52 protein-coding genes and 3 pseudogenes are annotated in these 56877 nt (G+C 47.7%); 43 read left to right on the forward strand and 12 right to left on the reverse strand.

All coding sequences use genetic code 11. The annotated features are described in order from the left end of the window. The 16 genes and pseudogenes from EGV91_RS17260 to EGV91_RS09150 form a co-directional block, all read left to right on the forward strand. Positions 1-216: hypothetical protein (locus EGV91_RS17260; protein ID WP_206662865.1), on the forward strand; the 216-nt coding region annotated here is incomplete at its 5' end. A gap of 158 nt (positions 217-374) precedes the next feature. Then, on the forward strand, positions 375-1508 hold the full coding sequence (locus EGV91_RS09080) for a sugar ABC transporter substrate-binding protein (RefSeq protein WP_135502845.1): 1134 nt from the start codon (positions 375-377) through the stop codon (positions 1506-1508). 84 nt (positions 1509-1592) lie between these two features. After that, positions 1593-3112: pseudogene (locus EGV91_RS09085) on the forward strand (ATP-binding cassette domain-containing protein). Between the two features lie 12 nt (positions 3113-3124). Continuing rightward, positions 3125-4300, forward strand: coding sequence for a sugar ABC transporter permease (locus EGV91_RS09090; RefSeq protein ID WP_135502847.1), 1176 nt, complete (start codon positions 3125-3127; stop codon positions 4298-4300). 122 nt (positions 4301-4422) lie between these two features. Then, positions 4423-5400: a substrate-binding domain-containing protein gene (locus tag EGV91_RS09095; protein ID WP_135502849.1), complete on the forward strand. Its 978-nt coding sequence runs from the start codon at positions 4423-4425 to the stop codon at positions 5398-5400. Continuing rightward, positions 5400-6863 (forward strand): sensor histidine kinase, encoded by a 1464-nt coding sequence (locus EGV91_RS09100; RefSeq protein WP_135502851.1) that lies wholly within the window; start codon positions 5400-5402, stop codon positions 6861-6863. Before EGV91_RS09095 ends, EGV91_RS09100 begins: the two co-directional genes overlap by 1 nt. Then, positions 6838-8385 carry a response regulator gene (locus EGV91_RS09105; protein WP_135502853.1) on the forward strand — a complete coding sequence of 516 codons (1548 nt, stop codon included), beginning with the start codon at positions 6838-6840 and terminating at the stop codon, positions 8383-8385. The genes EGV91_RS09100 and EGV91_RS09105 overlap by 26 nt, the downstream gene beginning before the upstream one ends. A gap of 17 nt (positions 8386-8402) precedes the next feature. Further along, a complete protein-coding gene (gene xylF / locus EGV91_RS09110; protein ID WP_135502855.1) occupies positions 8403-9479 on the forward strand; it encodes a D-xylose ABC transporter substrate-binding protein in 1077 nt (358 codons plus the stop codon). Positions 9480-9614: 135 nt separating this feature from the next. Continuing rightward, positions 9615-10460 (forward strand): nucleotidyltransferase domain-containing protein, encoded by an 846-nt coding sequence (locus EGV91_RS09115; protein ID WP_135502857.1) that lies wholly within the window; start codon positions 9615-9617, stop codon positions 10458-10460. 23 nt (positions 10461-10483) lie between these two features. Beyond that, entirely contained in the window at positions 10484-11452 is a 969-nt protein-coding gene (locus tag EGV91_RS09120) for a macro domain-containing protein (RefSeq protein ID WP_135502859.1), read from the forward strand. A gap of 103 nt (positions 11453-11555) precedes the next feature. Next, a complete protein-coding gene (locus EGV91_RS09125) occupies positions 11556-12179 on the forward strand; it encodes a flavodoxin family protein (RefSeq protein ID WP_135502861.1) in 624 nt (207 codons plus the stop codon). Positions 12180-12289: 110 nt separating this feature from the next. Beyond that, positions 12290-12940, forward strand: a complete 651-nt coding sequence (locus tag EGV91_RS09130) for a vWA domain-containing protein (RefSeq protein WP_135502863.1) — start codon at positions 12290-12292, stop codon at positions 12938-12940. A 106-nt stretch (positions 12941-13046) separates the two neighbouring features. Continuing rightward, on the forward strand, positions 13047-14288 hold the full coding sequence (locus EGV91_RS09135) for a serpin family protein (RefSeq protein ID WP_135502865.1): 1242 nt from the start codon (positions 13047-13049) through the stop codon (positions 14286-14288). Positions 14289-14546: 258 nt separating this feature from the next. Beyond that, positions 14547-15224: a response regulator transcription factor gene (locus EGV91_RS09140; protein WP_135502867.1), complete on the forward strand. Its 678-nt coding sequence runs from the start codon at positions 14547-14549 to the stop codon at positions 15222-15224. Next, a complete protein-coding gene (locus EGV91_RS09145) occupies positions 15211-16626 on the forward strand; it encodes a sensor histidine kinase (RefSeq protein ID WP_221300983.1) in 1416 nt (471 codons plus the stop codon). Before EGV91_RS09140 ends, EGV91_RS09145 begins: the two co-directional genes overlap by 14 nt. A 273-nt stretch (positions 16627-16899) precedes the next feature. Beyond that, positions 16900-17505: a TetR/AcrR family transcriptional regulator gene (locus EGV91_RS09150; RefSeq protein ID WP_135502871.1), complete on the forward strand. Its 606-nt coding sequence runs from the start codon at positions 16900-16902 to the stop codon at positions 17503-17505. 224 nt (positions 17506-17729) lie between these two features. Here EGV91_RS09150 and EGV91_RS09155 read toward each other — a convergent pair whose 3' ends face one another. The 3 genes from EGV91_RS09155 to EGV91_RS09160 form a co-directional block, all read right to left on the reverse strand. Beyond that, positions 17730-18530: a ZIP family metal transporter gene (locus EGV91_RS09155; protein ID WP_206662866.1), complete on the reverse strand. Its 801-nt coding sequence runs from the start codon at positions 18528-18530 to the stop codon at positions 17730-17732. Positions 18531-18609: 79 nt separating this feature from the next. Then, complete coding sequence (locus EGV91_RS17220) at positions 18610-18777, reverse strand: hypothetical protein (RefSeq protein WP_175580290.1); 168 nt, start codon at positions 18775-18777, stop codon at positions 18610-18612. A 194-nt stretch (positions 18778-18971) separates the two neighbouring features. Further along, positions 18972-19385: a DUF2892 domain-containing protein gene (locus EGV91_RS09160; RefSeq protein ID WP_135502873.1), complete on the reverse strand. Its 414-nt coding sequence runs from the start codon at positions 19383-19385 to the stop codon at positions 18972-18974. Between the two features lie 226 nt (positions 19386-19611). Here EGV91_RS09160 and EGV91_RS09165 point away from each other — a divergent pair, with 226 nt between their 5' ends. The 3 genes from EGV91_RS09165 to EGV91_RS09175 all read left to right on the forward strand — a co-directional run bounded on the left by EGV91_RS09165 (position 19612) and on the right by EGV91_RS09175 (position 24107). Next, the gene (locus EGV91_RS09165) at positions 19612-20892 is read left to right on the forward strand and encodes a mechanosensitive ion channel (RefSeq protein WP_135502875.1); all 1281 of its coding nucleotides are present in this window, start codon (positions 19612-19614) and stop codon (positions 20890-20892) included. A gap of 523 nt (positions 20893-21415) precedes the next feature. Beyond that, positions 21416-21760, forward strand: coding sequence for a hypothetical protein (locus EGV91_RS09170; RefSeq protein WP_135502877.1), 345 nt, complete (start codon positions 21416-21418; stop codon positions 21758-21760). A gap of 316 nt (positions 21761-22076) precedes the next feature. After that, positions 22077-24107, forward strand: a complete 2031-nt coding sequence (locus EGV91_RS09175; protein WP_135502879.1) for a Na+/H+ antiporter — start codon at positions 22077-22079, stop codon at positions 24105-24107. Between the two features lie 81 nt (positions 24108-24188). Here EGV91_RS09175 and EGV91_RS09180 read toward each other — a convergent pair whose 3' ends face one another. After that, entirely contained in the window at positions 24189-24947 is a 759-nt protein-coding gene (locus tag EGV91_RS09180) for an arylamine N-acetyltransferase family protein (RefSeq protein WP_135502935.1), read from the reverse strand. Positions 24948-25027: 80 nt separating this feature from the next. Then, positions 25028-25963, reverse strand: a complete 936-nt coding sequence (locus tag EGV91_RS09185) for an acetamidase/formamidase family protein (RefSeq protein WP_135502881.1) — start codon at positions 25961-25963, stop codon at positions 25028-25030. Between the two features lie 217 nt (positions 25964-26180). Between EGV91_RS09185 and EGV91_RS09190 the strand changes: the two genes are divergently transcribed. Beyond that, positions 26181-26723: a divergent PAP2 family protein gene (locus EGV91_RS09190; protein WP_135502883.1), complete on the forward strand. Its 543-nt coding sequence runs from the start codon at positions 26181-26183 to the stop codon at positions 26721-26723. A gap of 72 nt (positions 26724-26795) precedes the next feature. Here EGV91_RS09190 and EGV91_RS09195 read toward each other — a convergent pair whose 3' ends face one another. Continuing rightward, positions 26796-27344 carry a TVP38/TMEM64 family protein gene (locus EGV91_RS09195; protein ID WP_135502885.1) on the reverse strand — a complete coding sequence of 183 codons (549 nt, stop codon included), beginning with the start codon at positions 27342-27344 and terminating at the stop codon, positions 26796-26798. Between the two features lie 206 nt (positions 27345-27550). Between EGV91_RS09195 and EGV91_RS09200 the strand changes: the two genes are divergently transcribed. Together EGV91_RS09200 and EGV91_RS09205 are read left to right on the forward strand one after the other, a co-directional pair. Next, a complete protein-coding gene (locus EGV91_RS09200; protein WP_135502887.1) occupies positions 27551-28252 on the forward strand; it encodes an SGNH/GDSL hydrolase family protein in 702 nt (233 codons plus the stop codon). Positions 28253-28512: 260 nt separating this feature from the next. Further along, a complete protein-coding gene (locus EGV91_RS09205) occupies positions 28513-29943 on the forward strand; it encodes a carbon starvation CstA family protein (protein WP_135502889.1) in 1431 nt (476 codons plus the stop codon). 61 nt (positions 29944-30004) lie between these two features. Here EGV91_RS09205 and EGV91_RS09210 read toward each other — a convergent pair whose 3' ends face one another. Further along, positions 30005-30700, reverse strand: coding sequence for a FadR/GntR family transcriptional regulator (locus EGV91_RS09210; RefSeq protein WP_135502891.1), 696 nt, complete (start codon positions 30698-30700; stop codon positions 30005-30007). Positions 30701-30880: 180 nt separating this feature from the next. On the opposite strand from EGV91_RS09210, the gene EGV91_RS09215 reads away from it, so the two are divergent. The 3 genes from EGV91_RS09215 (at position 30881) to EGV91_RS09225 (ending at position 34371) form a co-directional block, all read left to right on the forward strand. Continuing rightward, positions 30881-32278: an FAD-binding oxidoreductase gene (locus tag EGV91_RS09215; protein WP_135502893.1), complete on the forward strand. Its 1398-nt coding sequence runs from the start codon at positions 30881-30883 to the stop codon at positions 32276-32278. After that, positions 32275-33270: a bile acid:sodium symporter family protein gene (locus tag EGV91_RS09220; RefSeq protein WP_135502895.1), complete on the forward strand. Its 996-nt coding sequence runs from the start codon at positions 32275-32277 to the stop codon at positions 33268-33270. Before EGV91_RS09215 ends, EGV91_RS09220 begins: the two co-directional genes overlap by 4 nt. A 132-nt stretch (positions 33271-33402) precedes the next feature. Further along, a complete protein-coding gene (locus tag EGV91_RS09225; protein ID WP_241666154.1) occupies positions 33403-34371 on the forward strand; it encodes a TRM11 family SAM-dependent methyltransferase in 969 nt (322 codons plus the stop codon). 47 nt (positions 34372-34418) lie between these two features. On the opposite strand, the gene EGV91_RS09230 is transcribed toward EGV91_RS09225, so the two are convergent. After that, on the reverse strand, positions 34419-35117 hold the full coding sequence (locus EGV91_RS09230; protein WP_241666155.1) for a Na-translocating system protein MpsC family protein: 699 nt from the start codon (positions 35115-35117) through the stop codon (positions 34419-34421). A 421-nt stretch (positions 35118-35538) separates the two neighbouring features. Next, positions 35539-36750 carry an RtcB family protein gene (locus tag EGV91_RS09235; protein WP_135502897.1) on the reverse strand — a complete coding sequence of 404 codons (1212 nt, stop codon included), beginning with the start codon at positions 36748-36750 and terminating at the stop codon, positions 35539-35541. A gap of 162 nt (positions 36751-36912) precedes the next feature. On the opposite strand from EGV91_RS09235, the gene EGV91_RS09240 reads away from it, so the two are divergent. The 5 genes and pseudogenes from EGV91_RS09240 (at position 36913) to EGV91_RS09260 (ending at position 40322) form a co-directional block, all read left to right on the forward strand. Further along, entirely contained in the window at positions 36913-37575 is a 663-nt protein-coding gene (locus EGV91_RS09240) for an HAD family hydrolase (RefSeq protein WP_135502899.1), read from the forward strand. A 93-nt stretch (positions 37576-37668) separates the two neighbouring features. Further along, positions 37669-38574 carry an MBL fold metallo-hydrolase gene (locus EGV91_RS09245; protein WP_241666160.1) on the forward strand — a complete coding sequence of 302 codons (906 nt, stop codon included), beginning with the start codon at positions 37669-37671 and terminating at the stop codon, positions 38572-38574. Positions 38575-38663: 89 nt separating this feature from the next. Then, a complete protein-coding gene (locus EGV91_RS09250; RefSeq protein ID WP_241666156.1) occupies positions 38664-39203 on the forward strand; it encodes an SRPBCC family protein in 540 nt (179 codons plus the stop codon). Between the two features lie 96 nt (positions 39204-39299). Beyond that, positions 39300-39524, forward strand: a pseudogene (locus EGV91_RS09255) (DUF4260 family protein). 60 nt (positions 39525-39584) lie between these two features. Beyond that, entirely contained in the window at positions 39585-40322 is a 738-nt protein-coding gene (locus EGV91_RS09260; protein WP_135502903.1) for a ZIP family metal transporter, read from the forward strand. A 46-nt stretch (positions 40323-40368) separates the two neighbouring features. Here EGV91_RS09260 and EGV91_RS09265 read toward each other — a convergent pair whose 3' ends face one another. Beyond that, positions 40369-41220, reverse strand: coding sequence for an NAD(P)H-hydrate dehydratase (locus tag EGV91_RS09265; RefSeq protein ID WP_135502906.1), 852 nt, complete (start codon positions 41218-41220; stop codon positions 40369-40371). Between the two features lie 98 nt (positions 41221-41318). Here EGV91_RS09265 and EGV91_RS09270 point away from each other — a divergent pair, with 98 nt between their 5' ends. Continuing rightward, complete coding sequence (locus tag EGV91_RS09270; RefSeq protein WP_135502909.1) at positions 41319-42245, forward strand: MBL fold metallo-hydrolase; 927 nt, start codon at positions 41319-41321, stop codon at positions 42243-42245. Positions 42246-42384: 139 nt separating this feature from the next. Here EGV91_RS09270 and ptsP read toward each other — a convergent pair whose 3' ends face one another. Together ptsP and EGV91_RS09280 are read right to left on the reverse strand one after the other, a co-directional pair. Continuing rightward, positions 42385-44097, reverse strand: coding sequence for a phosphoenolpyruvate--protein phosphotransferase (gene ptsP, locus EGV91_RS09275; protein ID WP_135502912.1), 1713 nt, complete (start codon positions 44095-44097; stop codon positions 42385-42387). After that, positions 44097-44363 (reverse strand): phosphocarrier protein HPr, encoded by a 267-nt coding sequence (locus EGV91_RS09280; RefSeq protein ID WP_135502914.1) that lies wholly within the window; start codon positions 44361-44363, stop codon positions 44097-44099. The genes ptsP and EGV91_RS09280 overlap by 1 nt, the downstream gene beginning before the upstream one ends. Before the next feature lie 279 nt (positions 44364-44642). Between EGV91_RS09280 and EGV91_RS09285 the strand changes: the two genes are divergently transcribed. The 12 genes and pseudogenes from EGV91_RS09285 to EGV91_RS09340 all read left to right on the forward strand — a co-directional run bounded on the left by EGV91_RS09285 (position 44643) and on the right by EGV91_RS09340 (position 56827). Beyond that, positions 44643-45395, forward strand: coding sequence for a DeoR/GlpR family DNA-binding transcription regulator (locus tag EGV91_RS09285; protein WP_135502915.1), 753 nt, complete (start codon positions 44643-44645; stop codon positions 45393-45395). After that, positions 45392-46323, forward strand: a pseudogene (gene pfkB / locus EGV91_RS09290) (1-phosphofructokinase). Before EGV91_RS09285 ends, pfkB begins: the two are co-directional and overlap by 4 nt. After that, the gene (locus tag EGV91_RS09295; RefSeq protein WP_135502916.1) at positions 46320-48236 is read left to right on the forward strand and encodes a PTS fructose transporter subunit IIABC; all 1917 of its coding nucleotides are present in this window, start codon (positions 46320-46322) and stop codon (positions 48234-48236) included. The pseudogene pfkB and the gene EGV91_RS09295 overlap by 4 nt, the downstream one beginning before the upstream one ends. 189 nt (positions 48237-48425) lie before the next feature. Beyond that, the gene (locus EGV91_RS09300; protein ID WP_241666157.1) at positions 48426-49661 is read left to right on the forward strand and encodes an AI-2E family transporter; all 1236 of its coding nucleotides are present in this window, start codon (positions 48426-48428) and stop codon (positions 49659-49661) included. Between the two features lie 69 nt (positions 49662-49730). Continuing rightward, positions 49731-50099 carry a nuclear transport factor 2 family protein gene (locus EGV91_RS09305; protein ID WP_135502917.1) on the forward strand — a complete coding sequence of 123 codons (369 nt, stop codon included), beginning with the start codon at positions 49731-49733 and terminating at the stop codon, positions 50097-50099. Between the two features lie 427 nt (positions 50100-50526). Beyond that, entirely contained in the window at positions 50527-51249 is a 723-nt protein-coding gene (locus EGV91_RS09310; RefSeq protein WP_135502919.1) for a 3-ketoacyl-ACP reductase, read from the forward strand. Between the two features lie 45 nt (positions 51250-51294). Next, positions 51295-51750: an SRPBCC family protein gene (locus EGV91_RS09315; RefSeq protein ID WP_135502921.1), complete on the forward strand. Its 456-nt coding sequence runs from the start codon at positions 51295-51297 to the stop codon at positions 51748-51750. A gap of 29 nt (positions 51751-51779) precedes the next feature. Continuing rightward, on the forward strand, positions 51780-52244 hold the full coding sequence (locus tag EGV91_RS09320) for an SRPBCC family protein (protein ID WP_135502923.1): 465 nt from the start codon (positions 51780-51782) through the stop codon (positions 52242-52244). Next, on the forward strand, positions 52241-52441 hold the full coding sequence (locus EGV91_RS09325) for a nucleic acid-binding protein (RefSeq protein WP_135502926.1): 201 nt from the start codon (positions 52241-52243) through the stop codon (positions 52439-52441). The genes EGV91_RS09320 and EGV91_RS09325 overlap by 4 nt, the downstream gene beginning before the upstream one ends. Before the next feature lie 166 nt (positions 52442-52607). Beyond that, a complete protein-coding gene (locus tag EGV91_RS09330; RefSeq protein WP_135502928.1) occupies positions 52608-53261 on the forward strand; it encodes a YIP1 family protein in 654 nt (217 codons plus the stop codon). Between the two features lie 465 nt (positions 53262-53726). Beyond that, positions 53727-55733, forward strand: coding sequence for an ABC1 kinase family protein (locus EGV91_RS09335; RefSeq protein ID WP_241666158.1), 2007 nt, complete (start codon positions 53727-53729; stop codon positions 55731-55733). 134 nt (positions 55734-55867) lie between these two features. Further along, positions 55868-56827, forward strand: coding sequence for a bifunctional helix-turn-helix transcriptional regulator/GNAT family N-acetyltransferase (locus EGV91_RS09340; RefSeq protein ID WP_241666159.1), 960 nt, complete (start codon positions 55868-55870; stop codon positions 56825-56827). Positions 56828-56877: the final 50 nt, after the last annotated feature.

Below are 56877 nucleotides of genomic sequence, written 5' to 3' on the forward strand. Positions count from 1 at the left end.
AAGAGTTGCATCGCTGCGCTGTCTTCGAGACACGAAAGAGCGTTGCTCATGCGCAATCTTGTCGCAAAGATTTCTCTCGATATGGAGCAAAACTGCGTAGAAAACCTTACTGCTCCTGCAGTGCTACGCACTTCGTCGCAAAGAATTGCCCTCGCAGGCTTCGGTCAACTCTTGCCCGCGGCAAGCGAGGCAGTTTTGCGGAATATCGATACTTAATATTCTTTAGTTCAACAAATATTAAGTACAAAAAACATACCGAAGCTAAAAAATTCCAGACTATATTAAAAGAATGCTAGTGATAGCGCTTTCATTAGAAATTTCTGAATTTATACTTAAGGAGTAATGAAATATACCTAAAGAAAAGGGGTTAAGAAATGGGCAAACGTTTTAAAGGGTTTACGCTATTATTGATGGTCATGATTTTTGCCTTGATTGCAGCTGGCTGCAACTCAGGAGATTCAGATTCAGGATCAGGTTCTGGCTCAGGAAGCGGCGTGGATGTAGGAATCATCCTGCCGACAAAAGATGAGCCGCGCTGGGTTCAGGATGAGCAGCGCTTTAAAGATGCTTTAGCGGATTCCGACTACTCGACAGAAATCCTTTTCAGCCAAGGATCTTCAGCAAAAGAAAAAGAAAATGTTGAAGCATTGCTGAACAAAGGCATCAAAGTATTGATCATTACACCGCATGACGGAGCAGCGGCAGCAGCGGCTGTAGAAGCAGCGAAGAAAGATGATGTCACAGTCATCGCTTATGACCGTTTGATCACAGATACGGATGCAGTGGATTATTACGTTACATTCGACAGCTTGGCTGTTGGTGCAGCACAAGCGCAATACTTGCTCGACAACATCGAAGGATCTGGCGTACCGCTTTACTTGTATGCCGGTGCAGCATCTGACAACAACGCATTCCTATTCTTCGAAGGCGCATGGAAAGTGCTTCAGCCGAAAATCGCTGACGGTACATTGGTCATTGCCAACTCAAGCGAAGCGGAAGCATTGAAAGACTCTGCAGACTTGTCGCGTGAAGACCTAGGTAAAATCATCGGCCAGGTTACGACAAACTGGGATCCGAACGAAGCCAAAAACAAAGCACAAACGCATTTAACTGCAGCATCTGATGCACAAAAAGGCGACGTCGCAATTTTGGCGCCGAACGATGGCACAGCACGCTCGATTGCCGATGTATTCGCTTCAGACAGCGCAGTGACGAACTATCTGTTGACTGGCCAAGATGCTGAGAAAGCATCGATTCAATACATCATTGACGAAAAACAATCGATGACAGTATTCAAAGATGTTCGCACATTGGTAGAAGATGCGATGGGCATGGCAATTGAAGTGCTTGACGGCAACACGCCAGAAACTACTGGTACTTACGACAACGGCCAAGTGGAAGTCAAAGCAAAACAGACTGACGTTATCGTTGTGGACAAAGAGAACGTCAAGCAAGAATTGATCGACTCAGAGTACTACGATGCAAGCGAATTTACAGGCCTCGAATAAAAACGGAATATGAAAAGGAATAGTGATAGATTTTTCTATCACTATTTCTTGATTACATAGCATTTTCAGCAGGGAGGCGATCGAATGAGCGACTATATATTGGAAATGAATAATATTACAAAGCAGTTTACCGGAGTGAAGGCATTGTCCGATGTCAGTTTCAAAGTGAAGAGAGGCGAAATTCATTGCTTGATCGGTGAAAATGGCGCAGGGAAATCGACGTTGATGAAGGTATTAAGCGGCGTTTATCCTTACGGCACATACGAAGGCGATATTGTCTTTGAAGGGCAGGTCCAGAAGTTCAATACCGTAAACGACAGTGAAGCGGCTGGAATCGGCATCATTTATCAGGAGCTTGCCTTGTTCCCGGATCTTTCCGTTTACGAAAACATTTTCGCAGGCAATGAAATTAAAAAAGGGCCGTTCATTGATTGGAATCAGACAATCACCGAAGCCGGAAAATTGCTGAAAAAAGTAAAGCTGAAAGTGAAGCCGGAAGTGCTTATCAAAGATTTGGGCGTCGGCAAGCAGCAGCTCATTGAAATAGCGAAAGCATTGAGCAAAGACGTCAAATTGCTGATCTTGGATGAGCCGACAGCAGCGCTGAACGAAGACGACAGCGAAAATCTGCTGGAATTGCTGAAAGAGCTGAAAAGCCAGGGCATCTCTTGCATCATGATATCGCATAAGTTGAAAGAAGTGATTTCCATCGCTGACAAAGCGACCATTTTGCGGGACGGCAAGACGATTTGCACGCTGGATGCGGCAAAAGGCGAGATCAAGGAAAACTTGATCATCAAAAACATGGTCGGGCGCGACATCGAAGACATTTATCCGAAACGGCCGGACAAAAAAATTGGTGATACTGTACTCGAACTGAAAAATTGGTCGGCTTATGACATCGAGCTGGGCCGCAATGTTGTCAAAAACGCCAACCTGCAGCTGAAAAAAGGGGAAATCATCGGCATTGCCGGTTTGATGGGATCTGGCCGCACGGAGCTTGCGCAAAGTATTTTCGGCAACCCGAAAGGCTATAAACTGGATGGTGAATTATTGGTTTTTGGCGAAAAGAAAAAATTCAAGCACACAAGCGACGCCATCAAAGCGAATATCGCCTATGTAACGGAAGACCGCAAAGGCGATGGCCTGTTCCTCATCCAGGACATTAAAAGCAATGTCTCTGCTGCGCATTTAAAAGGGATTTCGCATAAGGGCATCTTGAATTTGAACGAAGAAGTCAAAGTCGGAACCGATTACAAAAACAAGCTCCATGTCAAAGCGAACTCGCTCGAACAGATTGTCGGCAAACTCAGTGGCGGCAATCAGCAAAAGTATCGCTCGGCAAATGGCTTTTTACCGGGCCGAAGATTTTGATTTTGGACGAGCCGACGCGTGGCATTGATGTCGGGGCAAAATTCGAGATTTACACGATCATGAACGAATTGATCAATGAAGGCTTGAGCATCATCATGATTTCCTCGGAACTCGGGGAAGTGCTCGGCATGAGCGACAGGGTCTATGTCATGGCCGAAGGCGCGATCAAAGGGGAATTGGATATATCAGAAGCAACGCAAGAATCGATCATGGAACTCGCTACGCAATAGGAGGTTAAAAGGATGAATTATTTTTCGGAAGCAAAAACATTATTAAAAGAAAATATACGCGAATACGGAATGTATATAGCGCTTGCTGTCATCATGCTGGTTTTTGCAATCCAGACGGACGGTTTGTTCTTGTCCTCAAGGAACATCAGCAATTTGCTGGATTCTGCGGGCTATATCGCCGTATTGGCAGTCGGTATGACATTGGTCATCGTCATCCGGCACATTGATTTATCAGTCGGGTTTTTAGCCGGGTTTCTTGGAGCGGTAGCTGCCATCTTCCTGACCCAGATGGGCGTTTCGGTGTTCATCACCATTCCGGTCATTTTGGTTTTCGGCGCGTTGATCGGCCTCGTAAACGGCGTGCTGATTGCGAAAGTCGGTATTCCGGCGTTCGTTGCAACCTTGGCCGGGATGCTCATATTCCGCGGTGCGCTTTTGCAAGTCACGGAACGGACCGGCACGATTATCGTCAACGATGACGGTTTCAATGCAATCGGCAATGGGTTCATCCCATCGCTGATGGAGATCAACGGCTTGCACTTATTGACGCTGCTAGTCGGTGTGGTCGGCATCCTTTTCTATATCTACAGCGAGTTTTCCACACGCAGAGATAAGATGAAATACGGCTTTGAAGTCATGTCCATCGGCTTATTCATCACGAAGATCGTTTTGATTTCCGCAATCATCGCTTACATCACGTGGCTTTTAGCTGGCTATAACGGATTTTCATGGACAGTGATCATCATGCTGGGCGTCGTCGTCATCTACCATTTCCTGACGACGAAAACAGTTCTTGGCCGCCACATTTACGCAGTCGGGAGCAACCCGGAAGCTGCACATCTCAGCGGCATCAATGTCAATAAAATCACTTATTTCGTGTTTGGTTCGATGGGTATGCTTGCAGCCCTTTCAGGAATCCTGTTCACGTCGCGCCTGCAATCGGCAACGACGACAGCCGGCACATTGTTTGAGCTAGATGCGATCGCGGCTGCTTATGTCGGCGGCGTATCGTCTGCAGGCGGCGTCGGCAAAGTGACCGGCGCGATCATCGGGGCAATCGTTATGGCTTCGTTGTCGAGCGGGATGAACTTGCTGGGTGTCGGCATTTCCTATCAATACATCATCCGCGGGGGTGTTTTGGCAGCAGCTGTTATATTCGATGTCATGACCCGAAGAAAAAGAGGATAAATCCCTAAAAACGGCGCCAGGCATCCTTGCAAAAGGGAGCCCGGCGCCGTTTAAACTTGCTATTGTGAATTTTTCTTCAAATGGTAAGATGATATCAGTCTACAGCAAAGGAGGCAGCTTGCATGAGGAAAAAAGTGATCATTGTCCTCCTGTCATTAAGTGCTATCTTTCTGGTATTCACGATCGCTTCCGCAGAAAAAGTGTTCCGGCCGAGCACCGAGCTGCCGAAATCGGTTTCGACAACCAATGGCAGCCCGCGCCTTGTTCTCATTACGCAAGAATTGGAAACTTCATTTTGGGACGAGGTGGCTGCAGGAGCGAAAAATATGGCGCTTGAAGAAGGAGCCCAACTTGAAGTTTGGGGCAGCTACGGCACGAATTCAGATGAATTTCTGAAAAAATTGGAATTGGCGATTCATTCGAAGATGGACGGCATCATTGTACAGGGGCTGGACACTGAAGCGTTCAATGAATTGACGAAAGTCAAAGCGGCATTTTATGGCATTCCCATCATCACCGTTGCAAACGACGTGCCAAAACAGGAAAGCTTGCGCAAAACATACGTCGGTTCCGACCAGTTCGATGCAGGCAATCTCCTGGCGAAGGAATTATTGATAGATATGGAACACCAGGGCGAAATCATTATCTTGTCCGATGAAGATTCCCAATACTACCAGCAGCAGCGCATCGCAGGAATGATGGATGTTTTTAAAGCTTATCCGGCTGTCACCGTAACGAACAGCCAAACCTCCAGTTCGAAAGAACAAGTCGTGGCTGCTGCCCAGGACTTTCTGAACAAGAGCCCGGACGCCAAAGGCATCGTTGCAGTCAATGCGAATCACTTGGCTGCGATGCTGCAGGAGATTTCACGCCGGACGCAAGTGGAACCTTATCACATCTATTCTTTTGACGACGGCCCCGATGCTTTAGCGCTGTTGGAACAAGGCGAAGTGGATGCATTGATTAGGCAATCGCCAGAGGAAATGGGCAAAAAAAGTGTTGAACTGATGATAGACTGGATAGCCAGTGAATCGGAGCCTCTGGATACAGAAGGCTATATCACAGATATTGAATTGGTGAAAAGAGTGGATGGTTCCTGATGAAGACAATACAGCAAAAAATCTGGATGCTTGTCGCCATCGTCCTGTTTGTTATGATTGCGATTTGGTTGACCCTGACATTTTATAACCAAAAAACGCAAGACCAATACAACGAAATTTTGCAGCGCTACCTGGAAATGAATGAAGTGACGAATGCAAGCCAGCAAGTGATTACGGATTTGAATAATTTTCTGATTGACCCTTCATTCAATAACGAAAGCAGTCTGAGCAGCAGCACTAGAAATGTGTTGGCTGCGCAATCGGCCGTGTCCGAGCTGCGCAATGAAGAAAATGATTTTATCCTGACCAATTACATTAACCTGATCGACAGTTTTGTAGAGACGGTTGAACGCTCTGTGAGTTATCAGAATGCCGGCGATGCAGATTCATCGCTGGCGGAGTTTTCAGAAGCCAACCGCATATCGACGTATATTTCTGAAATGACCTTGTCGATTATTGATTCGGAATTGAAATCGTACGAGTCATTTTACCGCGATATTATCGCCAAATCCGATGACCTCAATCAAATGGGCATTTGGCTCTTTCTGATGATGACTTCATTTCTGTTATTGCTGGCGTATTTGTTCTCGTTGAGCATCACGCGGCCAGTCCATCAATTGCGCAAAGCCGCAAACGAATTATCGAAAGGCAGGTTTGATTTGCCGATCAAAGTCGATTCCAATGATGAAATTTCGTTTCTGGCAAGGACTTTTGATAATATGCGAGTCAGCGTCAATAACCTTTTTGCTGAAACTCAGATGAAAGCTCAATTGGAAATCGAGCTGCAGGAAAATAAGTTATTGCTGCAGGAAAGCCAGCTGCGTATCCTGCAAAGCCAGATTAATCCGCATTTTCTTTTTAATACTTTAAACACCTTATCCAAAAAAGCGTATTTGGAAGGGTCCGAAGAAACAAGCGATTTATTGGTGAACGTGGCTGGGCTGTTCCGCTACAATTTGAAGCGCATGGACCGTCCCGTCACGCTTTACGAAGAAGTCGTCGTTTTAAAGCAATACATGGAAATTCAGAAAGCCCGTTTTCCAGATCGGCTTCATTTCCACACAGAGGTGGACGACTCCTGCCTGACGATTGAAATACCAGGGCTGACATTACAGCCGCTCATCGAAAACGCGGTGATCCATGCGATTGAACCGCAGGAAGATGGAGGCCATATCTGGTTTCGCATCATTGACCAGGAAGAAGAAGTCCGGATTGAAATTGAAGACAGCGGCGGCGGCATGAGTTTCGACAAGCGGAAGCAATTGCTTGAAGGAACCATCATTCCCGAAAATGGCCATTCAACTGGCATCGGGTTCTCCAATGTCATGAAGCGGCTGGCATTGTTCTACAGCCGAGAGTCAATCGTTTCAATCGACAGCGAAGAAGGCAGAGGTACAAAAATCATGTTGAAACTACCGAAAACAAGGGGGATTGCAGATGCAGGCGAAGCTGCTGATCGTTGATGACGAACCAATTGAACGCCAGGCCATGCAGGCGATCTTGCAAAAAGCTTTTCCGGACATTGAAATCAAGCAAGCAAAAAACGGCAAAATCGCCATTGACATTGTAGATGACTGGAAACCCGATATCGTCTTTATGGATATCCTGATGCCCGGCATGACAGGGTTGGAAGCAATTTCAAAAATCAAGGAAAAACATGAGGATGATATCCAATTTGTTATGGTCACTGCATTTGAAACGTTTGAATATGCCCGCCAAGCCATTAAATTAGGGGTCAAGGATTATTTGCTGAAACCAAGCAAGGCCAGTGATATTGCAGACGCCCTCGGGAAAATATTGGAGCGGCTGAAGCAGCGGGAACAATGGGGGCATCCGATGCTGCATGACCAGCAATCCATTCAAAAAGCGTTGGCGTTAGTCGAAACGGATGTAGTGACTCAATTATTATTTGATCATGTGCATGAAGTGCATATTGATATGCTCATGGAAATGCTGGAAATTCAGCCTTCTGATGAAAAATTCGTAATGGTCGTCATTGTTCCGGAAAGCACAGAACTGAATTATTCGGCGATCAAAGAAAAGCTGAGAAGTGCTGGCGGGTTTTGGATGGGAGCCATGTACGGCAGGCAATTGCCCATCATCGTTTTTCGTGATGAAGGCGTGTCTTTCCGTTCCCAGGCGGTAGCGCTTGCCAATCAAGTGCTCGAAATTGCCCGGGAAAAAGGGGACAAAGGATGGTTTATAGGTTTTGGGAATGTCTGCCATTCATTGGAAGAAATCAGGCAGTCCTACCAGGAGTCATTGATCGCGACAATGGATGCCGCATACCGGAATAGCTACCGATTTTATGCCGACGTCCCCAAATTGGCACATGGCAGCGGTGCACATTCATTGAAACAAGAAGAACGGAAATTCTTTGACTGGATTCGCTTGGGCGAATGGGAACGTGTCGAACAGGTTTCGACTTCATTAGTAGAACGGTATGAAGGGCTGGGCACAGAAGTTTTAATAGCGCAGCAGAGGATGCAGGAATTATTATGGGTCACTTCGCGCATCATGGAAGAAATCGGAATTGAATCGGACGTACCTTATTTCACCGTCCAGCCGAAAGATTACCGCATGCTGAAAAAAGAAGCCGCCCAATTAATGGCGCTGCTGAAAAATGCATACTTGATGCATGGAAATCGCCTTGAGGCGGATAAAATTCACCAGATCAGGCAATTTATCATGGACCATTCGCACGAAGACATTTCGCTTGAAGCCTTAGCGAAGCAAGTGGATTTGAGCCCGATTTACATCAGCAAAATGTTCAAAGAAAAACTTGGCATCAATTATATTGATTTTTTGACCCAATGCAGGATTGAAAAAACGAAAAAATTGCTTGCCGATCCGGAGCTTAGCTTGAAGGAAATCACGTTTGAAGTCGGCTACCATGACCCGAATTACTTCAGCAAGGTGTTCAAGAAAATGTGTGGAATATCACCGACCGATTACCGGAAATCGATTGTTGGTTCCAGGGAATGAGCAAGGGGCCGCTGAAGATGAAAAAACTGACATCAACCAAGTTCCTGGTTTTATATGTATTCGTCATTTCTTTACTGATGGCCGTGGGCTGCAGTAAACAGCCTATCCCCGAAGAAACGCATAAACAAACGCCTGAGCAGGATGAGGAAAACAGTGGTGAACCCGTGAAAATCGGCTTTTCAATGGATACGCTGAAAGAAGAGCGCTGGCTGAAAGACCGTAATTTGTTCAGGCAGGCAGTCGAAAGTCTGGGTGCGGAAATTGAAATTCAAGCGGCGAATGGCGACGATTCGCTGCAAATTGCCCAAGCGGAAGAGATGATCAACAAAGGCATCGACGTTTTGGTCATCGTTCCGCATAATGCTGAAGCAGCCGCCGCTATTGTCGCTAAAGCCCATCGCGCTGGCATCAAGGTCTTGTCTTATGACAGGCTTGTCAAAAATGCAGATATCGACTTATACGTCTCGTTTGATAACGAAAGGGTGGGCGAATTGCAGGCGATGGAAATGCTGAAGCAAGCGCCCAAAGGCAAATACGTTTACATCGGCGGTGCGGTGACGGACAATAATGCCCATTTGCTGAAGAAGGGGGCATTCAATGTTTTGCAGCCATACATCGACAAAGGCGATATAACAATCACTTATGATCAATGGACCGAAGATTGGACGCCGGCCAATGCATACATCAATATGGGGCAGGCGCTTCAGTCGAATAATAATAGGGTCGATGCGGTTATTGCGGCGAATGATGCCACTGCAGGCGGCGCTATCCAGGCATTAAGCGACCAAGGGCTCAAGGGAGTCGTGCCGGTCGCAGGGCAAGATGCCGAGCTGGCAGGCGTCCAGCGCGTCGCTGTAGGGACGCAGACAATGACGGTGTACAAACCGATCGATATTTTGACTGAGCGTGCAGCCGAACTCGCCATTAAATTAGCGAAAGGCGAGCGCATCGATGTCAACCGGACGGTCAATAATGGGAAAATCGAAGTGCCGTCGATTCTGCTGAACCCGATTGCCGTCGTCGAGTCGAATATTAGCAAAACAATCATTGAAGATGGCTTCCATTCACGGGAAGATATCTACCAGATTGAATAGCATCAGCCGCCGGATCTTGTTCCGGCGGCTTTTTTGCGGCAAAGGCTTATATTAATTGGGAGTTAATGTTAACATTAGTGAAAACATTTCAGGATGGACACAGCGCTTCAGCTGCATCCAAGAAGGAGGGAAAAGATGGCAGCGGAATTTTTCAGCAGGCACCAAGAACGAGATGCCCTTTTGCCCGCAAAGCGCCAACAGCTTTTGGAGAAATGCATGGAAGATTTGACGGCCGACAAAAATGTCCTGGCGGTTTACCTGAGCGGCTCATTGGCAAAGAAAACACATGACCAATATTCGGACATCGATTTGCATATTATCGTCAAAGCCGGCCGTAAAGCGGAATTCATCCTGAATAAGAAAACAAGATCGGAACGATGGGGAGAGGTGCTGTTCCACGAAGGCATTAACCCGGTAGCTCCGTATATCGTCAGCCATTATAGCTGTTTTGTGAAAATCGATAGCTGGTATCATGCCCCGGACGAAATCAAACCGTCGCATTGGCTCCATAAAGCCCAAATCCTCTATGATCCGGATGATATCTTGAAAGAGATATTGGCCGCATCAGCACATAAAATTTATCAAGTGTCTATAGAAGAAGTGGAAATGTGGAAAGGCAAAGTCCTCGCTTTTGCGCACGAAACCTACCGGGCTGCCATGCGCAATGAATCCTATTACGCAGCGGCAAACTTGGACCGGCTGCTCAGGTACATTGTCTCGGGCTGGTTCATGGAAATGGAACAGCATTTTGACGGCGCTTTCAGCAGCTGGTCAAAAGTCGAAGGCGGCAGAAGCGATTTGAACGAACGGGAATTGGCGCTTCTGAGCCAATGGCAATCAGGCCGCAATACCGAGGACATCATGGCAGTCCTCGAACAGACGGTGCCCGAAATTCTCCGCCTGAATGGCGTATTGAGCCAAAAAGTCGGTATTGAAGAAAACCGGGAGCTTATGGACCGTATTCTGCGCATGGCCTATTAATCGAAGATCAGGGAGTGGACGCAATGCCTTTGGAAATAATCAGGAACGATTTAACAAAAATGCACGTCGATGCCATCGTCAACGCAGCAAATTCAAACCTTCAGATGGGAGGCGGCGTGTGTGGAGCTATATTCCAAGGGGCCGGCGCCAGTGAAATGCAGGCAGCGTGCAAAGAGTTCGGCGATTGTCCGACAGGGAACGCGGTGGCGACGCCGGCATTCAACCTGCAGGCGCGCTATGTCATTCATGCAGTAGGCCCTGTATGGCAAGGCGGCGGACAAGGAGAAGAACGGCTTTTGCGGTCCGCCTATTCAACGTCCCTCAATTTGGCACAGGAGTTGGGCTGCGAATCGATCGCTTTTCCGCTTATCTCATCCGGGATTTACGGCTACCCAAAAGATCAAGCTTTGGAAATTGCCATTTCAGAAATCCGCAGATTCCTGCAGGACCACGAGATGCTGGTCTACCTGGTCGTCTTCGACCAAAAATCCTTTGTCATCAGCGAATCCCTGGCCGATTCCATCAATTCCTATATTGATGAACATTACGTCGAGGAAATGGCTGTCCGCTATCCGCGTCTGGAGCAAGAAGTTATTCTTCACGAGGCTGAGGCAAAGCTTCCGGCTTCTCTTGAGGACTTTCTGGCGCACATCGATGAGCCGTTTTCAGTGCGTTTGCTGCGTTTTATTGATGAAAAAGGCATGGAAGATGTTGAAACGTATAAAAAAGCCAACGTCGACCGCAAGCTGTTTTCTAAAATAAGAAATTCACCTTCCTACACGCCGATGAAAAAAACAATCATCGCTTTTGCCATTGCGCTGGAACTTGATCTGGATGAAACCGAGGAATTATTGGAAAGCGCGGGCTATGCCTTGTCGCGCAGCAATAAATTCGATGTCATCATCGAGTATTTCATCGTCCATGAAAAGTACGATATATACGAAATCAATGAAGCCTTATTTTCTTTCAATCAAGCGCTTTTGGGCGCGTGATCCGAATGCCTTTCCATGAAACAGCAGCCTCTCTTTGTTTAATGGATTCCGGACAGGGAACTTGGATAAAGAGAAAAGCTCGATATGGAAAGGATGATGCAAGATGCAGACATTAAAAGCGGTTTTTTTGAATTGCTCATTAAAAAGTTCGGACGAAACTTCGAATACGGAAGGATTTATCCACGATGTGCAAACCCATTTCAATCAGTTAGGCGTTGAATCGGAAATTATCCGGCTCGCCGATTGGACCATCGGCTATGGCATCGAAGAAGATTTAGGCGGCGATGACCAATGGCCGGAAATCTTCGAAAAAGTCAAGGCGGCGGATATTGTCATCATCGGCACCCCGTTATGGCTCGGCGAAAAAAGTTCGATTGCCACATTGGCGATCGAGCGCCTCTATGGCAGCAGCAGCTCAACCAATGATAAAGGCCAATCGATTTTTTATAACAAAGTCGGCGGAACGGTCATTACCGGAAACGAAGACGGGGCCAAGCACGCAGCGGCTTCGATCTTATATGGCTTGTCCCATATCGGATTCGTCATTCCGCCGAATGTTGATGCTTACTGGGTAGGCGAAGCAGGTCCGGGTGCATCGTATATCGAAGCCGGGCGGGACAATGAATTCACGAAATCCGCTATCGAACGCCTGGCGTATAATACCTACCATTTAGCCGGCATGCTGAAAAACAATCCCATTCCTGCACAAGGCAATACACTGGAATAAATACATCTACATGCACACGTTTAATTATTTGTCGCTTGTAAAGCGACCTCTCGCTTCTCCGGAAATCGTATCCTGAAGTTGTAGACAAAACAACTTGAGGAGGAAAAAACATGAACAACGAAATGACGGAATTGGTATTCATCTTGGACAAAAGCGGCTCGATGGCCGGACTTGAAAGCGACACGGTCGGCGGCTTCAACGCGCTGATCGCCAAGCAGAAAAAAGAGTCTGGCGATGCACGGGTCACTACGGTGCTGTTCAATCATGGCTATGAGCTGCTGCACGACCGCATACCACTGAACGGCGTTCGGCCGATCACGGAAAAAGAATACGAAGTCAGCGGTACGACAGCGCTGCTGGACGCAGTCGGCGCGACTATCCAAAAAATACGCAATGTCCAAAAAAGCACCACTGAGCAAGAACGCGCCGCAAAAGTGATTTTTGTCATCACAACGGACGGCATGGAAAATGCCAGCTGTGAATATACACATGAGAAGATCAAGGCTTTGATCGCCCGCCAAAAAGAAGAATTCATGTGGGAGTTCATTTTCCTGGGCGCCAATATCGACGCCGCTGCGGCCGCAGAGAAATTCGGCATTGGCAAAGAATTCGCAGCTGATTACCATGCAGATGCGGAAGGCACCGAATTGAATTTTAATGTGTTGAGCGAAGCGGTAACTTCGTTCCGCCACAACGAAAAACTCGACGGCCAATGGAAAAAAGACATCGAAGCCGATTTCATTAAACGGAAACGCCAATAAGCTCCTGTTTTAAGCCGCTTCAGCCACATATGCTGAAGCGGCTTTTGGTTTGCTGAAACTTTTAAAGCATCTAGCGAGTCTACTCAAGTATAAGGGGGGATACAAGATGAAAAAACTGCTGTTTGGAGCAATTGGGGTGTTGATCATATTTGTGAGCGGATGTGGCCAACCCGGAAATTCTACAGGCACCAACGTAGCTGACGATGTGGAATTCGGAAAAGACGAATACCAAAACATCACCTTGTCCGGCAATGCTTTGGGTATGGCGGTGCTGCCTGAAATCAAACCTGACAACAGCGGCAATGCATTCATTTCCCCTACAAGCCTCTACATGGCATTGGCGATGGCCTATAACGGAGCGGACGGCAAAACGAAAGAAGAAATTGCCGACGTGCTGTACACTGAACTGGATGCGGAAGGCATGAACCGGGCGAATGCTTCGCTCCTCGCAATGCTCGATAAAGAGTCAGAAGCAATCACGTTGAATGTCGCGAACTCGATGTGGCTGAATGGCGAATTTCAATTGCAAGAAGGGTTTGCCGCCAACAACCAAGATTATTTTAACGCCGAACTCGAAGTGATTGATGTCACTGCAGCAGGGACAGCGGATAAAATCAATGGCTGGGTGGACGATGCGACAGCAGGCAAGATAAAAGACATGGTAGCCGATCCGCTTAACCCCGATCTTGTGGTCATGCTGCTGAACGCCATTTACTTCAACGCCGACTGGCAATTTGAATTTGATGAAAAACAAACTGCAGCGGCTCTTTTTTACAATGAAGACGGCAAAGCCATGGAAAAGCAATTCATGAAGATGGAAACGAGGCTGGACTATTTGGAAACCGATGAATTCCAGGCAGTTGCTTTGCCTTACGGTGAAGGAGACGTGACTATGAATGTATTCCTGCCGGCGGAAGGGACAACGCTTGCGGAATTTACAGAGTCTCTGAGCAGTGAAAAGTGGGAAAGCTGGAAATCTGGATTCAATGAACAGCCCGTGTCGATCCAAATGCCGAAGTTCCAGCTCTCCTATGAAGTTGAGCTGAATGATGTGCTGAAAAAGCTGGGAATGGCGACAGCCTTTCAAAAAGGAGCGAACTTTTCAAAAATAATCGAAGAAGATGACCCGCTTTGGATCAGCTTAGTGAAACAAAAAACTTTCATAGAAGTGGATGAAAAAGGAACGGAGGCAGCTGCAGCAACTCAAATTGATATCGTTACAGAATCGGCGGGGCCAGAGGCAGTGTCGATGGTGGTGGATCGGCCGTTTTACATCGCCATCAGCGATGAACAGACAGGGGCAATCCTCTTCATGGGGGCGATCCGCGACCCGCTAGCGGCAAAATGAAATAAGCTGGATAACTCTTTCACCGCTAAGTTATGGCTTAGCGGTTTTTTGAAGTTAATGGTTTTAATTGACTGGCTGCAGTTAAACAAATGCATTTTAGAGGGAGGTAAAATTAAATCGACCTAAATGCTACCATTTCCTTGTTATCCATGGTAAATTTTCTTAAATGATGGGTTTCTGAAAATTTCATCTATTTTTCATTTGAATATGTTCTAATATAGAGAGAAGGAAGATTGACGGGCGGAAGGGGTGTTTGGGATGAAGGTGCTGTTGGCGGAAGATGATGAGATGTTGGGGGAATTGACCGTGCATTTACTGAAGAAAAAAGGGGCAAAGTCGGTAGATTGGGTGATGGAAGGCGAAGATGCCTACGATTACGCGCGTGCTTCTTTTTACGATGTTATTGTATTGGATTGGATGATGCCGAATGGTGATGGCGTTGAAATTTGCAAAAAGCTGCGGAAGAATGGCTATAGCGGCGCTGTACTGATGCTGACGGCGAAAGACTCCCTCAGCGACCGGGTGGAAGGCCTTGATGCAGGAGCAGATGATTACCTGGTAAAGCCTTTTGAAATCGAGGAATTATGGGCCCGGTTGCGTGCATTGGCCAGGCGCACGTTTTCACCTTTGCAGGAAGAAATAGTGGAATTTAATGGACTTAAAATCAACCGGACTTCCCATAGCGTGTGCCGCAATGAAGAACAAATCAGTCTGACGCCCCGTGAGTTCGAGCTGCTGGATATGCTTGTACAAAATCGGGGCAAGGTTTTAACCCGTGAATTGATATTTGACCGCATTTGGGGGTTCGATACAGACGTGTCGATGAAGACGATCGACGCCACGATGAAACTACTGAGGAAAAAAGTTGATGCCGATGAAGGCGAAAGCCTGATCGAAACAATCAGGGGAGTAGGCTATAAAATTGAAAAAACCTGATGCCAACAAAACCAAAAGCAAAGATGTCTTTTCACGGACGCGCAATCGGCTGACGCTGTTTTACAGTCTGGCCATCATCGCGTTTCTCTTCGTTTTTGTGCTTTTTACCCTGTCGGTTTTTTATGTCGAATTGAAGCAAGATCAGGAGAAGACGCTCACCTTGTTATCCGATAGGGAAGTATCGATGGCTGAACGTGCGCTTTATGGCAGCGGAGGAGCCTGGCGGGAGCAGGAGCGCAGAGTGCTTGCGGAAAATCACGTGTTTTATTACATCACTGACAACTCAGGCGATTTGATGATCAACCAGGATGATTACGAAGAGCTGCGCTTTCTTTATCTGGACTTGATCGATGATTGGGTCACAGAAGACATCGAAATAAAACGTTTTCCGATCGATATCCCGAAAGACGATCCGCTTTTTGCCGACTTCCAGGATTTTGAACGGGAAGTGCTGGTGCTGGCGCGGCCGGTTTACCATGACGGGAACCGCATCGCTATGATGTACATGGGAATCGACAATAGCTTTTACAAATCAGTCATGCAATGGCTAATTATCGTCTTCAGCGGCGTTGCGCTGCTTTTTGCGTTAATTGGTGTATTATTGAGTCGCTGGATGGCAAAGCGGGCTATGATTCCTGTCGAGCAAGCTTATAATGTGCAGCGGGAGTTTGTGTCAAATGCATCACATGAATTGCGGACACCGCTCAGCGTGATCCTGTCTGCAGTAGAAGCATTGGAAATGGAGAGCGGCAATAGCCCCTTCTCGAAAAAAATTCAAACGACCTTAAAACACGAAGTCAAACGGATGTCGAAACTGATTACGGAATTGCTGGCTTTGGCCCGGTCCGATTCCGACCAGGCTGTTCTTGAAGTGAAAAAGGAATGGTTCAACTTCAGGCCGGCAGCAGCGCAAGTGATGGCTTCGCTGAGCGAATTGAGCGCAAGGAAAGGGATTCAGCTGGAGCTTGATGCGAACGATGAGATCTTTGTCCAGGGAGACAGCGATCGCTTAACACAATTGCTGTATATCCTAGGGGAAAATGCCATTAAATACACACCAAGCGGTGGCAAGGTGCAAATCGCACTTTCAGTGGAACATAAGAAAAGGCAAGGGGAGCTGTCATTGACTGTGAAAGACAACGGCATCGGAATGGCGCCGGGAGACCGGGATAAAATTTTCGAGCGTTTTTACCGCGCTGATAAGGCACGCTCACGCAAAGAAGGCGGCTATGGCCTCGGCTTATCCATTGCAAAATCGATTGTCGACATGCAGGGCGGAACAATTGGCGTTGACAGTACGGAAGGGGAGGGGACTGTCTTCAAGGTCCATATCCCGTTCGGCGCATTGCCGGAAGAACTGCAAAAACGGAATGTCTATTTCACAGAAAAGGAAATGGAATGATTTTGCAAAATAAAAACACCCTTGAATCCATCCATCTAATGGCTTGGATTCAAGGGTGTTTTTATTTTGCCGCAGCTCACGAAAAGCCGCCCATAGCGGCATCTCGTGAGCTGTGGAAAGAAACCCACAGGCAGGCGGGGTTATCCACAAGAGGCGAGAATGGGTGCGCATATAGCAGTACGACCGTACTAATAAAAAAAGAGAGCAATAAATAATTTAATACAACTGTACTGAATTATTTGAAAATTACTATTATTCTGATAGAATAGAGATATGCCGAAACTAATCGATCACCCCAAACAAAAGCAAGCAATTGCCGAAGCCGCGTGGAGAGTTATCATGCAACAAGGTATGCAAAAAGCGTCAGCCAGAAATATTGCGAAGGAGGCCGGATTATCACTCGGAGCAATGCGTTATTATTTTTCGGCGCAAAACGAATTATTGGCCTATGCCAATCAACTGGTCCATGCCAGATTGGCAGAAAAGATCGACACTATATTCCAGGACGACGTGCAGCCGAAAGAGAAAATTCTTCGTGTGCTGCTTTGCCTGCTGCCGTCAGAGGAAGAACCCATGCTTGAAACGTCAGTCAGGTTGAGCTTGAAGATGGCGGCCGCACAAGAGGCTGAAACCAGCGGAAAGGTTCCGGACGCCGCCTATTCGGCAGCGAAAAATGTCATCTCGTATTTAGCCCTATTAAATCTATTAGTGAAGAATGCGGATCTGGAGCTTGAAACTGAGCGTTTGTCAGCATTGTTGGATGGGCTGGCTATGATAAGCCTAGCGAATCCTGCAGAAGCCGAAGAGGCAAAAATTAAAAGGCTCATACGCTATCATTTGAATTCAATTTGCACCGAAAGTTTCAGCGAGCCGAAATGACCACTGTACCAGTTTAACAAAAAATCTACAGCCAGGGTATAGGCTGCAGATTTTTTTGCTTGTATCCAGCTAATCGAAAAGGGAAGCAGGTATGTTTGGGGAATACAATTGCTAGAACTACTCATTTGTATAGATAATCTATGATTTATACAAAAAAATGCATACTAAATTTAGATTACATAATATTTATATATAACACTAAAATTAATTGGATTCAGTGTTATTCAGCTTAATGCGACGTCAAGCATCATCATAACCGCAAAGCCGATGAGCAGGCTGTTTGCAGCAAGTCCATGATTGCCGTTTTCCCGTGAACCTGGAATCACTTCTTCTGCGACGACGAAAATCATTGCACCGGCAGCGAAACTTAATGCATACGGCAGCAGCGGCTGCATCATGCTGACCGCTAAAGCGCCGATTACTGCCGCAACCGGCTCGACAAGCGCCGATGCCTGACCGTAGAAAAAGCTTTTCAAGCGGGACTTTCCCTCAAGGCGGATCGGCATTGCCACCGCAATTCCTTCAGGGAAGTTCTGCAGCCCAATGCCGATTGCCAAAGCGACGGCCCCCGCAATTGATGCTTCTTGATAGCCAGCTGCCACAGCACCGAAGGCAACGCCAACAGCGAGGCCTTCCGGGATATTGTGCAAAGTAATTGCCAGCACCAAAAGCCGGCTTCGATTTGCGCTTGGCGTAATATTTTTGTCGGATGGGTGCTGGTGCGGGATGTACCGATTCAAAAGGAAAATGAACAAGCCGCCTGCTAGAAAACCAGCGGCACTAATTAGCCATGCAGGTCGTGCGTGCGCTTGTTCCGCCATAGCTATCGCAGGAGACAGCAGAGACCAAAAGCTCGCAGCAATCATGACTCCTCCTGCAAACCCCAGCATAGCATCCATGATTTTCAGATGGATGTGTTTAACGAAGAATACAGTAGCAGCACCGATTGCTGTAACGCCCCAAGTGAAAAGCGATGCAAGAAACGCCTGCATGACCGGAGGCAAGGCGATCAACCACTCAACCAAAAATCATCACATCCTCTTATCTGGATTTGTGAAATCTAAAAAACCGCTAATTCACTGAAGAATTAGCGGTTTCTATGGGTTAATAACTTAAAGCTTTTTCGTATAGCCAGCGTTTTAGGTTGCCGGCGGAATTGAAGGAGATGGCTTCGCCTGTAGCTTGATGCTCTGCTCTGACCACAACATTTGATTCATTGGATATGAAGGCCCAACCTTCTTCCATTAAAGTGCGCGTCATTTTTATGACCATGCTTGATCCTCTAATTGTCTCCATGCTCACTTTGCTCATCCCCTTCACCGTTATAATTCCATTATATAAAATTCACTTAGAAAACAGCAATTATAATGTTTGATAGGTTTATTCCTTCTTTCATCTTCCTTTAAACCTGAAATGAAAAAAATAAAAAGGCCCGCACGTTGGTCAGCGGGCCTTTAACGATCGGGTTAAGAAGGTTGGTTCAGTAAATTTTCCAATGCTTGTTTTTCGAGCTTGATCTCATTTCGAGTCCGGATCCGCATTCTTCTGGCTACTGCCAGAGGCGGACTCCAGCTCAGTAATGCCTGCTGCAGCATAAATGCGCCAGCAGCTGCTGTCAGGTAATGCCATTTTTTATTGCCAGCCAATGCCAGCCCAGTTCCTGCAATCGCTAGCGCTGCATTCATGCCAGATACTGCACGCCCCGCATCCCATTCACGATCCAGGCTGTCGATCCGTTCTTTAATGGCCTCGTTGCTTTGGCGCTTGAAATACCCCACATTCGCTTCGATTTGGCGCTCGATTTCCTGATTGATGGAATCGGGTGTATTGGCTTGGGTTTTCGATTGGCCAGTCGGCAATTCCAAGGTGGTTTCTTCCATAATAAAATCCCTGCTTTCCTATAAGATTATGCTTTCTTATTATTCCGCATGGCATAAATCCTAAACATCGGAGTGGGAAATAGAAGAAGCGTAAAAAGCATCAGGCCATAAGTAGGGAAAATATCTGAATAGTTAGCGGAATTGGGTTTATTTTCGAAAAAAGGGGAATATAATAGTAGCAATTATTTTACTTTGCTGAAAATACAAACTGAAAGGAGAAATGAAAATGAATGACATTACAGTTGCATTTCGGGACATGTGGTACAACGTTGTCAATTTCCTGCCGAACATCCTGGGCGCAATCCTTTTGTTATTGGTCGCATGGGTAGTTGCAACCATCGTACGCATGATTTTCCAAAAAGGATTGAAGAAAGTCGGCGCGGACCGGGCAATGGTTAAAGGCCACATGGCGAAAACAGTGGAGGATGCAGATTCAAAGCTGGATTCCATCGGTAAAATTTTCTATTATTTAGTGTTTATCCTCTTCCTGCCAAGCGTCTTTGAACAATTGAACATGGGAGCAGTTGCAAGACCGATTTCCAATATGATGGACAAATTGCTGGCCTTCCTGCCTAATCTCTTGATGGCTACGATCATTTTGATTCTAGGTTTCTTCATCGCAAAATTTGTAAAGAATCTTGTTGTTACGCTCCTTGCAACGGTGAACATCGACCGTTGGTTCAATAAGCTGACAAATAAGACGGACACTCCGAAAAAAATGTCGGCGAGCGATAAGAATACACTTGCCAATGTTTTGGGGAATGTCGCTTTTATCATCATTCTCATTCCGATTGTCACAATAGCGCTTGAGACGCTTGAAATCGAATCGATTTCACAGCCGATCACTTCTATGCTGAACCAAGTGCTGAACATGATTCCGAATATCTTCGTGGCGATCATTTTGATCATCGTAGGTGTCATGATTGCGAAATTTATCGGAGACCTTCTCACTAGCTTGTTGAAAGGCACGGGAATCGACAATGTGTCGAATTACTTGAACACCAGCAGCAATCCGAACGTGCCGACCTTTGATTTAGCGAAAATCATCGGTAAAACAGTTCAAGTTTTGATCATCATTTTCTTCACAGTCGAAGCTTTGAACGTCTTGCAATTGGATGTATTGAATAATATCGGCTCTGCGATCATCAGTTACCTGCCGCTTGTATTGAGCGCATTGATCATTCTGGGCATCGGTATTGTCGGTGCAAACCTATTGGGCAATTACATCACTAAATCATCCGGCAACCGGATGACGGGCGGCATCGTGAAATATGCCATCATCATCATGGCTGTCTTCATGACTTTGGATCAATTGAACTTTGCAACGAATATCGTCAATTTGGCATTCCTCTTCATCGTAGCTGGACTTGCAGTCGCATTTGCGATCGCATTCGGCATCGGCGGCCGCGATATGGCAAAACGCCAATTGGAGAAATTTGAAGCAAAAGCGGAAGCGGAAGAAAAGAAACCGAATCCGCCGACAAACGACGACTACAGAAGTTTCTAAGGAATTCTTAAAAAAAGAGTAATGAGCAATAAAGCCGGGCAGTGGTTAAACACAGCCCGGTTTTTTCGTTGATTTTAAAATTTTTAGCTGGTGGCTAAAAAGCTGGTTAAACAATTGTATATCCAGAAGTATCTAACGTGTGATAATAGTCACACTAAATTATAGAATGAATACGGTTATGTATTAAAAAAGCTTTAGATTTAATTTAAAAAATATTTTTTATTATTAATTCAGTATTTTCAGTTGTTGCAGTAGACTAATGGATATAGTATATTATATATGTTGGAAGATTTAGATAATCATTAGTTTAAAAGTTCCTTATTTACTTCGCAAAGACAACTTTAAGCCTATTTTAATTGGTGAGCCTTTTAGCTCACGGATTTTAAACGGAAGATTGGTATTTCAGTCAAACCGGACAAATCTTATTATAAATAAGCTTATGCCGACCATACATAAGTTAAAAGTCCGTTTTCCCAATTTATTTCTACAAATTATGCAGAAACGTGAAAAGGGGTGTGCTTGTATGCCACAAAAACAACTTTTGCCTCAGCAGTCAGTTGCTTATTATTTTGTAAGGTCCAAAAGTGTCCATGAAGAAGAAGGAGAAACTTTCGTAACGTTATTTGCCAGGTTATGCCGGGAACACACATTTGTGAGTGGTGGAAAGAAAATGAGTGAGCGGGAATCGGTCTGGGTTGACATCGATGAAGTAAAAGCATCACATGCAACGGAAAAAATGCTTAAATTGCCAAACCGGATCCAGAATTTCGTGGTGCCAGAAAATGTCTTTTTGGAACTGGTCAATACAGCGAAAACATGCCCGAAAGAACTTTATTTTGTTTCACCGATCCATATCTCCAAATTCTAGACGTTAAAAATCCATTAAACAGAGTGAAAAGAATAAGGCTGTTATTTTATCCGCTTCTTAATAATGGGGCGTTTTTTTTTTGTGTTTTTTTTTGAAATTGATGCATGCCAACGTCATAAGTGCTGATTTTAAGGGTATACAATAGATTACATGAATCGGCCCTAGGCTGAATAGCAGAAAAATTCACTGAAACACAGCTTCGTGTCAGTGAATACACGGACAGTTAGTTATTGCAGTGCAATGCGTGTTCCAAGCGTTTTTACTGAGTTTGTGCACATGCACTTGCAGTTCAACTTGCATAGATTGGAGAATGTTTATGGATTTATTGTTGATTATATTATTGCTGCTGTTTTGTTTGTTGGTATCCAACATCATCAGCCATTACACGCCATTCATCCCGACCGCTTTAATCCAAATTGCACTTGGCGTGGCAGTTGTCATTCTATTCGATGACATTTCCTTGGAAATTGAAACAGAATGGTTTTTGCTCTTGTTCATTGCGCCGCTGCTGTACAGTGATGGCAGGAACTTTCCGCGTGATGAATTATGGCGCATGCGCGGGCCGATATTAGGCAATGCAATATTCTTGGTGCTGATCACTACAGTCGCCGGGGGGTATTTCATCCATTGGCTCATCAGCGAAATTCCGCTTCCTGCCGCATTCGCTTTAGCGGCGATTCTTTCGCCGACGGATCCTGTTGCCGTGAATGGCATTGCGAAACGGATCCACTTGCCGCAAAAAGTGTTGAACCTGGTTAGAGGGGAATCGCTGATCAACGATGCATCAGGCCTCGTGGCGTTCAATTATGCAGTTGCAGCGGTCGTTACCGGCTATTTTTCCATACAGGAAGCCGCAATCGATTTTTCGTATAAATTCTTAGCCGGCCTTTTCCTCGGTGTTCTCCTCGGCCTTTTGGTGACAGGCATTCGCTATTTGCTTCGCAAGCAGGGAATCAGCGATGTGACATTCCAGTCGCTGCTGTCCATTCTTACACCATTTTTGATTTTTTATATAACAGAAGATGTGCTTCATGCGTCCGGCGTTATCGCAGTTGTCGTAGCCGGCATCATCCACGCGCTTGTCCGTGAGCGGACGGAAACGTTCGTTGCTGAAGAGCAAGTGCTGACCGAAAACATCTGGACGATTCTGCTGTTCATCTTGAACGGTTTTGTGTTCCTTCTGCTCGGGTTGAGCATCCCGTCATCAATGAGCGGCGTGCTTGAGAATGAAAATATCAGTGAATTGCTTTTGCTGTCCTATGTCGCAGCCATTGCATTGGCTATTTTAGGGATTCGGTTAATTTGGGCTTATCTTTATGCTTATTACGAATACAAACGCGGCAAACTAGAAGAAGTGGACAAACCCACAGTGAAGACGGCCATCATGGTCAGTTTGACCGGCGTCCGCGGCACGGTGACGATGGTCGGCGTATTGTCTATTCCGTATTTACTGGAAAACGGCGATGACTTCCCGAACCGTTCGTTGATCATTTTCTTGGCAGCCGGCACGATTTTATTCACATTGATTGCAGCGACGGTTCTGCTGCCATTATTCAGCATCGGTAAGACAGATGAACAAAAAGGGGCGAAACTTGATATTGAAGAAGCGCGCCGCCGAATTTTGCTGGCCTCGCTCAAAAAGCTGAAGGCGGAATTGAATGTCGAGAACGAAGTTGCCGCTTATGAGTTGATCGACGAATATACGATGCGCCTCAACCAATTGGACTTTGACGAAAGCTCCCTTGAAAAAGGCACGAAAAGATTGAGGGACCGTATGAGGGAAATCCGATTTTCGGCATTGGAAGAAGAACGCCGTTATATTGACACCCTTTACAAAGAGGGAGGAATGGAAGAAGGCGTCTACAATGCTTTCGATAAATCCTTGATCCGCAGGGAACAAGCCATTTCAAAAGGCTTCCGGTCAATCATCGTCTTTATCGAAGGGAAATTGGCTCGTGCGGCTAAACGTTTTGGCGGCCAATATGTCAAAGACGAGGAAACGCGCTTGGTGAAAAGCCAGGAAGCGAAAGAAATCCAATTGCATGCACTTCAAAAAGGGTTGAAAAAGTTGGAAGAGCTGGCCGCTGAAAATGATTACAAGGACATGATGCAAGCGGTCATCACCGATTACAAGCAAATGATCGGCGGCCTTAAACGCCCGGATTCGCAGTACAATGAACATTTTGAGTTATTAAAAGAAGAGCTGCGCATTGTCGTAATGGACAAAGGGCGTTCTGAGATTTACAAAATGTATGAACGCGGAGACATCACACGGGACCAAGCCAAGGAGCTAAGGCGCTATGTCAATCATTTGGAAAGCATCACGTTATACGAATATGGAGATTAAGGAACCAAAAAAGAGCTGCCGGCGAATGCCGGCAGCTCTTTTTTTGCCTAGTTTTATTGTGCAGCAGCGGTGATTTAAGGCTTATACCTCGAGTTCAAGGCCGAACTCCTCTTTTAGGACTTTGACCTTTTCTTCCGGAGACAGGCTGCGCTTCTTTTTGCCGCCGTCTTCAGTGCGGATTAGGACATCTCCTGAAAGGGTGATGCGTCCATCTTCCGTCGCACGAGTCGCAAGGTCGTCGTGGGTAAATGTCGATTCGCTCGAGACCTGATTAAAGACGCAGCCTTCATGGAAGTCGGCAAGTTTCTTTTCATCGGTATTGAATCGGTATAAGATGCGCTCATCGCCCTCATCGCCGTTTTCTTGGCGAATCAATTGATAAAACCCATCTTCCAATTCCTCGATTCGGTAAGTTCCGCTATGGTCGGCGTGCCGTTCCCCGCCAAGAGGAATCGGGCTGACCGTTGAATCGCCGAATCCCACGTCAATCAAATATGGCGTGTCCAATTCAACCAGAATGGCGGCATGGGTGTCTTTTTTAGCGGCGGTGCCATCGGGTTTCAAAACAGTAGCCGAAATGAGTTTGGCATCAAATCCCAAATCTTGTAGCAGCCAATGGAACAAGCCGTTCAATTCATAACAGTAGCCGCCTCGCTTATGGTTGACGATTTTATCGAAAATCGTCTCCAGGTTCAGGTAAATCGGTTTTTTGCGGATCACGTCCAAGTTCTCGAAAGGCACGTGCTGCATATGCAGCGACTGGAGCTTGGCCAAATCCTGCAAATAAAGTTCTTCTACTGGGAATGCATGAAATCTTTTCAAGTATGCAGTGGAATCCATCACATGAATCTTTCCTTTCAGCGGCAGCTTTTGATAAAGTTGCCTTCAGTTATTTTAAGGGATAGAACTTTATGGATACGTCAGCGGATAACGCCATGGGGCAGAATAGCATGTACGCCTTTTACGCCATTGACGACTTGGGTGATACGCAGATCTACTGCGACACTGGCCAAAGCGGTCGCTTCGGTTTTAGAGATTGCATAAAATTCCTGCATCAATTCCACAATGCCATTTAAAGCGGTGGCTGCCGCTTCGTTCAAATCTTCATCAAAGCCGAAAGCAATCCAGCCCGCTGGTGTATTTGCACGCGGCATCTCCAACGTCCAATCTTCGTGGAGGATCAGCGTCACGTCAACGAAATCCATTGGGCATTCAATGGCAGTGCCCGAACTTTCGCCATCGCCTTGCAGTGCATGTCCATCGCCTAAGGAAAACATGGCGCCGTCTACTTCAATCGGCAGAAACAGGCTGCTGCCGCGCACCAGCTCTTTGCAATCGATATTGCCGCCGACAGAACGGGGCGGTTTGGTACTGAATATGCCATCTTCTGAAGGCGCATTGCCCATCAGCCCGAGAAAAGGCGAGAGACCGACACGGAATTCTTTCTCGCCGATGACGCAGCTGCCAGTCATTTGCCGGGCGTTCAGTTTCCAGTCCAGCTGCACTCTCTCAGAATCCAGCAATTGAAGTTTTTCGTTTTGCCAGCTGGGGAGCTTGCCGGCCCAATTTGTGCCATACCAGCCTGGCTGCAAGTCATTTGTCCGGATCTCGAGCACCATTCCCGGTTTGGCACCCTCGATTTTGATCGGACCGATCATCGGATGCAAGGGCTGGTCTTCTTGTTCACGGGAAGACAGCAATTGTTTTGGCTGATCAGGGGAGGGCGAATACCCCCATTTGATATCCGGTGTCGAAACTTGTATCGTGTCGCCAGATTGGACGGTTAAAATCGGGCTGTAATGTTTGCTGAATGAAGAATGCAAATTCTTGTTTTCCAACGGAATGATATGGATCACATAAAAGCTCCTTTCGGCTTTCTGATTTGATTGATGAGGAGTATATACTAAATACTGGCATGCTATACGGTTTATTGTATACCCATAAAAAGAAGAAATTAAGTTTTTGCTTGTGCTGTTTTTTATTTTTCCGCTTAAAGACCGAAACTTGGGGGTATAAAAAACTAACCGGAAAAATTAAAATCGATTATAGGATTGAAAAGTGGGGGAATTATTTATGGACACAATGAACAGAGGAATCATTACATCATTATCAGCAATTGGGATAGCCCAAGCATTGAAAATCGTAACGCATAAAAAATTATCAGGCCGTTGGGACTTGAAACAGGCGTTTACAACAGGCGGCATGCCAAGTTCGCATTCGGCCGGCGTTTCTGCGCTTGCTTCCTATGTGGCTGCAAATAAAGGGACGGGCCATACGGAAACAGCCTTAGCCGTCATATTCGGCACCATCGTCATGTATGATGCCCAAGGGATCCGCCGCCATACCGGTGAGATTGCACGGCTTGTCAACGACCTGGAAGACAGCTTTGTTACATTGAGCGGAGATTTTCCGAGCCTTGAATTTGAAAAGCGCGACAGCGAGCTGAAAGAGCTTTTGGGCCACCAGCCGATCGAAGTGTTGGGCGGCGCATTATTCGGCACAATGGTCGGCTTGCTGTCAGCGAAAATCGAAAATGACGAACGCCGTCAAAAGAGGCGGGCACGCAAGAAGTCCGGGGCCCGCTACGAACTTGCTGAAAGAAAACGCCGTTCTTAAAACAATACCAAAAAACGCGTCCCGTATCATAAGGGGACGCGTTTTTTGATTTTATTCCAAGTAAGAACAAGGCTATAAAGGCAGCCTGAATTTATGCATTTTGCCAAGGAGCGCATACAAGCCTGCCAGCATAAGGATCATCCCTAAGGTCAAGTACCAAGGCATTTCTGAAATGGCCTCGCCGAATGCTGTGTAGATAATTGCAGGCAAAATGACTCCGAGAAGGGAAAAATACATGTATTCCTTGAAATTTTTCGTCATTTCCATCAAGTATAACGACAACAGGTGGAAATGGACAAAGGGCATTATCCGCAGAATCATTACTTGGCCTACGGAAATGGTTCTGCCAGGCAGCACTTTGTTTTTCAAGGAACGAATCTTCTGTTCGAATTTCGGGAATTTGCGAATAAAAAGATAAAAAAAGTAGTTCATCAATGCTAAGCCGATAAAGTTATAAATAGAGCCTTGCACAAAGCCGAAAAGGACGCCGCCAGCTATGCATACGACAATTACCGGCAAAAATAACAGAGGCCGAAGCAAATGGAGCAAGATGAAAAGAGGCGGCGCAAGCCAACCCATTTCGGTGATAGTGGATTCCAGATCCAGCAGGAAATTTTCCATAAAGCGTGCTCCAGTCTTTTTGTGTTTATCAACAAAGTGTTTATTGCAGAGAGAATTTTTAACATCCATTTAATGCTCCTTACCAAATGTTACGCCAAGTATGGGAGAAAGTAAAAAAAGCGGCTTGCATAACGAAGCGGAATAATCGTAGAAATCTCTTCATTATGTTAAAATAAGGATATCGAACAAAGAAGGGAAGTGTGCGTATGATAAAGAGCCGACGCTTTTATCCTCTCCGAAATGGAGCCGCATCGTCTTCCGGAGGGACGAAAAAAGGCTTGCGCCTTAAGCATATTGTAATCTTGGGGGATTCGGTTGCCTATGGCTATGGCACGAGAGGCGGGATTGCCACATATTTGAAAGAAACATTTCCGGACAGCAATGTGATCAATCTCGGCATCAATGGCCTGACGAGCAACGGACTGATTGACCGGCTCAGTTCCAGCAGATGGAACCACCATATCAGCAAGGCGGATTTGGTGCTGTTGAACATCGGCGGCAACGACTTGCTTCGCGGCTTCCACGGAGCAGGGGCAAAAGGACTGATCCGCCAATTTGCGGGCATCCGGCGGACATACCGCAATAATCTTTTGGCCATTTACCGCCACATCCGTGAATTGAATCGTGAAGCGCTTATCGTCCAAAACGATTTGTACAATTCAATGAAAAAAGAAGTGCAGTATTTCGGTTTCACTGGCATCATGCTGCGTGTGTGGAATAAGGCAATCGGCGAAGAAGGCATCATTATTTCCCGAACCCAACCGATGGGCAAGAACACCGCCATCTGGCTGGATGATATCCATCCGAATGATGAAGGCTATAAAATCATGCACGAACTTTTGCTGAAAACATTGGCTGCCACCGGCTACGATATCCATGAGCTCGATGAATTGCAGCAGTCAAATTAAAAGAAAATTTCCCTGCCAGCCGCCAACTTCCATGGGCGGCTGTTTTTTTTCGTGCGAATAAAAAGAATATTGACTATTTTAAATTATAGTAATAACATAATAAAATGTTTGCAGATAAAATTACGATGGCATGACTGGGCAAATGGCCAGAGTCCATACAAGAGCGAATTTACTTTTAGGCATGGCGTTTTGTAAGCGATTACGGCTTCTCAGACTCATCGAAGTTCTATTCTGAAACCAATAAGATAAGGGGTGACAAAATGATCACGTTTTTAGCATCGATTGTTATTTTGGTCGCGGCGTATTTCACTTACGGCAAATACATAGAAAAATTATTCGGACCAGCTGAGTCGAGAAAAACACCGGCCTACGCTAACCGCGACGGCATCGATTTCGTGCCAATGAACAAACACAAGAATGCCATGATCCAATTACTGAATATCGCCGGAACAGGACCGATTTTCGGTCCTATCATGGGTGCATTGTACGGCCCAGTCGCGTTTTTATGGATTGTCCTCGGTTCCATTTTTGCCGGTGCCGTGCATGACTATTTGACGGGCATGATTTCGATTCGCAATAAAGGGGCGCATATACCAGAACTTGCGGGCAAATTTTTGGGGCAAGCTTCCAAACATGTTGTTAACTTTTTCGCTTTATTGCTGCTGTTATTGGTCGGTACCGTCTTCGTTACGACGCCGGCATCGCTATTGTCCATTTTAATGGACGGCAAAGTAGCGGTCGGCGTGCTGATCGGAGTGATCTTCGTTTATTATTTCCTGTCGACAGTATTGCCGATCGACAAAATTATCGGCCGCCTGTATCCGTATTTCGGAGCCATTCTTTTGCTCGGGACGTTCGGCGTCGGCATCGGCTTGTTGTTCTCGGATTACAAAATCCCTGAATTGTCATTGACGAATATGCATCCGGGGAACTTGCCGATTTTCCCGATTTTGTTCTTCACGATTACTTGCGGGGCGCTGTCCGGTTTCCACGCAACACAATCGCCGATCATTTCCCGCACAACGCAAAACGAATCACAAGGCCGTTACATTTTCTACGGCATGATGATTGCTGAAGCGATCATTGCGATGATCTGGGCAGCTGCCGCTATGAGTATTTTCGATGGCCAAAGTTTGAGCGGCCTCATTTCTTCAGGAACGCCTTCGGCAGTCGTCAACGAAGTTTCCATGACATTGCTCGGAGCGGTCGGGGGGACGATTGCTGTTCTAGGAGCAATCGTACTGCCAATCACTTCGGGAGATACCGCTTTCCGCGCTGCGCGTTCAATCATTGCGGATTATATCAAATTGGATCAGCAGAAAATCATGAAACGCTTAATCATTGCCGTGCCGCTTTTCGCAATCTCGCTGATTCTGACGCAAATCGATTTCAATTTGCTGTGGCGTTATTTCTCATGGGCGAACCAAGCAACCGCATCAATCGCATTGTGGATTGCGACGATGTACTTGTACATTCAAGGTAAAAACTACCTGGTGTCGATGGCCCCTGCCGTCTTTATCACGTACATGGTATTTGTCTATATCCTGAATCAGAAAATCGGGTTTAACCTTGATTTGAATGTTTCCTACATCATAGGAATATTCCTGACAGCAGCCATTATCGGAATGTTTTACGCGAAAGCGCGCCAGAATCGCGTTAACGATGTTAAAACTTCTGTGGTTGTGGAATAAGCAAAAAGCGGACTCAGCTGAGTCCGCTTTTTAATTTGGGCAGAAATTGTGCAATTGGCTGTCAATGCGTGTCCAGTTCAAGCATGATCCGGTCAATGTGCTGCTCCATCAACTTTTTTGCGCGCTGCGGGTCTTGTTGGGCAATAGCTGCATAGATTTCGTAATGTTCAGCGTAAGTATCAGCGTGACGGCTGGCATCTGTGAATCGATGGCGCCGCGTTGCACGAATAGTATCTTCGAGTCTATTGGCAAGCGTCTCCACCATTTCAATCAGCAAAGGATTCCGCGAGGCCCGGACGATCTGCATATGGAAATCCACGTCAGCTTGAACGCCGGACTCTTCATCGTTAAAAGAATCATGCATGTGCGCCAGCGCACGGCGCATGCCTTGAAGGTTTTCTTCGCCCGCGCGCTGGGCTGCCAGTGATGCTGATTCGACTTCCAGCGCACGGCGCAATTCAAGCATTTCATGCACCAGATGGCTTTCGGTTTTTTCAATCAGCGAGCCCAGCTGCCTGCCCAGCATCGCCACTTCAGGCGTTTTGATGTAGCTACCTCCGCCATGCCGGATTTCCACTGAACCTGCCATCTGCAAAGCTTTTAGCGCTTCTCTGACCGATGTGCGGCTAACGCCGAACCGGCTCGACAATTCCCGTTCTGAAGGGAGGCGGTCTCCCGGTGCCATGTTCTCTTCGATAAAGAAAAGTTCTATTTTTTCAACGATCAGTTCATAAGTTTTCCTTTTTGGTGCGTTCATTAGAACCTCTCCTTAAACGCTTTTACTGATTAAACCTTAACAATGGTTGACAGAATAATCAATGTCAGAAAATTTGTATTGAATTTTTCAGACAATTATGTATAATGAACTCTATTGGTTGGACCAATTTTGCATAAGCGCTTTCATCCATAATTATGTACACGTAAGGAGCGGAACAGCATGGCGAATATTCAAGAGGCGTTAACGGCATTAACAGCTTTTCTGACAAGCGAACAGGTGACGGTCAACGAAACTGTCCGGGAACTTCACGGCAGAGATGAATCTTACCACGGCCAGCAATTGCCGGACGTCGTTGTTTTTCCGGAAACGGCAGAGCAAGTCAGCCGTATTATGAAAGTTTCAAAGCAATTTCAAGTACCTGTCATCCCATTCGGTTTGGGATCGAGTTTGGAAGGACATGTCATCCCGGTTACCGGGGGCATCACGATCGATTTCTCGCTCATGGACAAAGTATTGGCAGTCTATGAAAAGGATTTTCTGGTGAAAGTACAGCCAGGGGTCACCCGCACGCAATTGAATAAGGAACTGAAGAAATATGGCTTGTTCTTCTCGGTCGACCCCGGAGCGGATGCGACGCTTGGCGGCATGGTGGCGACGAATGCGAGCGGCACTACTTCAGTCAAATACGGAGTCATGCGCGACCAGGTAAGGGATCTGGAAGTCGTGCTGGCGGATGGCACCATCATCCACACCGGCAGCATGGCAGCGAAATCGTCTTCAGGCCTCCATCTGAACGGATTGTTTACCGGTTCTGAAGGGACACTCGGCTGCTTTACAGAGATGACGCTGCGGGTTTATGGCATTCCGGAGCATGTCACGGCGGCGCGTGCCTCGTTCCCGACGGTCAATGACGCAGTGGAAGCGGTTGTCTCGATCTTGCAGGCAGGCATTCCAGTGGCGCGCGTTGAATTGGTTGACGAAGAATCGATCCGCCAAGCGAATAAATTCAGCGATACCGCATATCCAGAAAAACCGGCATTGTTTTTGGAATTTCACGGAAATGAAGCCGGTTTGAAACAAGATGTCGAGTTCATGGAAGAAATCGTCCACGGGCATGGCTGTGAAGAAATCGAATTCGAGACTGACAACGCGGCTCGCAACCGTTTATGGGAAGCACGCCATAATCTGGCATACGCTTATATCCATGGCTACCCCGGTAAAAAGATGATGGTGACCGATGTCTGCCTGCCGATTTCAGCACTCGCTGGCGCTGTACGCCATGCGCGCGAAAACCTGAATACACTCGGCTTGACCGGCGGAATCGTGGGACATGTCGGAGACGGCAATTTTCATACCTTGCTGATGATGGACATGAATGATGCTGTGGAAGTGGCGAAAGCGCAGGAATTCAATGAACGCATCGTCCTTTACGCACTTGAGCGCGGCGGTACGTGCACAGGTGAACACGGCGTCGGCATCGGCAAGCAGAAATACCAGCTCCAAGAGCACGGTGCAGCCCTGCAAGTCATGGAAAAAATCAAACAAGCATTGGATCCGGACAATCTATTGAATCCGTATAAAAATGTGAAACCAGAAACGAAGGGGGCAGTTCTATGAAAATGCTGGAAACGATCAGCGCATTTGCAGGTAAATATTTTGCCGTTTGGGTCATTTTAATCGCAGTCATCGCTTTTTTGGTGCCTGAACCGTTTCTCGGCTTCGGCGCATACATCGCCATCTTGCTCGGAGTGGTCATGTTCGGTATGGGACTGACATTAAAGCCTGTCGATTTTAAAATCGTCTTGACGAATCCAATTCCGGTATTGATCGGTGTAGCCGCTCAATTTGTCGTGATGCCATTGGCCGCTTTTGCCATTGCATACTTGTTGCAGCTGCCTCCTGAACTTGCTGCAGGGCTTGTCTTGCTTGGCTGTGTGCCAGGCGGGACCGCTTCGAACGTCATGGTGTATCTGGCGAAAGGGAATTTGGCGCTATCGGTTGCGATGACATCGCTTTCGACGTTGATGGCTCCGATCATGACGCCATTATTGCTCTTGCTATTGGCGGGGCAATGGCTGCCGGTTGATCCGGTTTCTATGTTCATGTCCATCATCCAGGTGATCATCATCCCGATTGCATTAGGCTTGCTTGTCCAACGTTTCTTCCCGGTTATCGTCGGCAAAAGCATCGCGATTGTCCCGCTCATCTCGGTTGCGGCGATTTTGATCATCGTTTCAGCAGTTACTGCGGCTAACGCTGCTAACGTCATTAGCGCAGGATTCGTGGTGTTCCTGGCGGTGTTCCTGCATAACGGTGTCGGCTTGCTGTTAGGGTATGCCATTGCCACTGCCATGGGGCTCAGCGAGAATGACCGCCGGGCAATCTCACTTGAAGTCGGCATGCAGAACTCCGGTTTGGGTGTCGCGCTTGCGACAGCGCATTTCAGCCCGCTTGCTGCACTTCCAAGCGTTTGGGGCGCAATCTGGCATAATATCTCCGGTCCGATCCTGGCGACGATCTGGTCCAAAAAGCCGGCCGGAACTGAAACAGCAAAACAGCGGAAACGCAATCTTCAAGCAGCACCTGCCGAATTGAAAAGCGGCAAATAACGATTTATTTCCTCCCGTTGCTGACGGGAGGTTTTTCTTTGGCCGGATAAAAGAGCAATTTTGTGGTGATAGCTATATAATTGAAAGGCGATCATAAGTGAAATAGCGCAACGAGAAGGACGGGAACCCATATTGACTCTACCCACATTAGACAACGAATTCATTTACACATATGCCTATACGCCTGATGAAGAAGCCTTGTGTTTTTTGGAAATGCGTGCCTTGTTCGGGGAAGATACAAGCCGTAAAATAGTGAAAAGCCAGCGAAGCCTCGACCCAAGCCGAAGCCCATTCATTAAAGAACGCATCGAAGTGCTGTATGAAGATGACCAATTGGACGGGCTCATCGAGCAGCTCAAAGCCATCCACATGGGCCAGCAGCGCTTTAAAGTGCTTTTTGTAAAAATCAACGGGCTGTCCGGAACTGCTAAAGTCGAGTACCAGGAAAAGCGCTCGATAGAACACCGGATCGGCCAAGCGATCGAAGGCACAGCAGATATGCACGAACCCGATGTCATTTTCGGGCTGATGCCGCTTGGCGGCCGCTGGTATTTCGGCTATTACACAGCAGCTGAAGCCATTTGGTTCAAGCATTTGAAAAAGCCCCGGCAGTATTCAACTGCTCTCAGCACCAAAGTGGCACGCGCCGTGGCGAATATCGCCGTACCCAAAATATCCGGCGTCCGTGCAATCGATCCTTGCTGCGGAATTGGCACAGTTTTGGTTGAAGGCTTGTCGATGGGCATGGACATCGTCGGCAGAGACCTGAACCCGCTTGTTGTGGATGGCTCGATTGAAAACATCGCCCATTTTGGCTTGAGCGGGGAAGTGGGCCATGGTCCGATTTCGGATGTTTCCAGCCACTATGATGTTGCAATCATCGATATGCCATACAACCTCTTCACCAGTACGTCTTCTGCTGACCAACTGTCGATTTTAACGCATGCTGCTGATTTTGCCGATAAAATGGTCTTGGTCACGATGGACAATCTTGACCCGATGATCGACGCTGCAGGCTTCGATATTATCGACCGCTGCATCGCTAAGAAAGCAGGCTTCACCCGTGAAATCGTCGTATGCCTCAAAAGGCCGGCTCGATAAAAAGACGATGTGCGCCAATCCATGGCACACATCGTCTTTTTCTGTTTTTAAGAAGATTTCGGTTCGAGCATTAAGGCGATGTAACTGATATCTTCATCGAAATTCCAGTCAATGAAGATTTCCGAAACAGCTCTGTTTAAAACCGATTCGATTTGGACTTCTTGCATGACCTGCCGTTCCAACGGCCGTTTCGTCACTTTCAGTTCTTCAACAAAGCCGTTGCGGATCAGTTCCTTTTCGATGCGTACCAGAATCCCGGTACGCTTCACCAGGATGGTGCGGTCATTCAGCCAAAACGATTCTGTCTTTTCCGGAATCTTCTCCGCTTTCAAGCTGGCAAGATCGACTTTTTCCTCGAATTCTTTTTGATCGATGTCATCGGGCCATTCGAACACCTCTGAAGGCTCCTCGTCAAGGATGGCAATAATCATGCCGGTTTTTTTCTCCAAATCCCAATCCGCGTAGATATCTTTGATATCCAAATCGGCGATTTTCAGGAATTGCAATTTGATTTCCTGCCGCAGATCATTCATCATCAAACTCCGTGTTTCCAAAATTCGCTTCGACTCATTCTGCTTCATGAGAATCGCTTCCATCGGGGCCATGAATCCCCGGAAATGGACGGTGATATAAGGACGTTTCACGCTCACATAAACTGACGTCGGGCCTTTGCCGAAGTTCGTACGCAGCAATGTGGATATATAACTGCTGATTTCTGCGTGCAGTGTTTTTTCCTCTGGCATCATTATGTCCTCCTGACATTAATGGGTCTTCTAAATGAAATTCACTCGCTATCATTATAACGTAAACAAGGCTGAGAAAGAAATCAGCACGTTAATTTGGGCATTGCGGCGCACGAGGAATTAACCGGCTTTGAAAATGAATGGAATATCACATGTCTTTATTTGTAATTTTTCTGTTCAATTCCCAAAATTTAGTGTTAAAATAAATGGAATTGCTCAAACTATTAAATAATTAAAAGAGCGTTTAGTGATGGAATGAAAATAGGCGTACACGGGTGCGGAATGGGAATTGTACAGAAGCGGGAGCTTGAAAATCAAATGCATGCTGATTCTCAAGAGCAGCTTGTATCTGATTGATCCTGGCGAAGGCATTGCTGCAAAAAACATATGAAAAAAAAGAGCGGCTCGCCTGCCGCTCTTTTGCTTACTTTCGGCGCCATCCTTGAAATTCCGCCGCTTTGAAATTATAAAGGGGTTTTAAGATCGACTGGATCTCGATTGTGTCCTGTGTGTTATGGATGATTTCCTGCATTGTTTTATAAGCGAATGGCGACTCATCGATTGTATCCTGGTTCACACTCGTGGTGTAGACGCCTTTCATCGTATTGGTGAAATCACCCAATTGAAGAACTTGTTTGGCTTTCGTTCTCGAAAGGATACGGCCTGCACCGTGCGGTCCGGACTGATTCCAATCGTCGTTGCCTTTGCCTTTAGCGAGCAGTGAACCGTCCCGCATATTGATTGGAATCAAGACCATTTCATCTTTTCTGGCGGATATGGCGCCTTTGCGCAAAATCATGTGCTCCAAATCAATGTAATTATGGACCGTGTCGATCCGGCCGATCTCTTTGAAATTCATCTCTTCCAGCAAGACCTGTACCATCGTGGCACGGTTCCATTTAGCATATTCCTGGGCAATCTTTAAATCGTTGAAGTAATTCTCCATCAGCGCGCCCTGCAAATATGCGAGGTCTTTCGGAACGTCTGGCAGGGTGGATTTATAGGACTTGATAGCAGTATGGATTTCTTTATGTCGCCCTTCACGCTTCAATTGCGCAATCAATCCATCCAAGCCTTCTTTATCCGTGCTTAGGCTTTCGACAGCTTTCTTTTGGTGGTAATTCGCGACTTTTGCTCCCAAGTGGCGGCTTCCCGAGTGGATGACCAAGAACGTTCTGCCATCTTCCGCCTCGTTCATTTCGATAAAATGATTGCCGCCGCCGAGCGTGCCAAGGGAATGGACTGCAGTTTCTTCTGAAAACGGAGCCAGCACTTTTTCCAGCTCGATATGGCCGATAAACGGGTGGGCGGAAGAGCGGATGGATTGGCCGGAAGGCACCGATGCCCGGATGGTGCCATCGAGCTTTGCAAAATCAATGTCCTGTTTTTGTACTTCGACGCACAGCATGCCGCAGCCGATGTCGACGCCGACAAGATTCGGAATAACCCGCTCCGTCACTTTCATCGTTGTGCCAATGACCGCACCTACGCCGGCATGGCAGTCCGGCATGATCCGGACATTTGCGTTATGTGTCACTTCTTCGTTCAAAAAACCTTCAATCTGCGCGACTGTCATGTCATCGATATTTTGGGTAAAAACTTTTGCATCGCTGTATTTTCCTTTAATGATCTTCATGATTCCCAACCTTTCTTACTGTATTATTTATTTCTACAAAATTTTGCAAACTCCTTTTCAGCAAACATAAAAGGCTTAAACTGCAGTCGGGTGACTGAAGAATGACTTGTAAGGTGTATGAAAACTGTATTTAAAAATTATATTAAATAAATGGAGGTACTTATGGCATCATTCATTTTTGACATGGACGGAACACTTTTTCAAACCGATAAAATCTTGGAACAGTCGCTGGCAGATGTGTTTGACCGATTAAGATCATTGAATAGATGGGATTCCGAAACGCCGATTGAACAATACCGGGCAATAATGGGAGTCCCGCTGCCGAAGGTATGGGAAACGCTGCTGCCGGAACACTCGGATAGCATACGCCATCAAGCAAACGAGTTTTTTCACGAACGGTTGATTGAAAATATCGAAGAAGGGAACGGCGCTTTATACCCGAATGTGGAAGAGCTGTTCGCACATTTGAAGAGTCAAGGGCATCCCATTTACATAGCCAGCAATGGCCAGTCGGCATACCTAGCGGCAATCGTGAAATTTTACGTCTTGGATCAATGGGTAACGGAAACCTTCAGCATTCAGCAGATCACTTCAATGGATAAAGGGGATTTGGTCAAATCGATCATTGGAAAATATGGCATCGATAGCGGAGCGGTCATTGGCGACCGCCTGTCTGATATCGATGCAGCAAAAGCCAATGGATTAACAGCGATTGGCTGCCGGTTTGATTTTGCACAGGAAGAAGAATTGGCGCAAGCGGATTTTGTTATAGAGGATTTACTGGAGCTGAAGCAATTGATGTCTAAAGTGCATTTGGAAATTTGAGTTAATGCCTATTTACATAAAATCAAACTGCACAGAAGGAGTGGTCTAAAAGTGAGAGTTTTACGGGAAACGGCATTTTTCACATTGCAAGAAATGGCTGATGGGATGTTTGCGGCAATTGCAAAACCTGGAAGCGGAGCTTGGAGCAATGCCGGGTTTGTCGATCTCGGAACCGAACTATTGGTGTTTGATGCGTTCAATACGCCTTCTGCGTCTCGGAAACTTAAAAATCAAGCAGAAAAACTGACAGGGAAAAAAGTGGCTTACCTTGTCAACAGCCATTTTCATGGCGATCACGTATTCGGCAATCAAACTTTTAAAGAACAAGTGATCATCTCCACGGCAACTACAAAAGAATGGATCAGTGAAAAGAATGCCATCGGCGACAGGGATAAAGAACAACAGGAAACTGAACACTATTTAAGAGAGCTGGCTCTCCAAATTTTAGTTGAGGAAAATCCTGCAATCAAAAGCAGCTTAACAAATCAGTTTAGAGAGATGTCAAAGCTATTGGAGGAACTGCCAAATTTGGAACTGGTTTTACCGTCGCTGACATTCGAAAAAACCTTGAAAATTCATGGCACTATGCGTGATGTGGAATTGCATTGTTGGGGCGGCGGCCATTCTGTAAGTGACGCTTTCCTTTACGTTCCACAGGAAAAAGCTGCCTTTATGGGGGATCTGATTACGGAAGATTTGCATTTGCCGATTTTTAACCCGGATGCATTTTTATCTATTCTTGAACGAGTAAAAACCATGGATATGCTGGCTATTTTGCCAGGGCACGGCGAAGTGGGGAACGGCCAACAGATTGATGCCATGATTGATTACTTATCCATGCTGATCGATGCTGGAAAAAGGGCGCATCTTTCCGCTTTTGCGTTGGAAGAATTCCTTGAGGGCTTCATTACGCCTGAAAAGTACAATAACTGGAAGGGAGTACAGGGGATCAAGCGTAACCTCACCACGGTTTACAATTTCTATGAATCCAACATTTGACGGCATTGAGTGAAAGCTCCGATTTTCGAAAGGAAAAGCGGCTGCCGCAACAGAATCTATAATAGATAAAACAGTGAGGAGGTACAATAATGCCAAGCATCGTCCACGAAATCTACATTGAAGCGCCTATCCGCATTTGTTTTGATCTCGCTCGTGATGTAGACATCCATATGGAAACGGCTTCCCGCACGAAAGAAAAGGCAATTGCGGGGGTACTGTCAGGAAGAATGGAAAAAGGCGACGAAGTAACTTGGGAAGCTGTCCACTTTGGGAGGAAGCAGCAACTGACAGCCAGAATAATCGACATGGAAAAACCGTATAGATTCAATGACGCCATGGTTAAAGGAGCGTTCCATTCTTTTATCCACACACACGAGTTTAGTGAAAGCGGCAGCGGTACGCTGATGAAGGACAAGTTTGTCTACAAGTCCCCGTTAGGCATTCTTGGGAAGCTGGCGGATAAATTGTTTTTAGCAGCATACATGGAACATTTTATTGTTGATCGGGCGGTTGCGCTAAAGAACAAGGCTGAGCAAATGGAAAATGAGTGGATGGAGGCTATGAAGAAATCGAACTTCCCAACAGGAAATGGAGGGATAGACATTGAACAGTCTATTGATCAAGCTTGAAGGGTTTACAGTGGGCGCATTGGAGACTTATTTGTATTTTTCAAACGGTCCAGCTGGGTATAGTTCGTTTTGCTATTGTTTGTGCCGGATGTTTCGATGGCTGCTTATGCCATCAGCCAAAAAGTGGATGCATACGTCTACAACGCCGCCCACACATACATTACGCTTTTATTGCTGGTCTTTTTAGGGCTTTTTCTTTCGGTTGACTGGCTATTGCTGGTGAGTTTTATCTAGCTGGTCCATATCGGTATAGACCGTATGCTGGGCTACGGACTGAAATACGAAACCGGCTTTAAAGGCACCCATACACAGCGGCTTTAAATGCAGGATATTTTTACAGCATTATTGCAAGATGCCTGAAAAGGATGAGGAGGCTATGGGATGGAGCAAGCATTGTTCTGGGGAGCGTTGGCCGGATCGGCAAATTTGCTTGGGGCTTTATTGGTGCTTTGGCTGCCGCTGAACCAGCGCATCATTGCCGGCGTCATGGCTTTGGGTACAGGTACGCTGATCGGGGCTGTGGTTTATGGACTTCTTGGAGAGGCATTGGCAATCGGAACCATCCTGGATATTGCACTTGGCTTTCTGGGCGGAGCAGCGTTGTTTGCGGCCATCGATATCATCATCAGCCACAAAGGCGGCCTCCACCGGAAGCGTTCGGGACATGGCAAAGATGCCCCGAACGCTGCAGCGACCGGTTCAGGCTTGGCGATCTTTATCGGGACCGTGATGGATGCAATACCCGAAACTGCGATAATCGGCTTGAGCTTAGTCCACGAAGGGAAAGTGAGTGCCGTTTTGATAGCGGCGATTTTCATCAGCAATTTGCCGGAAGGGATTTCCAGTGCATCCGGATTGAAAAAAAGCGGATATGGCATCGCCCGGATTCTGTTGATGTGGCTTGCGGTGCTGATTGCATCGGCTGTCAGTTCTTTGCTGGGTTTTACGTTCTTGGCACAGGCGTCAGTTGATACACAAGCCATTTTGGCTTCATTTGCAGCTGGAGCCATCATTGCGATGGTGTCAGCAACCATGTTGCCGGAAGCCTATGTAAAAGCAGGGCCAATTGTCGGATTCCTAACCGCATGCGGATTTTTTATCGCTTTGATTTTGCATTAAAGACAAAGGGATTTTCGCTTCACTCAGCTCAGCATGATAATCCTAGTCAATGCTCGAACGATTTCCATACTTCCGGCAGCAGCGACGTGATTTCATGCGCGAGCATCGTATGGGCAGAACGCGTCTCAACCCATTTATCCGCACAAGCTCCGTGAAGATAGACGGCGTTCAGCACGGCGTGCCGCCAATTATCGTGGCAGCACAGCATGCCCAAAATCATGCCGGCCAGCGTGTCGCCGGTGCCGCCTTTAGACAAAGCGGCGTTGCCGGTTGGATTGATGCGGACGTCGCCATCCGGGAAAGCGATGATTGTGTGATTCCCTTTTAAGACAATTGCAACACCCCATTTTTTGGCGAATGAAACGGCATGGAAGACGCGGTTTTCCGCCAAATCTTCTTTGACGATGCCGGTGATCCGTGAAAATTCGAGCGGATGGGGGGTGAGTATGATAGGGGCGTGCCTTTTTGGATAGCTTCGCATCGACAACGCCCCGGCGTCAAGCACCAACGGACAAGGGCTGGCAAGCAAGGCTTGGACCGCTTTCTCCGTAACATCGTCTGGATGGACGCCAGGGCCCGCAGCAATCGCCCGGTACCTTTCGAGCTCGACTTCACCAGCTCCCACTTTCCTCAGCCCTTCGCGCAAATAAATCGATTCCGGCAACGCAGAAACGACGCCGTTGATGACTTCCGGATCGGTGCCAATTTCCAGTTTCCCGACACCGCTCCGCATCGCTCCGAGCCCGGCCATCAATGCTGCGCCCGGCATATCGCGTGTACTCGCGAGCAGCAACGCAGTTCCGAATGTTCCTTTATGCCCGCCGTCATCTCTTGCAGGCAGCGTGGCGCTGACATCTTTCGCGGTCCAGAATAACCGCTGTCCATCCTGTATCGGCATAGAAAATCCTCCTGTCGGTGGTAAAGCCGTTATTTTAAATCGGATTAATGGTAGAATATTCTTGCTATTGATTATCTCATACATAGGAGGGAATACGCATGGTCCAACAATTGAACAGCCGCATTTACCTGATTGACGGCTATGACCTGGGCGTTAAAGAACGTACCGGTACATACGTCATTGCGGAAGACGAGCTGACGCTCATCGACACCGGCGCCAGCCCGTCGGTTCCATATATCAAACAAGGGCTGGACGAACTTGGCTATACGCTTGACCAGGTAAAATACATCATCGTCACACATGTCCATTTGGATCACGCCGGAGGAGCGGGCTTGCTGCTGCAGGATTGCCCGAATGCCAAAGTGGTTGTCCACCCCAAAGGCGCACGTCATTTAGCGGACCCGAGCCGGCTGATTGCGGGGGCACGGATGGTCTACGGCGAGCAATTTGATCCTCTCTTCGAACCGATCGTGCCAGTGCCAGAGAATCGGCTGATAGAAAAAGCAGAAGGCGGCCAATTGAAAATCGGTCCGGCGTGCACGCTGGAGTTCTGGGATACACCGGGGCATGCCAAACACCATTTCGGCATATACGACCCTATCAGCAACGGCATGTTCGCCGGGGATACAGTCGGCATCCGCTACCAGCAGCTCGTCGCGGACGGCATCCCTCTGTTTCTCCCTTCGACGTCGCCGAACCAATTCGACCCTGCGGCGATGCAGCTCGCAATCGACCGTTTCCAGGCAGCGAACTTCGATGTTATTTATTATGGCCATTACGGCATGGCTTCCGAGCCGAAAGAAGCGCTGCGCCAAGCAGGTGAGTGGCTGGTCGAATTCCTCGAAGCGGCAGAGGACGCATTTGATAAAAAGCAGAGCCCGCAGGAGCTGGCAGCCCGGTTGCAGGAACTGGTCCGAACACATCTGAGTTCGCTGGGCGTTCCAGAAAGTCACGTCGTATACAGCATCATCAAAGTCGACATGGAAGTCAGTGCGATGGGCTTGCTGGATTATCTATCGAAATAAAAGCACGGCCAATCATTATATTTGCAAAGTGCAAGTTTATTGGTATAAGAAATATATAGTTATTTTTGGAGCAACTGACAATAAAAATGATATTTGAAACATAAAAAAACGGCACCCTCAAGGGCGCCGTTTTTTGCCATTACATGATTTCTTTTACATAGGTTTCGACTTCTTCAGCAGTTGCTAAAGCCAAGATGCGCTCAGTGTGAGACGCCATTTCAGCTTTCGACAATTTGCTGATTTGTTCACGTGCTTTCAAAATCGATGAAGCGCTCATCGAGAATTCGTCCAGGCCAAGACCGAGCAGGATCGGAATAGCGATTTCATCGCCAGCCATTTCGCCGCACATGCCTGTCCATTTGCCTTCTTTATGAGATGCATCGATGACCATTTTGACCATCCGCAAAATCGCTGGATTGTAAGGCTGGTACAAATACGAAACATTTTCGTTCATGCGGTCAGCCGCCATCGTATATTGGATCAGATCGTTCGTGCCGATCGAGAAGAAATCGACTTCTTTGGCAAATGTATCGGCCATCACTGCAGTGGATGGAATTTCCACCATGATGCCGATTTCAATCGAATCGCTGACAGCAATGCTTTCAGCCGCCAGTTTTTCTTTTTCTTCCATCACCAAAGCTTTTGCCGCTCTGAATTCTTCAAGCGTCGCGATCATCGGGAACATGATTTTTAAATTGCCATGCACGCTTGCGCGCAAAAGGGCACGCAGCTGCGTACGGAACATGTCCGGCATTTCAAGGCATAGGCGAATCGCACGAAGCCCCAAAAATGGATTCAATTCTTTTGGCAGATCCAAATACGTCAATTCCTTATCGCCGCCGATATCGAGTGTGCGCACGACGGTAGGTTTGCCATCCATCGCTTTCAGCACAGCCGAATAAGCTTCTACTTGCTCTTCTTCGGTAGGGAAGGCATCGCGCCCCATATAAAGGAACTCGGTCCGGTAAAGGCCGATCGCTTCTGCACCGTTGTCGACAGCACCCGTCGCATCTTTTGGCGTGCCGATATTGGCGCCAAGTTCAACCGGGTGGCCGTCAGCCGTTACAGTCGCTTCGTTCTTCAATTTTGCCCATTCCGCTTTTTGGCGGTCATAGGCAGCTTTTTTCTCTTCGTATTCTGCGATTACAGCCGCATCCGGATCAATGATGACGACACCTTTAAGGCCGTCGACAATGATGAACGTGCCGTTTTCAATCGTTTCCATGACTTTCTTGGCACCGACGACAGCCGGGATTTCCAGCGTGCGGGCAAGGATTGCCGAATGGGAAGTGCGTCCGCCGATATCAGTGATAAACCCTTTTACGAATTCAGGATTCAATTGCACCGTATCGGATGGCGTCAAGTCTTCCGCAAGGATGATCACTTCTTCTTCGATCAAGCTTGGGTTTTGGATGGTGACGCCAAGCAGATGGGCAGTGACGCGTTTTGTCACATCACGGATATCCGCTGCGCGTTCTTTCATATAGTCGCTGTCCATCGCTTCGAACATCGCGATGAACATATCCGAAGTTTCTTTCAACGCGAATTCAGCGTTGACCGTATCGGATTTGATTTTTTCGGTAATCGGACCGACCAATTCAGGATCGCTCAAGACCAGCAGGTGTGCGCCGAAGATGGCCGCCTCTTTGTCGCTGATTTGTGCAGCTGTGCGTTCTTTGATCGTTTCGAGTTCAGCGCTAGCCTTTGCAAGAGCTGCTTCAAAACGCAGCACTTCCTGATCGGCGTCATCAATCGCCTTTTTTTCTACAGTCAGATCCGGAGTTTCCAAACGGAACGCTTTAGCGAGAGCGATGCCGTTTGAAGCCGCAATTCCGGAAAGGGTGCGTGTCATTAGTTAGAAAGCCCTTCGTTTTTCATCACTTCTGTGATTTGTGCGATTGCTTGTTCTTCGTCTTCACCGTCTGCGGCGATCGTAACGGTAGAGCCTGAAGAGACGCCAAGGGACATAACGCCTAAAATTGATTTCAAATTGACTTTCTTGCCATTGAATTCCATTGTGATGTCTGATTTGAATTTAGACAATGAACCGACCAATGCTGATGCCGGGCGTGCGTGGATTCCTGCTTCATCTGTAATAACGAATTGTTTTTCTGTCATGTTAAATTCCTCCTAGTGTTTTTTGAATGCATTTAGCTGAATTCATTTTTATTATGAACGATTATGAATGAAAATCAAACTAAATGATTGTTTTTGATTGCTTATGAATGATTATGATTGATTTTGGAAGCGATTTCAAGTAATATCAATTTAACAAAAGGTTCAGTCATCCCCGGTCCGGTTTTCCGGCCGTTGCGCAAGGATGGCTGGACGCTCCCCGGAACACTGCGTGAATTTAAATCCCGGGGAGATTCATCACAACAAAAAGCAGGTGATTGCATGCTGACAAACGAACGCCATGAATTCATCCTGAATCTGTTGGAACAAAAGCAGACCATCAAGATTCAGGACATTGTGGATTTGACCGAGGCGTCTGAATCGACGATACGCCGCGACCTGACCGTTCTCGAAAACCGCAACCAATTGGAGCGGGTATTCGGTGGAGCGGTGCTACCGGGACGCAATTTGTCGGAACCGACGATCAAAGACAAATCCGCCCGCAACCTAGAAGAAAAAGACAGCATCGCCAAACTGGCCGCTTCCTTAGTACAGGACGGCGACAGTGTCTATTTGGATGCAGGCACGACGACTTTCCAGATGATCCGCTATTTGCGGGACAAGAACATCGTCGCGGTGACGAACGGCTTGACGCTTGTCGAAGAACTCAATGAACATGGCATTACCGTGTATTTGACCGGCGGCCTGTTAAAGCCCCGGACCGGTGCGTTCATCGGCGCACAAACCATCCAGTCGTTGAAAAACTATCGCTTCGATGTGTGTTTTCTCGGCGTCAACGGTTTCCATCCGGAAATGGGCTATACAACTCCCGACCCGGAAGAAGCGGCTGTCAAAAGGCTCGCCAGTTCGCTCGCCAGTGAAAGCTACGTCTTGGCGGACCATTCAAAAGCCGACAAAATCAGTTTTGCCAAAATCATGGAGCTCGGCGATGCCGTATTGATCACCGATTCGATCTCGACCGAGCTTCGGGAAACGCTCGAAAAGAAAACTACAGTAAAGGTGGGAACGCGATGATTTACACATGCACAATCACACCGTCATTGGATTATACCACTTATTTGCCCGACTTTACTGCCGGTAAGCTGAACCGCACCGGTGAAGTGTATTATTACCCCGGCGGCAAAGGCATAAACGTTTCACGGGTTTTAAAGCGCCTTGGTGCTGACAATATCGCATTGGGCTTTACAGGCGGTTTCACAGGTCATTATATAGAAGAGTTCTTAAAAAAAGAAGGAGTTGCCACTGATTTTATTGAAACTGATGAAATCACGCGCATCAATGTCAAGATCAAATCCGCGCAAGAAACGGAATTGAACGGGCCCGGGCCGAACTGGATGCGGTTCAGCTGAACGAATTGGCGGACAAGGCCGGAAAAATGCAAAAGGGTGATTGGCTCGTGCTCGCTGGCAGCTTGCCGGATTCGATTCCGGAATCCTTTTTCATGGACCTAGCGGAAACTTGCCGCAGGCTCGGCGTAAAATTCGTCCTCGATACGTCCGGACCGGCTTTGGCGAATTTGATTCAAAATGGGCCCTTCCTCATCAAACCCAATCAGGAAGAGCTCGGGGAATTGTTCGGGCGGCACATCACAGACATGGCAGAAGCAGCATTTTACGCTAAAAAGTTAGTGCATTCAGGCGTTCAGCATGTTGTGGTTTCCATGGGCGGCGATGGCGCTTTGCTTGCAACCAGCGAATTGCTGCTGCAGGCGAAAGCGCCGAAAGGCAAAGTCATCAATACAGTGGGGGCGGGCGACTCGCTCGTTTCCGGTTTTATCGCTTCTTACGCCATGGACGCCGATGCTGAAAAGGCTTTCCGCTACGGAGTTGCAAGCGGCAGCGCCACCGCATTCAGCCCGGATCTTTGCACGAAAGACAAAGTTGATGCTGTGCTCGAGTTTGTTGAAGTCTATCCAATAAAAGAAGAGGATGTGGCAAAATGAGAATCACGCAATTATTGACAGAAGAGACAATTATCCTGAATGTCGCGGCACGCACGAAACCGGAAGTGTTGGCAGAATTGGCAGCACAGCTTGACCGCGCCGGCAAACTGAATAACGAACAGGCTTTTCTCCAGGACATCATGGCGCGCGAAGGGCAAAGCACGACGGGCATCGGCGACGGCATTGCCATCCCACACGCGAAATCGAAAGCGGTAAAAGCCCCGGCGATCGCATTCGGCCGCTCCCATCAAGGGCTGGATTACGAATCGCTTGACGGCCAGCCTGCCCATCTGTTCTTTATGATCGCAGCAAGTGAAGGCGCAAATGACGACCATTTGGAAGCTTTGTCCCGCCTTGCGACTTTCTTGATGGACGAAAAATTCCGCACGCGCATTCTGGAAGCGACATCAAAAGAGCAGATCCTGCAAGCGGTGACCGACAAAGAAAATGAAGTGGACGGCCCTGCTCCAGAAAGCAGCCACCCGGCAGCCGCTGGCGGGAAACGCATCCTGGCAGTCACGGCGTGCCCGACCGGCATCGCCCACACGTATATGGCGGCAGAAAAACTCAATGAACGTGCACGGGAGCGCGGCATCGACATCAAAGTCGAAACGAACGGCTCCAGCGGCGTTAAAAACCGGCTGACGGATGCTGACATTGCAGCAGCGGATGCCATCATCGTTGCGGCAGACACGAAAGTTGAAATGGCGCGTTTCGCCGGCAAGCCGGTCATCCAGACCGCAGTCGGCAAAGCCATCTACGAAGCGGATAAATTGCTTGACCGTGCGCTAGCAGGCGATGCGCCTGTCTACCAGCACGATAAATCAAAAGATGAAGCGTCTGAAGGCGATGGCAAAGGCGGATTTTACAAGCATTTGATGAGCGGCGTTTCGAACATGCTGCCATTCGTCGTCGGCGGCGGGATCTTGATTGCACTGTCGTTCTTCTGGGGCATCAACGCATCGAATCCGGACAGCCCTGAATACAATGCGTTCGCAGCGATGCTGAGCACGATCGGCGGCGGCAAAGCGTTTTACTTGATGGTTCCTGTCCTTGCCGGTTTTATCGCAATGAGCATCGCCGAACGCCCTGGTTTTGCGCCAGGTATGATCGGCGGTTTGATTGCCACAACGGTCACGGGTGTTGAAGAAGCAAGCGGCGGTTCTGGTTTCCTCGGCGGTTTGATCGCCGGTTTCCTGGCTGGTTACGTCACGTTATTCGTCAAAAAAGCTTTCTCTGGACTGCCGAACTCGCTTGAAGGGTTGAAGCCGGTGCTCTTTTATCCGGTGTTCGCTATTGCCATCACGGGAATCATCATGATGTTGGTCAACCCGCAGCTGACGAAAGTCTACACAGGGATTTCAAGTTTCCTTGAAAGCCTGGGCGGCACGAACTTGCTGCTTGTCGGCTTATTGCTTGGCGGCATGATGGCGATCGACATGGGCGGCCCGATCAACAAAGCTGCTTACACTTTCGGCTTGGCGATGCTGAGCGCAGAGAATTTCGTCTTCATGGCTGCCGTTATGGCAGCGGGCATGGTTCCGCCGCTTGGTTTGGCATTAGCTACGACGTTCTTCAAGAACAAATTCACGAAAACAGAACGCGAAGCGGGCAAGACGGCTTACGTGCTGGGCGCCTGCTTTATCACTGAAGGTGTCATCCCGTTTGCAGCCGCAGACCCGGCCCGTGTCATCCCGGCTACTGTTGCAGGTGCATCGGTGACCGGAGCGCTTGTCATGCTGTTTGATATCGGATTGCGTGCACCACACGGCGGCGTTTTCGTCATCGGACTGGTGGACGGCGGAGCGATGAACATCGCGCTTTATGCACTGGCTATCCTGATCGGATCGGCTGTCACGGCAACCGTTGCCGGCCTCCTGAAAAAGAAAATCGCTGTTCCAGCAGCAGCTTAAGCAACACATAATTCCTGCCGCATCCGGAAATTCCCGGATGCGGCTTTTTTATGGGGGCAATAAAGAGGAAAAAGCACAGCAAAGACGAAATGTATAAAGGACAGCAAGGCAACACAATGAGTCAACGAGAGAGTCAGCTGCAGGCCGTGCAAAAGCGGCGCTTGGGGCTGGCTCGGCAGGAGGGTGATCGTGGTGGAGCCGGAAAAAGAACAACCTAAAGTAAAAGTACTGGCTAGCTTGTTGTGGCGGTGGGTGTTGAACAATCGAGTGGTGGCAATTCTTTTGGTGTCGCTGCTGATCCTCTTGAATTTATTCCTATTGACGAAAGTCCTTTATCTGCTGGAGCCGCTCAAAGGGTTCTTCAGCGCAATGGGGCTGCCGCTCGTCATGTCGGGCATCCTCTATTATTTGCTGAACCCGCTTATTGACTGGCTGGAGAAGAAGAAAGTGCCGCGCATCACGGGCATTTTGCTGGTGTTTCTGGTGCTGATCGGCTTGATTGCTTGGGGCGTCGTCATTTTGATCCCGATCATCCGCGAGCAGATCATCTCATTGATTCAGAACTTCCCGGCGTATTTGACCACCTTCACCAGTCAAGTCGACAGTTTGCTGCGGAGCGATGTGTTGTCGAGGCTGCAGCAGCAATTATTGGGGGATAGCAGTACATTGGGCGAAACTTTCTCGGGCCAAGCGGAAGCAATCCTCGACAATATGTTCGGCAACATCGGCAGCATTTTCGGAACGCTGACGTCGATTGTGCTGGCGCTTATCACGACGCCGTTCATCTTGTTTTATTTGCTGAAAGACGGCCATAATATGCCTTATCACATCATGAACCTCGTGCCGTCGAAGATGCGCGAGAAAACCTACATCCTGCTGCGGGAGACGAATATGCAGGTCAGCCAGTATATCCGCGGCCAATTGGTTGTTGCGTTCGCAGTCGGCGTCATGTTCTGGCTCGGCTTCGTCATTATCGGCATGGAATATGCCTTGATCCTCGGCATCATCGCGGGCGTCTTGAACTTGATTCCGTTCCTAGGGACGTTCATCGCGTTGTTTCCGATCGTCATTGTCGCGCTTGTCGTCCATTCGCCGATTATGCTCGCGAAAGTGCTCATTGTCTTCGCCATTGAACAGACCTTGGAAGGCCGTGTCATCCAGCCGCTGATCCTCGGCAGCAACTTGAATATCCACCCTGTGACCATCATTGCCGTGTTATTGACTGCCGGAAATTTGTTCGGCATTCCGGGCGTCATTCTTGGCATCCCGGCCTATGCCGTCATCAAAGTATTTCTCGTGCATTTGTTCCAGTGGTACCAAGCGTATACGGGGCTGTACGAAGATGACTTCAATCCCGCCCCGAAACCGCTCGTGTCAGCCAAGAAAAAGAAGAAGCTGTTGGCGATTAAAAGGAAATTGCAATGACCGGGAATGTTTTATCGCTCAAAGAATCACCCAGTTTGGAATGAAATTCATCCTTAAGGAGGTTTTAAAATGGTCGTGGAAGCGAAACCGGAATTTTTCATGAAAGTGAACGAGGCATTCAGCAACAGGGACATCGATTTTATCGCAAGCATCATCGCGGACGATGTGGTGTGGACGCTGCATGGCAAAAAAGCGCAAGGCAAAGATGCGTTTATCGATTACATGAAAATGATGGACATGGACAGTGGGCTCGGAACGGAGCTGACGATCGACACTTTGCTGACGGACGGTGCGGAGGCGGTGGTCAAAGGCAAAATGACGTTCAACACATCGACAGGCGAAGAAAAGACCTATCTGTACTGCGACATTTACCAAATGCACGACATCGAAGAGAAAATCCAGGACCTGACATCGTTCATCATTGCGCTGGATGAATGAAAAAGGTTAGGAATTTTGGCGGGAAGTTATGGTAAGATAGAAAAAGGCAATTGAAAAGGGTACTCAAGGGTGGTCGGCCATCCCCGGAAGAAAGGGGGTGGTGCGGATGACAGTTTTCGAAGCATTGATGTTTGCGGTAACGTTTGCAAGCTTGGTGCTCGCAGTGACGTCATCAAACCAAAAAAAATAACCCGCCCTTGAGTTGACTGCTCGGCGGGTTATTCCTTATGAAGAAAGCTTGAGGCTGATCTCCCTTGGGAGGACCTATTGATTGCTTGCCACCGGTGTTAGCGCACCGGTGGTTTTTTTCTGTTCTATATACCTACTATATACTCCGCTCCTGAAAATTTCAAGCTGCCTGCATCTTTGCGTTTCGCCAGCAATTCCTGCACAATGGATTTATCTGATAATTGAGAGGGGAATGGCTATGGCACAATCATTATCAGGGAAAATCGCATTTATTACCGGAGCGGGGAAAGGCATCGGCCGGGCATCAGCGCTCGCACTTGCAAAAGAAGGGGTGCATATCGGCTTGATCGCCCGCACCGAAGAAGACTTGAAAAAAACGGCGGCAGAAGCTGCGGCCCAAGGCGTCAAAACGGCTTATGCGCTTGCGGACGTATCCGACCTCGGACAAGTGGAACAGGCGATTGCAAAATTAACGCAGGAACTTGGAGCCGCCGATATTTTGATCAATAATGCCGGCATCGGCAAATTCGGTCCGCTACTGGAAATTGCACCGGAAGACTGGAAGCAAGTCATCGACGTCAACTTAATGGGCATGTTCTACGTGACGCGCACCGTGCTGCCCCAATTGATCGAAAAAAACGGCGGCGACATCGTCAATATCTCTTCGATGTCCGGCTTGAAAGGCGGCGCAGGGTCCAGCGCGTACAGTGCGTCGAAATTTGGCGTTCTCGGGTTGACGGAATCGTTGTCGCAGGAAGTGCGCAAGCACAATATCCGCGTATTCGCATTGACGCCGAGCCGCGTCATCACGGATTTTGGCGGCAGCAGCCAGAAGCCAGCAGACAGCGACGAGAAATTCATGCAGCCGGAAGACATTGCCGAGTACATCGTGGCCCAGCTGAAGCTGCACCCGCGCATATTCATTCCATCGTCAAGCCAGTGGGCAACCAATCCGTTTTGATGGCGAAAATCCGCTGAGAAACAAGCCAGGGAGGATTTCAAGAATATGGTGAAATGGAAAGAGGAAATCATCATCGACCGCGATATCGACAAAGTCTGGCTGTTGTTCCAAGACCGCAGCATCCAGAAAATCATGCCGAAGATCCACAGCCATGAACTTTTGGAAGGGCATAACGACCAAGCCGGTGCGAAACACAGCCAAAGCTATTACGAAGGCAAACAGCTCATGAGCTATGTGGTCGACACAAAAGCATATACGGACCTGCCGGAGCTCAAAGAACGTACGGTCGAGTTTTTGATGGGGCAGTCGATTGTCGTGAATTATGCCTATCGCCTTGAAAAACTGGAAGCGGGGAAAACCCGCTTCATTTATTCGGGCTTTAATAAAGGGCTTACGGCCTCAGCGAAAATGATGCTTCTTGCCGGCAGCAAAAAAAGCCGGCAAGCGACAGCCCGGACGTTCATGGAGCGGGTCAAAGACGAGGCGGAGAAAATGGCATAGGCAAGACAGGCCGAAAAGGGGGCAATGGGATGATTGAATGGAAGCAAAAGCGCATCATCGATGCCAATATCGAGACGGTATGGGACTTGTTCAGAGACGACAATATCCAGCGGATCATGCCGAAGCTGGAAAAGCACCAGCTCGTCGAAAAACGGGAAGATCAAGTCGGTGCCAAGCACCAACAGACTTACCGCCAAGGCAGCCGGCTGGAGACGTATATCGTGGAAACGGTGGCTTACCAAGACACGCCGGATGAAAAAGTGAAGCAATTGCATTTTGTGCTCGCTAACCTTTTCGAAGTCGATTTGCAGTTCAGGCTGCAGAAAATCAGTGAACAACAGACACGCTTTGTCTACGAAGGGTCGAACCGCGGCACGAATCTCGTGGGGCGGACGATGCTGAAGATGGGCGGCACAAAAAGCAATATGGAAACCGTCAACGAGTTTATGGACTTGGTGGAATCGGAAGCGGTGAAAAGGGAGAGAAACCGATGAGGCAATGCCCGGAATGCCGAGGCGCAATGGCTGAAGATCTGAAAGTTACGATCAAAGGCGCCATGTACGGCTTGAAAATCACCCGGAAAAAACGTGGATTATTCAATAACGCCACAGCGGAGCCGAAAGCGGCTGTCTGCAGCAATTGCGGAGCGGTGGCGTTTTACGTTGAAAACCCTGACGATTTTCGGGAATAATGATTTAAAAAACGTAAATGTATTAAACTACTTAAGGATAATACAATGAAAATCAAAAACGTAACAAGAAAAAACAGCGGAAAACGCAAATGGGTTTTTAGTGTATGGACGAAACCAAATAGCTTTTGAGCCGTAAATAGAGAGAGAACTTTTAGGGGGAGATCCAATGATCGACATAACTGAAAAGCACGGAACAGAAAGAGTAAACCCGTTCACCGCTGTTTGGCTGCAGACGCGCAAAGCTGCCCGCTTTGTTATTGAAGAAAAGTCCACAGGATTTGCCATTATGCTCATTATGCTTTCAGGCATCGGCAGCGGCTTGATGGGGATGCAAAGTTCAGGAGGCGGCGCAGGCATGGCCGGCTGGCAGATATTTTTGCTTACGATCATTCTCGGGCCAGTGGTCGGATTCGCGAGTGCCGCTTTCTTGTCCGCATTGTATTTGCTCGTCGGCAAACTGTTCAATGGGACAGCGACTTATATCGAAATGTTCAAAGCGGTTGCGGTTTCAATGATTCCGTATGTCTGGATTGCACCGATTTTATTGGCATGGGCGACGCTCGCACCGGCTACATATTTCGCTGATCCACTGGCGGAAACCAGCACTGGGGAAGGCTGGGGAACACTGATTGTCCTTGGCACGCTATCATTCATCCTGTCTATCTGGGGTATCATCATCCAGAGCAAGGCGATTGGGGAAGCGCACCGGTTCAGCAGCTGGAAAGGCTTTGCGACGGTGTTGATCCCGGCGATTGTCATTGGCGTCGTCATCGTTGTTGTGATTATTTTGTTCGTGATGCTATTTGCTGCCGCGTTGTAAGCTGAAAAGAAGGCTCAGGCCTTCTTTTTTTATGGAAAGAAAAAGTACATGTAGGATATTACATAAGGTATTTACTGAATAAAATTCAAAACAAGCAACCAAGAAGGCAAACCGTGAAAATCGATCCGCTATTTAGCGCACAAGTTCAAGTGTAGCAAAAGCGCACAGTGGAATCGATGATAAATAAGCGTTCTTTTAGCAAAAAAATCTGTTGGTGCTGTCATCATGTGGTAGAAGGAGGGAAGCGCTATAACAGCTTATTTTTGCTATACTAGAGGAAAGGACTTATTATTCAGTTAATTGGAAGGAATGTTAAATGGGTTAATTCCGTGTAATCGATTAGGTGAATTTGGTAGTAATGAGCTTTTATGCGCGCTCAGCGGAATTTACGAGCGTTCAGGAGAATTTACGAGCGTTCAGCAATATTTACGCGCGTTCAGAAGATTTGTGGTAGGAGGTGGGACAATGTTGGTCTATTTGCGTATTTTCATCGAAATAAGTCTCATACTGCTGTTCATTTTTTACGTCAGCGGCCGGCTGATCGGCTCCAAGGTCCATGTCGTCAAACGCCTGCTGTCGGTGATTCTGGGTGTCAGCCTGACATCGCTCGTCTATTGGTATTCCTATCTGCGTTTTACGGATTATTTTGAACAGGGCTTTTTATCCGCTGTGACCGATGCCAGTACGCTGATTTGGATCGGCAGCATGCTGATGATTTCGATGCTGTTCTTCTTGTTCTTCGAGCTTTTTGAAGCGAACGGTTTCGGCGGCAGCGGTGCGACGCTGACGAGCCGCGTGTTTTTCTTGAAACGCTTGCTGCATCTTTGGCGCCGCCAGAAGCGGTTGAGCAAAGTGCTTGAAATTGCGGTGAAAAACGGCATTTCCAGCACGTTCCACTACGCACGCCACCGCGAAAACGAACGGCAATTGGCCATCGCTTTGCGCAGGACGCTCGAGCAAAGCGGCGGCATCTTCATCAAGTTCGGGCAAGCGCTGTCAACGCGTTCCGATCTTTTCCATCCCATTTTTATCGAAGAGCTCGGAAAATTGCAGCAGAACGTCGTACCGTTGACCGCCAAGCAAGTGAAGGAAGTTCTCCATAAAGCGCTGCCCGAGACGTTTGATGAGGTTTTTGAGTCTTTTAGTATGGAACCCTTGGCCGCAGGGTCAATCGGCCAGGTACACCGAGCCGTGCTGCGGAAAAACCGTGATGAGGTCGTTGTCAAATTGCTGCGGCCGGACGTCTCGACAATCATGCGCGACGATCTGGACATCCTGGTGGAGTTTGCGGAATGGGTGGCATTGAAATCGACATGGGCATCGAATATCGGCTTCCGGGAGCTTGCCATCGGGTTCGCCAATGCATTGCGGGAAGAAATCGATTTTGAAATTGAAATACGCAACACGATCCAAATCGGCAACATTCTGGCGAAAAGTCCATACACCGTGAAAGTGCCGCACGTTTACCGCGAATACAGCAATTATAATTTAATCGTCCTTGAGTATTTTAAAGGCAAGAGCATTCCGAAAGGCAAAGAAGTTTTTGAGCAGTTCCAAATTCCGCAGCGTGATTTCTCGCGGACGGTGCTGTTCTCGTATTTGGAGCAAATGCTGTTCGCCGGCATTTTTCATGCCGATCCGCATCCTGGCAACATTTTCATCGACAGCAGGGACGGCTTGCCGGTGCTGCTGGACTTCGGGGCGGTCGGCCGCCTGGCCAAAGTGCAGCAGGAAGCTTTGAATTTATTCGTCATCGGCGTCCAGCAAAACGATGCAGAAATCATCTACGATGCTGTCACGGACCTTGTGGAAGACAGCAAGGACATCGACCGCCAGAAATTTGAACAGGCGATCGGGCAGATTTTGCTGCGGGTGTCATATGTCGACCGCATTTCAACCGATGAACTGATCCATTCCATTTTTGATGTCGTACGGGATTTCGGCCTGTCGTTTTACCCGTCTGTCGGCATTGCATTGCGGGCATTGATTACGCTTGACGGCACCTTGCACACAATCGACCCCGGATTCGATATGTTCACCGAAGCGAAAACATTCGCAAAAGAGACGAAAACCGCGATTTTGAAAAAGCCGTTCCGTGAACCGCGCGAAGTCAAAGAACGCATTGAAGAAGAATTGGCGCTTATCATACCGGAATTGAAGAAATTTCCGAAACGTGTGGATCACCTGCTGCGAAAAGTGGAGGGAGGGCGCATCATTCTGCACCACGACATCTTTTCGGACAAATCGAATGCCCATTTCGTGGCGCTGATGTTTTCCCGCTTCATCCTGTTGATGACAGGCATTACGTTCGGCATCGTGTCATCTGCTTTGCTGGCGATTGCCCAGTTTATCGATACGGTGTACGCCGTTTACTTGAACACAGCCGCCTATACCGGCTTGTTCCTGTGCGTGATTCTTTTGGTGAGGCTGTCCATCCAAGCTGTCCGGGACATGAAAAACGATCGCTTGTAAAGATTGGTGCTCGATGATGCCAATAAAACCTCTAAAAAACGCATTCATTTGAATGTGTTTTTTAATTGTTAAAGTCAACCATAATAGGTATGATGAAAGAAATGGATTTTTCAGAAAATTATTGTGGGGGTTTAATGATGAATAACTTGAAGCAAATCGAGGAAATCCGGAAATTCAACCGCTTTTACGCGAATGTCCTTGGCAAAATCGACCAGGAAATCTACCAGCAGCCATATCCGTTGGCAGAAGCACGTGTTTTGTCGGAACTCCATGCGCAAAAAGGCGCGACGGCTTCAGAAATACGCGAAAAACTGGGGCTGGACCGGGGCTATATCAGTCGTATGCTGCAAAAATTCGAAGACAGCGAATTGATTTTCAAGCAGCAATCAGCCGATGATAAACGCCGCATTTTGCTGGGATTGACCGAAAAAGGCGAAGAAATCCACCAGCAGCTCGTGAAAAACGCCAATCTAGGCGTCAGCAAGATGGTCGCCGCGCTGTCAGAACGCGATTTACTGAAACTGACCGCCGCTATGGAAACGATCGAAAGCCTGCTGCAGGCCCAGCAAGTCCCTGATAAAATCATCATACGGCCATATGGTCCTGGCGATGCCGGTTACATTGCGCATCTGCACGGTACGCTGTATGGCAATACGCATCAATTCAGCCATGATTTTGAATTCTATGTGGTCAAAGGCTTGGCAGAGTTTATGGCCGATCCAAGTGGCGGCCAGTTATGGATCGCTGAAGTGAACGGTGTTGTTGCCGGATCCATAGCAATTGCAAAAGCTGGAGACCATACTGCGCAATTGCGCTGGTTTATTATGGATGAAGAGTTCCAAGGGTTGGGCATCGGGAAAATTCTGATGGAGACGGCAATCGACTTTTGCCGCGAGCAAGGCTATCAGCATGTATTCCTGTGGACGGTCAACATCTTAGAAGCTGCGCGCTATCTGTATAGCAAATACGGTTTTAAGCTAATCGAGCAAAAAATGAACACAGATTGGACTGCAGACGAGTTGACGGAAGAACGTTGGGATCTGGAGTTGGAACCGATCAAGGCATTGTCTGCAGAACGCGATGTGCAGGATTAAGCGTGGATGCTCAAGAATCGTGATAAATAGCAGCAAAAGTCAGAAGAAGG

Origin of the sequence: Planococcus koreensis, from assembly GCF_004761975.1 — a bacterium.
Taxonomy (GTDB): Bacteria; Bacillota; Bacilli; order Bacillales_A; family Planococcaceae; genus Planococcus; species Planococcus koreensis.

Coding starts and splice junctions, on each gene's coding strand:
- EGV91_RS09080 (WP_135502845.1), top strand. CDS start 375: ATGGGCAAACGTTTTAAAGGGTTTACGCTATTATTGATGGTCATGATT.
- EGV91_RS09090 (WP_135502847.1), top strand. CDS start 3,125: ATGAATTATTTTTCGGAAGCAAAAACATTATTAAAAGAAAATATACGC.
- EGV91_RS09095 (WP_135502849.1), top strand. CDS start 4,423: ATGAGGAAAAAAGTGATCATTGTCCTCCTGTCATTAAGTGCTATCTTT.
- EGV91_RS09100 (WP_135502851.1), top strand. CDS start 5,400: ATGAAGACAATACAGCAAAAAATCTGGATGCTTGTCGCCATCGTCCTG.
- EGV91_RS09105 (WP_135502853.1), top strand. CDS start 6,838: ATGCAGGCGAAGCTGCTGATCGTTGATGACGAACCAATTGAACGCCAG.
- xylF (WP_135502855.1), top strand. CDS start 8,403: ATGAAAAAACTGACATCAACCAAGTTCCTGGTTTTATATGTATTCGTC.
- EGV91_RS09115 (WP_135502857.1), top strand. CDS start 9,615: ATGGCAGCGGAATTTTTCAGCAGGCACCAAGAACGAGATGCCCTTTTG.
- EGV91_RS09120 (WP_135502859.1), top strand. CDS start 10,484: ATGCCTTTGGAAATAATCAGGAACGATTTAACAAAAATGCACGTCGAT.
- EGV91_RS09125 (WP_135502861.1), top strand. CDS start 11,556: ATGCAGACATTAAAAGCGGTTTTTTTGAATTGCTCATTAAAAAGTTCG.
- EGV91_RS09130 (WP_135502863.1), top strand. CDS start 12,290: ATGAACAACGAAATGACGGAATTGGTATTCATCTTGGACAAAAGCGGC.
- EGV91_RS09135 (WP_135502865.1), top strand. CDS start 13,047: ATGAAAAAACTGCTGTTTGGAGCAATTGGGGTGTTGATCATATTTGTG.
- EGV91_RS09140 (WP_135502867.1), top strand. CDS start 14,547: ATGAAGGTGCTGTTGGCGGAAGATGATGAGATGTTGGGGGAATTGACC.
- EGV91_RS09150 (WP_135502871.1), top strand. CDS start 16,900: ATGCCGAAACTAATCGATCACCCCAAACAAAAGCAAGCAATTGCCGAA.
- EGV91_RS17220 (WP_175580290.1), bottom strand. CDS start 18,777: ATGGTCATAAAAATGACGCGCACTTTAATGGAAGAAGGTTGGGCCTTC.
- EGV91_RS09160 (WP_135502873.1), bottom strand. CDS start 19,385: ATGGAAGAAACCACCTTGGAATTGCCGACTGGCCAATCGAAAACCCAA.
- EGV91_RS09165 (WP_135502875.1), top strand. CDS start 19,612: ATGAATGACATTACAGTTGCATTTCGGGACATGTGGTACAACGTTGTC.
- EGV91_RS09170 (WP_135502877.1), top strand. CDS start 21,416: ATGCCACAAAAACAACTTTTGCCTCAGCAGTCAGTTGCTTATTATTTT.
- EGV91_RS09175 (WP_135502879.1), top strand. CDS start 22,077: ATGGATTTATTGTTGATTATATTATTGCTGCTGTTTTGTTTGTTGGTA.
- EGV91_RS09180 (WP_135502935.1), bottom strand. CDS start 24,947: ATGGATTCCACTGCATACTTGAAAAGATTTCATGCATTCCCAGTAGAA.
- EGV91_RS09190 (WP_135502883.1), top strand. CDS start 26,181: ATGGACACAATGAACAGAGGAATCATTACATCATTATCAGCAATTGGG.
- EGV91_RS09195 (WP_135502885.1), bottom strand. CDS start 27,344: ATGGAAAATTTCCTGCTGGATCTGGAATCCACTATCACCGAAATGGGT.
- EGV91_RS09200 (WP_135502887.1), top strand. CDS start 27,551: ATGATAAAGAGCCGACGCTTTTATCCTCTCCGAAATGGAGCCGCATCG.
- EGV91_RS09205 (WP_135502889.1), top strand. CDS start 28,513: ATGATCACGTTTTTAGCATCGATTGTTATTTTGGTCGCGGCGTATTTC.
- EGV91_RS09210 (WP_135502891.1), bottom strand. CDS start 30,700: ATGAACGCACCAAAAAGGAAAACTTATGAACTGATCGTTGAAAAAATA.
- EGV91_RS09215 (WP_135502893.1), top strand. CDS start 30,881: ATGGCGAATATTCAAGAGGCGTTAACGGCATTAACAGCTTTTCTGACA.
- EGV91_RS09220 (WP_135502895.1), top strand. CDS start 32,275: ATGAAAATGCTGGAAACGATCAGCGCATTTGCAGGTAAATATTTTGCC.
- EGV91_RS09230 (WP_241666155.1), bottom strand. CDS start 35,117: ATGATGCCAGAGGAAAAAACACTGCACGCAGAAATCAGCAGTTATATA.
- EGV91_RS09235 (WP_135502897.1), bottom strand. CDS start 36,750: ATGAAGATCATTAAAGGAAAATACAGCGATGCAAAAGTTTTTACCCAA.
- EGV91_RS09240 (WP_135502899.1), top strand. CDS start 36,913: ATGGCATCATTCATTTTTGACATGGACGGAACACTTTTTCAAACCGAT.
- EGV91_RS09245 (WP_241666160.1), top strand. CDS start 37,669: ATGGCTGATGGGATGTTTGCGGCAATTGCAAAACCTGGAAGCGGAGCT.
- EGV91_RS09250 (WP_241666156.1), top strand. CDS start 38,664: ATGCCAAGCATCGTCCACGAAATCTACATTGAAGCGCCTATCCGCATT.
- EGV91_RS09260 (WP_135502903.1), top strand. CDS start 39,585: ATGGAGCAAGCATTGTTCTGGGGAGCGTTGGCCGGATCGGCAAATTTG.
- EGV91_RS09265 (WP_135502906.1), bottom strand. CDS start 41,220: ATGCCGATACAGGATGGACAGCGGTTATTCTGGACCGCGAAAGATGTC.
- EGV91_RS09270 (WP_135502909.1), top strand. CDS start 41,319: ATGGTCCAACAATTGAACAGCCGCATTTACCTGATTGACGGCTATGAC.
- ptsP (WP_135502912.1), bottom strand. CDS start 44,097: ATGACACGCACCCTTTCCGGAATTGCGGCTTCAAACGGCATCGCTCTC.
- EGV91_RS09280 (WP_135502914.1), bottom strand. CDS start 44,363: ATGACAGAAAAACAATTCGTTATTACAGATGAAGCAGGAATCCACGCA.
- EGV91_RS09285 (WP_135502915.1), top strand. CDS start 44,643: ATGCTGACAAACGAACGCCATGAATTCATCCTGAATCTGTTGGAACAA.
- EGV91_RS09295 (WP_135502916.1), top strand. CDS start 46,320: ATGAGAATCACGCAATTATTGACAGAAGAGACAATTATCCTGAATGTC.
- EGV91_RS09305 (WP_135502917.1), top strand. CDS start 49,731: ATGGTCGTGGAAGCGAAACCGGAATTTTTCATGAAAGTGAACGAGGCA.
- EGV91_RS09310 (WP_135502919.1), top strand. CDS start 50,527: ATGGCACAATCATTATCAGGGAAAATCGCATTTATTACCGGAGCGGGG.
- EGV91_RS09315 (WP_135502921.1), top strand. CDS start 51,295: ATGGTGAAATGGAAAGAGGAAATCATCATCGACCGCGATATCGACAAA.
- EGV91_RS09320 (WP_135502923.1), top strand. CDS start 51,780: ATGATTGAATGGAAGCAAAAGCGCATCATCGATGCCAATATCGAGACG.
- EGV91_RS09325 (WP_135502926.1), top strand. CDS start 52,241: ATGAGGCAATGCCCGGAATGCCGAGGCGCAATGGCTGAAGATCTGAAA.
- EGV91_RS09330 (WP_135502928.1), top strand. CDS start 52,608: ATGATCGACATAACTGAAAAGCACGGAACAGAAAGAGTAAACCCGTTC.
- EGV91_RS09335 (WP_241666158.1), top strand. CDS start 53,727: ATGTTGGTCTATTTGCGTATTTTCATCGAAATAAGTCTCATACTGCTG.
- EGV91_RS09340 (WP_241666159.1), top strand. CDS start 55,868: ATGATGAATAACTTGAAGCAAATCGAGGAAATCCGGAAATTCAACCGC.